The sequence below is a fragment of the Ligilactobacillus sp. LYQ135 genome, assembly GCF_053711055.1.
Window position 1 is genome coordinate 1 of sequence record NZ_JBSJYT010000003.1, and the last position, 57134, is coordinate 57134.

Genomic DNA, 57134 nt, shown 5'->3' on the forward strand with positions numbered 1-57134 from the left:
ACGAATCAGAAGGTTGTAGGTTCGACTCCTACTGGGTGCATTTATCGGGAAATAGCTCAGTTTGGTAGAGCACTTGGTTTGGGACCAAGGGGTCGCAGGTTCGAATCCTGTTTTCCCGATAAGAGATTATTTCTCAATTTATTCAATTAATATCGCGGTGTAGCTCAGCTGGCTAGAGCGTTCGGTTCATACCCGAGAGGTCGAGGGTTCGATCCCCCCTGCCGCGATTGGATCATACGAGAACTTGGACCTTTAGCTCAGTTGGTTAGAGCAGACGGCTCATAACCGTCCGGTCGTAGGTTCGAGTCCTACAAGGTCCATTGTAATCTACAATGGATTACGTATGACAACTTATTATGGAGGATTACCCAAGTCTGGCTGAAGGGAACGGTCTTGAAAACCGTCAGGTCGGGGCAACTCGGCGCGAGAGTTCGAATCTCTCATCCTCCTTATCCTTATCGCGGGATGGAGCAGTCTGGTAGCTCGTCGGGCTCATAACCCGAAGGTCGTAGGTTCAAATCCTGCTCCCGCAATAATGGTCCGTTGGTCTAGTTGGTTTAGGACGCCTGCCTGTCACGCAGGAGATCACGGGTTCGAGTCCCGTACGGACCGTTTATGGCTCGGTAGCTCAGTCGGTAGAGCAAAGGATTGAAGCTCCTTGTGTCGGCAGTTCGATTCTGTCCCGCGCCATTTTATAACCTATGCGGGTATAGTTTAGTGGTAAAACCACAGCCTTCCAAGCTGTTGTCGCGAGTTCGATTCTCGTTACCCGCTTAATAAGTAAATAATTACTTTATGGACCTGTAGCTCAGCTGGTTTAGAGCGCACGCCTGATAAGCGTGAGGTCGATGGTTCGAGTCCATTCAGGTCCATTGGAGAAGTACTCAAGTGGCTGAAGAGGCGCCCCTGCTAAGGGTGTAGGTCGGTAACACGGCGCGAGGGTTCAAATCCCTCCTTCTCCGTAAAAAGGAAATCTGACCCGTTGGTCAAGTGGTTAAGACACCGCCCTTTCACGGCGGTAACATGGGTTCAAATCCCGTACGGGTCATTTCTTTCTTATACATATTCCTTATCGCGGGATGGAGCAGTCTGGTAGCTCGTCGGGCTCATAACCCGAAGGTCGTAGGTTCAAATCCTGCTCCCGCAATAATGGTCCGTTGGTCTAGTTGGTTTAGGACGCCTGCCTGTCACGCAGGAGATCACGGGTTCGAGTCCCGTACGGACCGTTTGTGACTTATTTAGCTGTGATTCAATCACAGCTTTTTTTTTGTGCATAAATTTTTTGCATAGTGATGAGATAATAACGATTAATTGTCATTCGAACTATAATACATATTGTAAAGCAACTAAAAGGAGAATGATAATATGAAGTATGAAAATTTAATTCCACGTTTTTTAAGTTATGTAAAAATTAATACGCGCTCTAATCCAAATTCAAAGACAGTTCCTTCTGATCCAAAGGAAGTTAAATTTTTAAAACAGTTAGTTGAAGAATTGCATGAAATTGGCTTAAAAGATGCTCAATATGATGATCAAAGTGGATATGTGATGGCTACATTGCCAAGTAATATGACTACAAAAGTTCCAACAGTTGGATTTATGTCACACGTTGATACAGCCGATTTTAACGCTGAAGGAGTTAATCCTCAAATTCATAAAGATTATGATGGTCATTCTACTATTAAGTTAGATAAAGAGGGGAAATTTGTGTTAGATCCTCAAGTCTTTCCAAATATGAAAAATTATCAAGGACAAACACTCATTACTACCGATGGGAGTACTTTACTAGGAGCAGATGATAAATCGGGAGTAGCTGAAATTATGACAGCAATGCAATACCTCGTAAATCATCCTGAAATTAAACACGGAACGATTAAAGTTGCATTTAGTCCAGATGAAGAAATTGGTACTGGAGCAGAACACTTTAATGTAAAGAAATTTAATGCTGATTTTGCTTATACTGTTGATGGAGGACCACTAGGACAATTAGAATGGGAAACATTCAATGCAGCTGAATTGTATTTGCATATTCAAGGGAAAGATGTACATCCAGGCACTGCTAAAGGAGTAATGGTTAATGCTAATGAATTAGGAGTTCAATTTCAAAATGCATTACCTCAAGATGAAGTTCCTGAAAAAACAAGTGGTAAGCAGGGCTTTTTCCACTTGTTAGAATTTAATGGAACTGTTGATCATGCAACTTTACATTATATTATTAGAGATTTTGAACGTGAAGGTCTTGAAAAAAGAAAGGCACTTATTAATAAGATTGTTGATGAGATGAATGCAAAACTTCATGATAAACGATTAGTAGCTGAAATGCATGATCAGTATTATAACATGGCAGAAGTTTTGAAAAATCATATGAATGTAGTTAATTTAGCACGTGAAGCGATGACTAAGTTAGGAATTAAAGTTGATGAAACTCCAGTTCGTGGGGGAACTGATGGATCAACGATTTCCTTTATGGGTTTACCTACGCCTAACTTATTTGCAGGACCCGAAAATATGCATGGACGCTTTGAATTTATTTCAGAGCAAACCATGGAAAAAGCAGTTGACGTAATTCTTGAAATTATAAAATTAACTGCGAAATAATATTCCTTTTGTATATAGTGTTTTTTTATTGTATAATGAAGACCTAAAATACTAAAGTATTCCTTACAGAGGTTGCGACAAAGGTCGCAATCTTTTTTATTTTTAGTTAATATTTTGGTGGTTTTAATGAAAGGAATTGTTAAGAAAAACTAAAAAAAGATAAATTTACTCAATTTAACAAAAATACTTTGACTTTTGAGGGCATTTAAGGCTATATAGAATATAGGAATAAAAATAGAGGTAAGAAATATGCATAAAAGAAGTGAAAGAATTGCAAAGAAGCGTCAATTACGGCGCATGCAAAAAATGAAAAACGCCAAGAAAGTAACAACTGCTCTTGGAACATCCTTAATGGTAGGAACAGCTGGATTTTTATTAGATCATAAAGAAAGCGCAGAAGCTGATACAGTTCAATTGAATCATGAAAATAGTTCTGCAAGTTCAAACAGTTCTTCAAGTAGCAGATCATCTTCAAGTTCAAGTAGTTCTTCAAGTAGCTCAAGCTCATCAACTTCTTCAAGTAAAGAAGTTGCATCAAGTGCTGCTGGCTCACAAGTAACTAGAGAAATCGTATACAGTTCAAGTTCTGTAAGTTCAAGTGAAAATTCAAGTTCAAAAAACTCAGGTAGTTCTAGTTCTGTAAAGGCAAGCCAAGAAGAATCCAAGTCAAGTAGCATTAAAAGTGAAGAAAGTTCAAGTTCTTCAGTGGCTAGTTCAAGTAGTTCTTCAACTAGCAGTTCAAGTTCGATTGCTTCAAGCGAAAGTAGTAGTTCACTTAAAGATGAATCATCAACAACGGTTGAATCATCTTCAATCTCAAGTAAGCAAGAAAAAGAAGATTCTCAAGTTCAATTAGAAGCAGAAAATCAACTTCAAGAAAAAACTACACGCAGTGAAGTATCAACATTAGCTTATCCTGGCAATGTGCAAAACTTCTTAAATACAATTGGACCAGTTGCACAACAAGTTGCTCAAGAAAATGGTGTTTATGCCTCATTAATGATTGCGCAAGCAGCACTTGAAAGTGGTTGGGGAAGCAGTGCTTTAAGTACCCAAGGACATAATTTATTTGGTGTTAAGTGGAATGGAACTGGTGATTATGTTTTAATGCCTACTCAAGAATATTATAACGGAACTTGGCACACAGTTTATGCTAAATTTCAAAAATATGACAGTTACTATGAATCACTTACAAGTTATGCTAAGTTAATTAATTCAAATTTCCCTAACTCAAATCGAGCAAATGCAGCAACTCCGCAAATTGCCGCAGAAAACTTACGTTATGGAGTTTATGGTACATATGCGACTGATCCAAACTATGCTAATACTTTAAAACGGTTAATTAGTGAATATGACTTAACTCGTTATGATGTATATACTGGATCTGGTTCTTCAAGTAATAATCAAAATAATCAAAATTCAAATGCATCAAATAGTAATAATAATTCCAGTTCTTCATCAAATGGAAATGGTAATAATATTCCAGATACTTATACAGTTAAAGCTGGTGATTCTCTTTGGGGAATTTCACAAACCTATGGTACGACTGTGAATAATTTGAAGCGAATTAATAACTTATCTTCAAATGTGATTTACGTTGGTCAAGTATTAAAATTGAAGGAACAAACAACATCTAACAGTGGTTCATCCTCAAATTCAAGTAGCACAGCAACAACTTATACAGTTAAAGCCGGCGATACTTTATGGGGAATTGCTAATGATCATGGAACAAGTGTAAGTAACTTAAAGAATATTAATAATTTAAGTTCAGATACAATTTACGTTGGTCAAGTATTGAAATTAACAAATAGTTCATCAAGTAATAACAATCAATCTTCTAACTCATCATCAAGTAGCACAACTGATCAATACTATACAGTTAAAGCCGGCGATTCATTGTGGAAGATTGCTACGAGTCATGATACAAGTGTAGATAACTTGAAAAAAATTAATAATTTATCATCTAATACAATTTATGTGAGACAAAAATTATTAATTAAAAAGGGAAGTAGCTCAAGTTCAAACTCAAGCTCAAGCTCAAATTCCTCATCAAATGCTACTGTAACTTATACAGTTAAAGCTGGTGATACTTTATGGGGGATTGCTAATGAACATTCTGTGTCAGTAAATACGATTAAACAAAATAATAATTTAAGTTCAGATACAATTTATGTTGGTCAAGTGTTAACAATTAAAGGTTCATCAAGCTCAGGTTCTCAAGGTGGTTCAAGTAATTCAAACTCAACGAGTTCTACGAATGGAACTTATACGGTTAAAGCTGGTGATACTTTATGGTCAATTGCTAACGAACATTCAGTATCAGTAAATACAATTAAACAAAATAATAATTTAAGTTCAGATACAATTTATGTTGGTCAAAAGTTAACAATTAAAGGTTCATCAAGTTCAAGTTCTCAAAGTGGCTCAAGCAATTCAAACTCAATAAGTTCTACGAGTGGAACTTATACGGTTAAAGCTGGTGACACTTTATGGTCAATTGCTAACGAACATAGTATGACCGTATCACAATTGAAGAGTCAAAATAACTTGTCATCAGATTCAATTTATGTGGGTCAAAAATTAAGTGTTGGAAAGACATCTTCAAATAGTAGTCAATCTACAAGCAGTTCGGCCAAAACATATACAGTTAAGTCAGGAGATTCATTATGGAAGATTGCTTCTGATAATGGTTTGACTGTAAATCAATTGAAATCTATTAATGGATTAACTTCAGACTTAATTTATACTGGTCAACAGTTGAAGTTAAAATAATAATTGAAAGCTAATTTAAATTATGTTAAAATCAACATTAATATTTAACGTAGATAAGGATTAGTAGATTAGCTAGTACTACTCAGAGAGAACATGGTGGTGAAAATGTTTAAGTATTACTTTTCGAACTCACCTTTGAGTCCTTAACTGAAAATAGTAAGTTAAGGCGGAAAGAGCCGTTATCTCTGAAAGAAGTGCCGATAGTTTATCGGAAAATAGGTGGTACCGCGAAAATTCGTCCTATTCAAGTTTAACTTGGATAGGATTTTTTACGTTAAAACCAAATTATAAGGAGCGCTAAAAATGTCATACGATCATAAGAAAATCGAAAAAAAGTGGCAACATTATTGGGAAGAACACAAAACCTTCAAGACAACTGAAGATCCTGATAAAAAGAAATACTATGCAATGGATATGTTTCCATATCCATCAGGACAAGGATTACACGTAGGACATCCAGAAGGCTATACTGCAACAGATATTGTTTCTCGAATGAAACGGATGCAAGGATATAATGTTTTACATCCAATGGGATGGGATGCGTTTGGTTTACCAGCAGAACAATATGCGCTAAAAACAGGAAACTCTCCACGGGAATTTACTCAAAAAAATATCAATAACTTTAGAAGACAAATTAAATCTTTAGGTCTTTCATATGATTGGGATCGGGAAATTAATACGAGTGATCCTTCATACTACAAGTGGACGCAATGGATTTTTGAACAGTTATACAAAAAAGGGTTAGCATATGAAGCTGAAGTTCCCGTTAATTGGTCACCTGATTTAGGAACAGTAGTTGCTAATGAAGAAATTGTCGATGGTAAAACTGAACGTGGTGGTTTTCCAGTTGTACGTAAGCCAATGAAACAATGGATGTTAAAAATCACTGCGTATGCTGATCGGTTGATTGATGATTTAGATGACTTAGATTGGCCTGAAGCAATTAAAGAACAACAAAGAAACTGGATTGGGCGTTCTGTAGGAGCAGCAGTAGATTTTAAAGTTGAAAATCAAGATGCAAAAATTGAAGTGTTTACAACTCGTCCAGACACAATTTTTGGTGTTTCAGTGTTAGTCTTAGCTCCTGAACATGATTTAGTTAAGCAATTAACTACAGCAAATCAAAAACAAGCAGTTGAAGATTATTTAGAAGAAGTTTCTCATAAGTCAGATTTAGAGCGAACAGATTTGGCTAAAAATAAAACTGGGGTATTTACAGGAAGCTATGCTATTAACCCAGTTAATGGTGAAAAAGTGCAAATTTGGATTGCTGACTATGTTTTAGCTTCATATGGAACTGGAGCAATCATGGTCGTTCCAGCACATGACGAACGCGATTATGAATTTGCACAAAAATTTGATTTACCAATCAAGTCGGTAATTGAAGGTGGCAATATTGAAAAAGAAGCCTATACAGGTGAAGGTGTCCATATTAATTCCGACTTCTTAAATGGAATGAACAAGCAAGATGCAATCGATGAAATGATTAGCTGGCTTGAAGAACATCATGTCGGCTATAAAAAAGTTAATTATCGTTTGCGGGATTGGCTTTTCTCACGGCAAAGATACTGGGGTGAACCAATTCCAGTAATTCACTGGGAAGATGGTGAAACTACATTAGTCCCAGAAGATGAATTACCATTACGCTTACCAAAAACAAATGATATTCGTCCATCTGGAACAGGAGAAAGTCCATTAGCCAACCTTGATGACTGGGTAAATGTTGTTGATGAAAATGGACGTAAAGGTAAACGTGAGACCAATACAATGCCTCAATGGGCAGGAAGTTCATGGTACTTCTTACGTTATATTGATCCACATAACAGTGAAGCACTTGCTGATTACGATAAGCTTAAAGAATGGATGCCAGTAGACTTATATATTGGTGGAGCTGAACACGCTGTATTGCACTTATTATATGCACGTTTCTGGCATAAATTCTTATATGATTTAGGTGTAGTTCCAACTAAAGAGCCATTCCAACGATTAGTTAACCAAGGAATGATTTTAGGTGAAAACCATGAAAAGATGTCTAAATCAAAAGGAAATGTTATTAATCCAGATGATATCGTAGAACAATATGGTGCAGATACATTGCGGATTTACGAAATGTTTATGGGACCTTTAGAAGCTTCTAAACCATGGACTGAAGATGGATTAAATGGTGCACATAAATTCATTAACCGTATTTGGAACTTAATGATTGATGAAGATGATAAGTTACGTGATCGAATTACTACTGTAAACGATGGTAGCTTAGATAAAATTTATAATCAAACAGTCAAAAAGGTTACTGAAGACTATGAAGATTTGCACTTTAACACTGCAATTTCACAATTGATGGTCTTTGTAAATGAATGTTACAAAGCAGAAGCACTTCCATTAGAATACATGGAAGGATTTGTTAAGATGATTGCACCGGTAATTCCACATATTGCAGAAGAATTATGGACTAAATTAGGTCATGTAGGCACAATTACTTATGCTAAGTGGCCAACTTATGATGAAAGTAAGTTAGTTGAAGCAACTACTGAAATTGTAGTTCAAGTTAATGGAAAAATTCGTCAACATTTAGTAATCGATAAGGATGCAACTAAAGATGAAATCCAAGAAATTGCATTAAATGATGCAAAGATCAAGGATGAAGTTGCGGACAAAACAATTCGGAAAGTAATTATTGTTCCAGGCAAATTAGTTAATATTGTTGCTAACTAATTAATCTTTAACAGACTATAGCTTTGCTATAGTCTGTTTTTTTGTATTATTATCTTTTACTTGCAATTTAGGTCACTTCCATTATAGGGTGATAATAAAAGGCAAGGGGATGTATTTTATGACTGAAGTTGAAGTGCAACGTGATGGATTAACGTTAAGAGGGGTGCTTGAAACTCCCGATAATAAAGACAGTTATAATATGGCAATTTTAATGCATGGTTTTACAGGAAATTGTGGACGCAATAATCCTGGAAATCTGCATTATCGTTTAGCGCAGATGCTTAAACAAGCTGGAATTGCATCAGTAAGGTTTGATTTTAATGGCCATGGACAAAGTGATGGAGACTTTTGCAATATGACGGTTCCAAATGAAATCAGTGACGGAAGAGCAATTTTAGAATACGTTCGGAGTTTAAAACAAGTCAGAAAAATTTATTTAATGGGACATTCACAAGGTGGCGTAGTTGCTAGCATGCTAGCAGGGTATTTTCATGATTATATTGATAAACTAGTTTTAATGTCTGCAGCTGCGACATTAAAAGATGATGCTTTGGCAGGACATACTTTAAATTTAGTATATGATCCTTTACATATTCCTGACCGGCAAGAAATTCGTCCTGGATATATTTTAGGCGGATTTTACATTAGAACAGCACAAATGTTGCCTATTTACGAAGTTTCTTCAGAATATACCGGACCAGTTTGTATTATTCATGGAACTGCCGATCAAGTTGTTAATCCCAATGCAGCATGTAAATATCACCGTTGCTATGAAAATAGTCAACTGCATTGGATTCAAGGCGGAAATCATCTCCTAGATGGTAAATACCGGCAAGAAGTTTTAACAATCGTAAAAAATTTTATAAGTGAGTAAGTTTATGATATATTTAAAATAAAATTTATTGATTAGGTGTGATTAAAGTGGTGATTAGTTCATTTATTCTATCAATTATTGCACTTGTACTTTCAATTGCAACGCTAACTGTTTCAATCGTAGCTTTATGTTTAGCCAGCAGAAAAAATAAAAAGAATAAAGATAATAAAAAACAATAACATTATTGATAGTTAATTTAATTTTAAGTATGATTATTTTGAGGTGATAGTGATGTTTTTATCTACAGGTGGATTAAATCAAGGATATGCAATTCATGGAATTGTAAATGCTACTGTTAAAGCAGAATTACAAGCAGATGAACTTGATCGGGTAGATGATTTTGATGATTTATATGATCAAGTAAAGATGAAATTAATTGATAAGGCAGTTACTAAAAATGCTGATGGAGTAATTAATGTTCATTTTGAACCCCAAGTTGTGCGGGTATCAGTAGGACCTAAGTACATTGTATTACATGGTTACGGAACAGCAGTTAGTTTCTTGAAAAATAAAAAATAACTTGTTTTTAGTGAAACATTTAGTGTACAATTAATTTCATGGATTAGGAACTGCCACTGTGGCGGAACTGGCAGACGCGCAGCGTTCAGGTCGCTGTTCGGGTTTCCCGAGTACAGGTTCGATCCCTGCCAGTGGCATAATAATGAATAATATGTTTTATTATAAACGCAAAAAACGCCTAAAAATAGGCGTTTTTATTTTTTATGAATCATATGTTTTAATATGTTATTAATTTTTTTGTGCACACTTTGTGCACAGTTTGTTTATAAAAGTGATTGCAATTGAGAAACAATTTTATCGTCTGACTTTTGTTTATATTCATCAATTAAATATGCGTAAATTTTAGCAGTGGTGGTCATATCTGAATGACCTAAACGCTGACTGATTATATATAAATCCACACCTTGCGAGAGAAGAAAAGCAACGTGGCTATTACGTAAACTGTGAAAGTGGAAATTCTTACGTTTAATGTTTAACTGTGATAAGCATTCCCGTAGTGTTTTATTAACTGCATTTGAAGTAGGCACAGTTTGATATTGATTTTCAAAAATCATTTTTTGACCATGATTTAATTCAGATAAAATATCAATTAATTGGATAGGAGCTTTTACAATTCGGTTAGAACAGTCAGGCTTAGTTTGTTTAAATGTTTTAGTAGTTGCATTCCACGATTTATTTATTGTGATTAAACAGTTATCAATATCTTTCCAAGTTAACGCTTGGATTTCTCCAAGACGAGCCCCTGTTAATAATGCTGTTAAAATCATGTATTTAGAGGTAGAGTTTTTATTTCGAGTTAAAATTATGTGTTGTGTTAATTTTTTTATTTCATTTAGGTTTAGATAATCAACCTGAATGTCTTTAGATTTATTAAAAGTTAAAGAAATATTTTGTGTAAAGTCTTTATAAATTATTTCGTCGTAAATGGCACTTTGGACACATGATCGAATAATTGCATTTACTTTAAAAACTGTGGATCTAGCATGTGTTTTCCCATATTCATTGATGAACTTTTGATACATTGAACGATCAATATTTTTGGTGGGTATTCTCATCCATCTTCCAAATGGTTCTTTGGGCAGTTACCTTTGCACAAGGCGGAGCAACGATTGCTATGCTAGTATCTAGTTCAGTTTATTTTGTGAATGATATTATAGCCTTCACAGTTTCTCCGTGGTTTAACATGGGACGACGCAAAATGGGACTGAAAGAAATTAAATAATTATATATAACTTTAACGAAGCCCTACGAATATTTATTTGTGGGGTTTCTCTAGATTTTAAGATTACCAATGAAGTCCTAGTAAGTTTAAAATCACTAAACATGTATATTTGAAGTTTATAAAATGAAACTAAATGACAAAGATGATACGGTTAGAGTGAAAGGAGATTTTCAAAATGGATAAAAAGCAAATTAATATTTCTCTAGATAAGGAAATTCATGACCAATTAAAAAAGCGAGCCACTAAAACAGGAGTGGAAATTTCAGAATATGTTAAGCATTTAATAGCTAAAGATTTAAAAGAAGGACTTAAGAAATAACATTATTTTAATTAAATAATGTTATCGCTTTTTATTATAAAATTGCATATAACAAAATAGCTTAATAAAGCCTTACAAACGTTGATGTGTAAGGCTTTATTTGATATGATTGTGTTATCCAATAAATGATAATGGCAAAGAAAGTGTTGTTTTGAGCGGATTTTGGGAGAAGTTAAGAGGTCTTTTGTATTATAAAAAATCTCTGTTTGAAATATGGAAAGAAAGAGCTATATTTAGACAACTGCTATTAGTTATTGCAAATAAACACAAAGGCAAAACGTTGAGAAGCAATGTTAAAAAACTTTATGGGAAAAGAAAATCTATGGTTGAGGTGATTAAATGGATTTGCTATTAGAGATTGATAACATTAATTATAAAAAGACTGCTAAAAACGTAAAATGTTTCTTAGATAAACAATTACCTAAAATTTTAAGATTAGTAAATGAGAGCCTAGCAAGTTTAAAATTGCCTGTTATATCAGATATGCCAGTTAATCATGACGGAAGTAACCACAACGAAGATAAGATGATAAAATACATCACTGTTAAAGTACTGATTTAAGGTGTGGTTCAAGCGTTTAATAATTGTTCACAAACATCGATTATTAAAAATATGTTCAAGTGCTTCAAGATTGGCAAATAGAGCATGCTCACACTCAACGTACTTTAAACTGCGAGATAAGGCATATAGTGAATTAGCTTATTGTTTGGAATTACAAAAGAGTTGTCCTGATTTACATGTGTATGAATAAGAATTGAATTGATGTTATTTATAATATTACATGCAGTTTCAAATAAAAAAGAAAAAATATAATTCAGAAAATTATTCGTAATTTAACAAAACTATGTTAGAATAAAACATAGTTTAATGAAAGGATTAATTGTATGATAGACGCATTAAAAGATTTTTTTAAACGTTATGCTAAATTTAGGGGACAAAGTACACTAGGGCAATATTGGTGGATGGCATTATGGTCATTCTTAATTATAATTTGTTGGGCAATTTCATTGTTGATTGCATTAGCTTGGTCAAGTTGGATCTGGATTGATTTAACGTTACTAATACTATTTGGTTTAGCGTTTTTAGTACCCTCAATAGCATTATCAATTCGACGTCTTCAAGATGTTGGTTTGACATTCCAAGGTGCATGGTGTGTTTATGGCTTTGTATTTTTAGTTTGTTTATCAGGAGTATCGCACTTCATGCAAGCAATTTCATCACTAGCAAGTGTAATGATGTTAATTTTAACTTTGTTACCGACTGATACATTGGTTGGCAAATTAGGTAAATTAACACGAGATAAATAACGAGTAGAGATAGCATGATCATGATGCTATCTTTTTTATTGTCGAAAGTGAGGTAAGTAGAATGTATATTTATTTACATAAAAATAGCATTATGGTATATTGACTATGCATTGATATGCAAATTTTATTTATAGGAGTGTAGTACTATGTCAAATTATGGAGAAAAAGAAATCAAATTATTAGAGAAGATTGATTCACGTATTAATAAATTAGATGAAGATTTGGCAAAGATGGACGATACAGATGGTAAGGTAAAACATTTTGTCAAACAAGAAGAAGCATTGCATGAAATTCGTCGTATTGCTCATGAAGAAAAACGTGTAGATAAAGTGGCTGATAAAGCTACTGAAAAGGCAGTAAATGGTACAGTTGATGTAATTGATGAAATTAATAAAAGAATTGATAACCTTGATAAAGATTTAGATAATCTAAATGATGACGATTCAAAAGTGAAATCATATTTAGCACAAAAGAAGACAATTCATGATATTAAAGAATTAGTAAAATCAATTCTTAAATAATGATTTATAAAGATGGTAGTTTGTACTACTATCTTTTTTATTTTTATAATTTAAATTCTTAATAAGATACATATGGCTTTTAATTGCATATATCTAAAAGATGCTGATATAATTAGGTTACCCCATAAAGGAGGATTTAACTATGTTACATTGGATTTGGGCTATAATCGTTGGCGCACTCATCGGCGCAATTGCTGGATGGATCACCAGACGAGGTGGTTCAATGAACTGGTTTTTCAATATTATTGCCGGACTATTAGGATCCTATCTTGGAGAAGCGCTATTGGGTCCTTGGGGATGGAAAGTAGTAGGAATGGCAATATTTCCTTCTGTAATTGGTGCTACAGTGTTAGTATTGGTATCAGTAATGGTACTTAACTTACTTAGGAAAGACTTTTAGTGTTAGGTTAGTAGCTTGTAAATAAGTCAATGGGGTATAAAGATAGCGTAGTTGCTATCTTTTTTGTTAATGACGAATTTACAATCTAAGTGCAACACTTTTATAAAAAATAACCCCATAATGAGTACAAATGATTTATAGAAACCAAAAAGAAACATCGAGGTACCTATCATGAGCTATTACCATTTTATTATAGATGAACGCGAAAAGATATATTTACTGCATAACAAAGAATTATCAATTAGAAATATTGCCCCAAATTAGGACGGAGTCCAAGTTCAATTTTACGTGAATTTCGTCGTATTGAAGGCGAATATCTTCCTCATAGAGCACAGGAAAACTATGAAAATAAACGGAAATCATGTCATAAACAGCGTATTTTGGATATTCGTCCAAAATTATGCAAATTTATTGTCAATCAAATTATTAAATTTTATTGGTCTCTAGAACAAATTTGTGGTCGCCTTTGGCGCGAATTTTATTTTAGAATCAGTTCCAATACGATTTATCGCCATATCTACAAGCATAACTTAAATCAGCCTTTTACTTCACATGGTGATACTGGTATTTAACGAAAATTACGTCATAAACACCATCAACGACGCCCCAACAAATGCACGAAACAGAAGTAGATTATCTATCAATTTCACAACGACCAAATTTTATCAATCAATGAAAGCGAATTGGTGACTGGGAACTTGATACTGTAATTGGTAAAACTGGTGAAGAATGTTTGATGATTTTAGTTGAACGACGGATAGGGTATGCAATTATCCGTAAAATTAAGTATAAAGATAGTCAGAGTGATAATAATACCTTACTAAAACTAGTTACTGTAATTCCGAAGGAACATTTATTATCAATTACTCCAGATCATGGAAAAGAGTTTCTTCAACTTGATAAAATCAAATATGATTTAGGGGTTCAAATATATTGGCCTTATGCATCTCAAGAAAGAGGAACAAATGAAAATACAAATGGATTGATTCGAGAATATTTTCCTAAACACCAGTCATTAAGAAATATAACTGAAATAGAGATTCAAAAATGTGAAGATCAATTAAATCAACGTCCAAGAAAAAAACTAAATTATCAAACACCGGCAGAATTATTTGGGGACGAGCTACAGCAATTAATTATATAAAAAATCAACGAACTATTTAAATTCGTTGATAAGTCAATAAACTATAAAACATTAAAGTGTTGCATTTGAATTGACAATTCTCAATATAACTAAAATCTAAATAATTTTTTATAAATTACTTCTTTTTTTAATAAGCTTATATACTTTGTAGTAGATAAGTATAAGTATGTGGAATTATTTATTGACTGCTAAGGACAATTACTTTATACTTCACGTATACTAATTTCTAATCATTATTTACTTACTTAATTTTTGACTCTCGCTATAAAGGTGAGAGTTTTATTATTTATTAAATTTCGAAAGTGTTTTCATTGATTATAGATAACAAATGATATATTTTAATCTTAGTTGAGAAAAGCTTATTTCTTTGAGAATTGATTGTGAATGACAATTCGAGTATTTATTATATATCCCTTAAATTGTATTTTTGCTGGAAGCCTTATAGTATTTTTATTTAAGTAATACTATAGGGCTTTTTATGATTTATATTACTCAACCACATGATATATAAGATTTACATTTTATGACATTTTTGATAGGATTTAAGCAGAACCTAATTATTATTTTAGTTATTTCGTTTAGAGAAGACGTTGTAAAGCGTCTCTTTTTTGATAGAATACGAATTTGTTGCGAGATTACTTGGAATACACGTTTCCAATATATTAAATTGGGAGTTGATAAATTCCCTAGAGCTTGTTTAGACAAGTGTTAGAGCCTTTAAGGCTCTTTTTTACTGTGAAAAATTAATTAACAACGAAGTAAACTTGATTTACATTAGGTGAGTGTTATATTATTAAATTTCAAATTAATGATTGAAGAAGTAGGATGTACCTTTGGTGTGTTCTACTTTTTTGTTTTAAAGGGTTTACAAAAAATGACGATTTTGATAAAGTTTAAGTAAATATTAATTTTTATTTCCTTTTCAAACGATAGGGTGATGAAAATGTTTTTAATTTTAAATAATGACAATGATACATATTGTGCAGAATGGAGTCATTTTAACTGTTCTGATGCACACGCTTGTTGGAAATCATTACGTGAAATTGAAGGGGACAATGACTATCGTAATGACAATACAAAACTAAAAAAGTTTAGTACAGAACAAGAAGCGATTGATTACATTGAAGATAATAATTTAGTCGATGATGTTAATGATATTGAATTAGTACAAACTAATCCAATTATTAATTTTTGGCACAGATTATGCGATGCATTTCAAAGGCAAAAACAAAACGATGATGATAATATACATCTTATATAATTAAAATAATTTAAATTTTTCTTTAAGGAATTGATTGTGAATGGCAACTAGGGTAGCTCTATTATAGGTCCCTAAATTTAAATTATACCTTTTACTTAAAGCTCTACAATATGTAGGGCTTTAATTGACGGTGTATGTGTCCTACTTTTTTGTTTTAAAAATAAAAAAATGTGCACAGATTCCTTTTAAATAGCTATATTTAAGTGTATTATTACGCCTGCCAGTGGTATAATTTAGGACTTAATAATAAAGAATTCTTTTTTATTAGGCTTTTACGTTAGTATTAGTAAATAAAAAGAGTGGATTTTAATGTTAGTAAACACATAAAAATTTAAATTATGAGTTGTATACTTTTGTATTTTAACTTTTAGTCTTTAGTCCTAGATTTTTATAGTCTAGGATTTTTTTATTGAATGTTTCAATTATGTTTTAGAAAGTGCACACAAAATTATATTAGGTGGTAAAAGGAATTAACCTTTAATTTTGTTGAGAATTATAACTTTTAAAATTATCACTTGTATTGACAAAAGTTATGTTTTTTATAAATAATTTGCAGTATATAAAAGCAAATTTATAAAAAGGAAGTGATATAAATTAAGTGATTTTGAATTAGGCTATAAGAAGGAATTATCAGATAAATTTAATCGATTTAAGTTTGTTCCATTAAAGCTTTTGACACGAGTTAACAAATCTTTAAATGGAGAACTGCATGAAATTATTGATTACCTTGAAGATTATCGAAAAGCATATCAGAAAAATAACTAAATAATAAAAAGTTTTTGATGTTTTGATCATAGCAATTAAGATACTAAAGACAATCAAAGACTTTTAAATTGTATACGATAGGTTCCAATTTTTATGTTCTAAATATTAGTATAGAAGTATGGTTATTGGAATAAAATTGTATTTTAATAACATAAAGAAGCATTTTTACTAGAAGACCTTTTTTGGTTATTTTTCAATGGAAAAAATGAGGAGCGTTAGTGAATATTTAATTTAAAGTAAAGATGAAGAAGTTAGAATTAATCGATATGTAACTGTGGTTAAATACAATATAGTTTTCAAAAATAAGAAGATATATTATAAGATAAAATAGATATTTCACTTTAAATTGAGTAAAAAATTTAATTCAAAAGAAATGTTAAGAATTAAATAATCAAAATTAATTCAGAATTTTTTTCAGAGTACATAGTATTTTATGCAAAAATTTGTTAAAATAAATTGTGTGAAATGAAGCTTCACTTGTTAGCTATAGCTAATTTTTAATAATCCGATAACTGGGATAAGGTTTGTATAATTGAAAAGAAGATAGTCTTTTCAATTAATTTTTTCTGTATAAGAAGTCTGTGACGAAAGTTGCAGACTTTTTGTACTTTTATAGCAGTAGGGAGGATATAAGTGTGATGAAATTAATTGAAGAACAGATTTTACAAAAAGTAATTCAAAAAAGGCCAGCTACAGGCTTTAAAGGAACTTTTGGAAAAGTATTAGTTGTTGGAGGCAATGCCAATATGGGTGGTGCTGCGCTTATGTCTGGCAGTGCTGCAGTTCATGCAGGAGTAGGATTAGTTACAATTGCAACTAGTAAAGAGAATTTAACAGCAATTCATGTCGCTTTACCCGAAGCAATGGCAATTAACTATTGGGATAAAGTTTCATTTGTAGAATCAATTGAAAAGACAGATGTAATTGTTGTAGGACCTGGTTTAGGAACTGATTTGCATGCTCAAGAAATTTTAAAGATAGTTTTATCAAATGTAGGAATACAACAAACTTTGATTATTGATGGTTCAGCAATAACAATGATTGCTGAAAATCATGACTTATTGGAAATTTTGCCTAAAAGTAATTTAATTTTTACTCCACATCAAATGGAGTGGCAACGACTAAGCCGCATTAAAATTGTTGATCAAGAAAATATTCAATTAAATCAGCAAGTGCAACAAAGTTTAAATGCAACCGTCATTTTGAAGAAACATCATACACAAATATACTTTAAAAATAAAGAAGTGTTTAAACTTACAATTGGTGGTCCTTATATGGCTACTGGCGGAATGGGAGATACTTTAACAGGAATTTTAGCAGCCTTTATTGCTCAATTTAAAACGAAAGATACAAATGAAGCAATTCAGGCGGCTGTTTATACTCATAGTAAAATAGCTGATGAATTATCAAGTAAAAAATATGTAGTTTTACCAAGTGACATTATTAATAATCTTCAACCTTTTATGCGTAAACAAATTAAAGATTAAAAAATGGATGACATAAATATTGTCATCCATTTTTTAATCCATTAATTTCAGTTGGAGAAAGCAAACGATATTCTCCAGGATTTAATTGCGGATCAAGTATTAAACTTCCTATTGAAATTCGTTTTAAAGTCAATACTTTCATGTTGCAAGCAGCAAACATTCTTTTAACTTGATGATATTTTCCTTCAGTAATAGTAACCTCAATAAAGCTTTGTTGAAGTTTTTCATCAACCTGAATGATTTTAAGGATCGCAGGTTGGCAATGTGTTTTATCTTTTAATACAATGCCATCTTTAAAGGCATCAACTGTATTTGAAGTTACAATTCCACTAATTTTTGCTTGATATGTTTTAGAAACATGTTTTTTAGGAGCTAATAGTTGATGGGCTAATTGACCGTCATTAGTAAGAAGTAAAAGGCCAGTAGTATCTTTATCTAAGCGTCCAACTGGTGCTAATTTTTTAATGCGATCTGCTGGAGCAATTAAATCTAAAACAGTTTGTTGTTGTTCATCAAAAGTGGCAGTGATGACTCCTTGCGGTTTGTATAACATTAAGTATTTAGTAATTTCAAGATTAATTTTTTGATCATGAACCCTTAAAACATCCGTTGAGGGATCAATTTGTTTCTTACCATTTTTAACGATTGTATCATTAATTTTAACTGCTTTTTGTTTAATTAATTTTTTTATTTCAGAACGACTTCCAAAATTTACATTACTTAAAAATTTATCGATTCGCATAATATTTCCTCAAAAAAATTGATACTTTAAGTATACAAAAAAACAAGGTATGACAAAAGCATTAAAATAAGCCTGTGACATAAGTCGCAGGCTTTGAGAAGTTAATTTTATTTAATTAGTTCATAAATTCCTTGTGCATAGATTGCAGCAGCACGGATTAAATCATCAACTGGAATAAATTCGTTTGCTTGATGCATTGTATCAGGAACACCAGGGAACATTGCACCAAAGGCAACACCACGTTTCATTAAACGACCATATGTTCCACCACCAACAACTTGACCGTGAGCATCTTCACCAGTTTGTTCACGATATACATTCAAGAGAGTCTTAACCAATGGATCATCTTCAGAAACATAGTGTGGAACCATTCCGCCTTCATGTTGGACGAATGTTGCATGGTATTCATCAGCAGTTGAGTTAAGTCCTTTATTAATGTATTCTGGATCAGTACCTTTTGGATAACGGAAGTTTAATGTGATTGAACCACCATTTTCTTCATCAAATTTAAAAATCCCAGCGTTCATTGTTAAATCACCCATAACATCATCTGTATAAGCAATATCAAAGTTATTTAAACGTGAGTCTAGGTGTAATTTTTCAGCTGAAAATGCAATGAAATTTTTAGCTCCATTTTCAAAATCAAATTGATTTAAGAATAATGCAAGGTATGTACCAGCATTAATTCCACGTTTTGGTTCTTGAGCGTGAGCAGCTTTACCAATTACATGAATGTATAATTGACCATCACGAACATCAGCTTCACCAACAACTGGATTTTCAGCGATAAATTCATCAAATTTTTTAATCATTTCATCATAGCTATCTGCTTTAATCCAAGCTTCAGCATCACGTGGAACCATGTTTTCACGTAATCCAGAATCAAATTTAACAAGTTCATATTTGCCACCATTAGTTGGAGCAAATTTAGCGTCAAAAGTTACATTTCCTTTTTCACCATTAATAATAGGGAAGAAGGCATCTGGTGAGAATCCAAAATCTGGTTCAGGCATGTTTTTAAAGTAATAATCCATTCCACGCCATGAACTTTCTTCATCAGTACCTAGGATAAAGGCTACTTTTTTACTTACAGGTAAGCCTAAATCTTTAATGATCTTTAAGCCATAGTATGCTGCCATGCTAGGACCTTTATCATCTGAAGCACCCCGAGCATATAAACGGCCATCTTTAATTACAGGATCAAATGGATCAGTATTCCAGCCATTGCCCGCAGGCATAACATCAACGTGAGCTAAGATTCCTAAAGTTTCATCGCCATCTCCGAATGAAATTTCCCCAGCCATGCCATCGATGTTTGTAGTTTTAAAGCCATCCCGATCTGCGATGCTTAAAAATTGATCTAAGCCAGCTTTAGGACCTGGTCCTAAAGGTGCATCCTTTGTTTTTTTGCTTTCATCACGAACACTTTCAATGCGTAACATTGATTTTAAATCTGCTAAAAGATCGTCACGCCGACTTTCAGCTTCTTTTTTCCAATCAATAGCCATAATGTAGCCTCCTTAATGTTAATAATTTAATATTATCACATTGGAAATGACAAAGAAAAGTTTAATTACAATTTCATTTTTTTAATCTGATTTATGTTATAATTTTACAGGAAAATATGTTAGAAAGAAGGCATTAAATGACGAACACATTTGGTGTTGTACTAGTATACATCGTATTTGTGATTTTAACAGTTTACAATATACGGGTTAATTTTAAACTAGCTAAATTACGGATGAACAACGTTGCTCGCGATCCACGAAGTTTATCTGGGGATGAATTAAAAGAAATTAGATCTTTAAATCGTGAAAAAAGAAGATGGATGGTTTTAAGTCAAATTTTATTTTTTAGTTCATTGCTGTTAATTTTTAATGGATCAATGGGAATATTAGGCTTTTTCCTTGATCTTTACTCAATCGCAGGAATTGTTTCAAGCAAAATTGACTTAAATGCAATTGAACTTCTTATTAAAAGCAACTCATAAAAAAATCTGTGACGTAAAAGTCACAGATTTTTTATTTATAACGTTGCGCCTTTAATTGGTCAGCTTGAGTGCGCGTAATATGATTTAATTCAACTAATTTATCTTCAATTTGATCTAAAAGAAAATTACGATCTGCAATGCTGTCAACAAAGTCATATTTATCGCCATCAATAATGATTAAAGGTGATTTACCAGTTTTTTTGTACCAATCTAACCATCGATCATAATATTTCAATAAATTTTGATAATATTCAGGTAAGGTAGGATCAGATTCAACTTGTTCATAATCACGTCCACGTTTCTTGATTCGTTTTAACATCGTTTCATATGAAACCTTGATAAAAATCATGAGATCTTTTGAATCAACGCCACTTGCATATTGAAGTTCATCTAACATATTTTGTAATAGTTCTTGATAAGTTGAGTATTCAACTGCAGTTGCATTTCCCATATCGGTATTCATTTTCATAAACAACGCATCTTCATAAATTGAACGATCTAAGATGTTATTAGCTTCTTTTTTTGCTTCTTTGATCATTCTAAAACGGCGATTTACAAAAAAAGTTTGTAGTAGGTAAGTATAAGGGTTAGTAGCATCTTGATCGCCTGCAGCACGTTTTTTAGCAGCAATTTCATTTCCCTTATAGAATAGTGGTAGAACCGGATTATCTTCAACTGGTTCAAAAAAAGCTTGTGATCCTAATTCTTTAGATAATATTTCAGTCATTGTTGATTTTCCAGAACCAATAATTCCAGCTAGTGTAATCATGATAATTTCTCCTTTAGTTAAAGCATCATTTGTAATTTTACATTTTAAAAAGTGATAAATCAATTTTAAAAGAGAGATAAGTTGCAATCTATTGTAAAATTTGGTAATATCTTTTAGAAATTCATGATAAGGAAGTGCTCGATATGGAAAAGAAATTTAAGGTTGGCGATAGCGTATTATGCAAAGCTTTCGGACCATTAAAGCATAATTTTACTGGTAAAGTTGAAAAAATTTACGAAAACTCAGCTTTAGTTCGTCTAGATCAATATGATCCAGAAGATAAAATTGCGGTGGGAGATTTACATAACCAAGCAATTGTACGGTTAAAAGAAATGAAACATTATAAAGATGGCATGGAAATTGAACTCGCTAAGGTTAAGAAAAGTGAAACGAATTCAAGTAATGCAGCAACAAATGCTGAAAATGATGATGTAAGCACAGAAAAATAATTAAATATTAATTAACATTTTAGGGAAATTTATGCTATACTATTACTCAAAGATGCGGGTGTAGTTTAGTGGTAAAACCCCAGCTTCCCAAGCTGGTGTCGCGAGTTCGATTCTCGTCATCCGCTTGGAATTTTATTCAATCATAGAAACTAGTAGGTCTTGGAATATCACAGCGAGTTCGGGATGATGGAAGCCGGATATAGGAATGGACTGAATCGCACTTCTTAGAATAACTAATTTAATAATTTAAGTGGATTACTGTTTAATCAATTAGAGTGGTACCGCGGGATAACTCGTCTCTTACATTTTTTGTAAGGGACTTTTTTTATTTATCAAGGAGGAATTATTATGGATTATAAGCAAAATGTAGCTCAAGCGATATTTGATGTTGTCGGTGATGATTTAACATTGGATCAAATTGTTGACAAAATTGAAGTTCCTAAAAATTTAAAAATGGGAGATTATGCATTCCCAGCATTTTTATTAGCTAAAACAATGCGTAAAGCACCCCAAATCATTGCACAAGAAATTGTTGAAAAAGTTGATCAAGATGGTTTTGAAAAAGTTGAAGCTGCTGGTCCTTATGTAAATTTCTTTTTAGATAAGCAAAAAGTTGGTGGCGAAATTATCCAACAAGTGTTAGATCAAAAAGAACACTATGGTGATTTGAATTTAGGTAATGAAGGTAATGTAACAATTGATATGTCTTCACCTAATATTGCTAAACCAATGTCAATGGGACATTTACGTTCAACTGTAATTGGTAATTCCTTGGCTGAACTATTGAAGAAAACAAATTACAAGCCAATCAAAATTAACCACTTAGGAGATTGGGGAACTCAATTTGGGAAATTAATTGAGGCATATAAACTTTGGGGAAACGAAGAAGATGTAAAGAAAGATCCAATTAATACATTATTGAAATATTATGTGCGTTTCCACGAAGAAGATCAAGAAAATCCTCAATTAGATGATGAGGCACGTGCTTGGTTTAAAAAACTTGAAGAAGGCGATGAAGAAGCTACTCGTCTTTGGAAATGGTTCCGTGAAGAATCTTTAAACTTTTTCATGGGAATTTATAAACGGTTAGGAATTACCTTTGATTCATATAATGGAGAAGCTTTTTACAATGATAAAATGCAAGCAGTTATTGATGAATTAAAGGAAAAAGGATTATTAAAGGAAAGTCACGGTGCAGAAATTGTAGACTTGTCAAAATATAATTTAAATCCAGCTTTAATTCAAAAATCAGATGGATCAAGTTTATATATTACACGTGACTTAGCAGCTGCAATTTATCGGAAAAAGACATATAACTTTGTTCAATCATTATATGTAATGGGAAATGAACAATCAAATCACTTCCATCAATTAGTCGCTGTTTTAAAGGAAATGGGCTATGATTGGGCAAAAGACATGCACCACGTTGCTTTTGGATTAATTACATCAGGTGGTAAAAAATTATCAACACGGCGTGGAAACATCATTTTATTAGAAGAAGTTTTAGATGATGCGGTTAAATTAGCTCAGGAACAAATTGAAGAAAAGAATCCTTCACTTGAAAACAAAGCAGAAGTTGCTAATGAAGTTGGTGTCGGTGCTGTTGTTTTCCATGATTTGAAAAATGATCGGATGAATCAATTTGATTTTGACCTAGAAGAAGTGGTTCGTTTTGAAGGTGAAACCGGACCATATGTTCAATATTCACACGCACGTGCAATGAGTATTTTAAGGAAAGCGGGCATTACAGAAGAAACTGAATTACAAGTTTCAGGATTAAAAGATCCAGATGCATGGGAGACAGAAAGATTAATTGGTGATTTCTCAATGAATATTCAACGTGCAGTTAAAGAATATGAACCATCAATAATTGCTAAATATGCAATTCACTTGGCAAAGGCATTTAACAAATATTATGCACATACTAAAATTTTAGTAGATGATGGTCAAAAGAATGAACGGTTAGCATTAGTTCAAAGTGTTGCAATCGTGTTGAAAGAAGCACTTCGTTTATTAGGTGTTAAAGCTCCAGATGAAATGTAGAATAACAGAATAATAATTTTAAAAAGAGGATGTGAGGTTAATTGCACATTCTCTTTTTAATTTGCGTAAAAAATTTTGATTATAATTCATTATGGTAAAATTGATTAACATCCTGTACAATATAGATTTAAAAAGGATAAAGGAGTATAGTTAATGGGATTTAAAAAGAAGATGAATTTTTTAATGCAGCGTACAGGATTAAGTTACTCGCAACTAAAAGAAATTGCAGAAAGAAGCAAATATTATCACTTTGATGCGCGTTTAGAATGTAGTATTTCTCAAAGTGAGTTAAGAAGATATAAATTTTTTGTTATTAATAACACAGGAGTTTTAATTTTTCCTGTAACTACACTTAGTGGCACTCAGTGGCGAGTGATATATGACAATAGTAGTTATTTTCCACACTATTCAAATTATTTACTGCAAAGTGGTTCTTTTGAAAAAGGATATGTTTGTCGAACCACTGATTTAATTGCAATTTCAACCAAGGATGTTTCTTTTTTAAAAAAGCATAGTTTTAAATTTCATGAATTCATGGAACAATCGATTCATTCTTTTTTAGATTGTATTATTAATCAGCAAATTGTTTGCACAAATGTAACTATTTCGGAACGAATAAAAAATATTATCTTTTACTTGGCGAAACAGTATGGACATCCAATTTCTGCAAAAGAAATTGCATTACATGTTCGTCATTGTGATTTAGAATCATTAGCAATTGCAACTAATCAAGCAATTGTAAATTCGATTAATGATTTAAAGAAAAAGAAAATTGCTCGAATTAAATGGAAGAGTATAATATTAAAGCGGGAATACCTTGACAAAAGGCAAAGCGAAATTTAGGTAGAAGGACGTTTAGTGAATGAAAAATTCAGAAATAAAAGAATGGCTACTGAACAAGTGGCAAATTTTTTGGCATTGGTTTAAAGCTAAATGGCATCGATATCAAATTTGGAAATGGCTTTTAATTGTTTTTTTATCAGTCTTTTTAGTAGTTAGTATACGTCTAGTATACATTGCTAAAACTTCTAATGTCGATCAACTAAAAGCAAGATTACAACAAGCCACTTTAGTATATGATTCTTCTGGTAAAAAAGCGGGGTCTTTATATTCACAAAAAGGGACATGGGTACCTTTATCTAAAATTTCTAAAAATGTTCCTGATGCGGTTTTATCAACTGAAGATCGTAATTTTTATCATGAATATGGATTTTCAATTAAAGGAATTGCAAGGGCTGGAGTTTTACTTGTACGAAATCGAATTTTAGGTCAAGATACAATTAGTGGAGGCGGAAGCACAATTACTCAACAATTAGTAAAAAATGCTTTCTTATCCCAAGAACAAACTTTTTCAAGAAAAGCAAAAGAAATTTTTATTGCAATGCAAGTTGAAAATACATATAGTAAAAATGAAATTTTGACGATGTATTTAAACAATGCATATTTTGGAAATGGAGTTTGGGGAGTTCAAGATGCTGCTAAACGTTATTTCGGAGTTTCAGCGTCACAATTAACAGTTCCTCAAGCAGCAACTTTAGCTGGAATGTTGACGAATCCAAGTGGCTTTAATCCTACTGATCATCCAGAAGCATCTAAAAAGAGAAGAAATTTAGTATTGCAGATGATGTATGAAAACAAGAAGATTTCTAAATCGGAAATGGAAACTTATCAACAAACACCAATGGTGACTCATAATACTTATAATTATGAGTCAGGTTACAATTATCCATATTATTTTGATGCAGTTATCAATGAAGCAATTAATGAGTATGATCTATCTGAAAAAGAAATTATGAACGGTGGATATAAAATCTATACTTCATTAGATCAAAGTCAACAAAAAGTAATGCAACAAGCATTTGCTAATCCAAACTTGTTCCCAGCAGCACAAGTAGATGGTACTCAAGCTCAAGCGTCTTCAATTGCAATTGATCCTGATAATGGTGGAGTAACTGCATTGGTAGGTGGGCGTTCTGGGACACATGTTTTTCGTGGATATAATCGTGCTACTCAATTAGTGCGTTCACCTGGCTCAACCATTAAGCCATTAGCTGTTTATACTCCAGCACTTGAAAATGGCTATCATTATGATTCAATGGTAGAAGATAAATTACAATCATATGGTTCAAACAAATATACTCCACATAACTGGAATAATGTATATCAAGGAAAAATTCCAATGTATGAAGCCCTTGCATTAAGTAAAAATACTTCTGCTGTATGGCTACTTAATAAGATTGGAGTTCAAAAAGGATATGATTCTGTTGAGAAATTTGGAATTAAACTTTCAAAATCTGATGACAATTTAAGTTTAGCATTAGGTGGATTGAAAAAGGGAGTTTCTCCATATCAAATTGCAAGTGCTTATACTGCATTTGCCAACAACGGTGTTCGCTATGAACCACATTTGATTACTAAAATTGAAGATCCTTCTGGTAAAGTGATCGTTGATAATACTAAAATTAAGCATAAACGCGTAATGTCAAAGAAAGTTGCTAAAGAAATGACAAGTATGATGATTGATGTTTATACACAAGGTACAGGGGTAAGTGCTAAACCAAGTGGTTATACAATTGCAGGTAAAACAGGTTCTACTCAAAGTACTGATGACATTAATCAAAATGGAAATGCTGAAGATGATCATTGGTTTGTAGGATATACTCCCGATGTAGTCGTAGCTACTTGGATGGGGTATGATTCAGATAAATACAGTTTAAGTGAATATGGTGCTGATGAAGGTGCCGGATTATTTAAAACTGAAATGGAAGGGATCATTCCGACGACTAAACAAACTTCCTTTAATGTTCAAGCGGCTTCTACACTTGCAAATAAAGCAAGCCAGTCAAGTTCATCTTCATCAAGTAGTACAACAAATGATTTTTGGAGTAATGTTGTTGAAGCTGGAAAAAATTTCGGAAATGCTGTCCAAGAAAAAGCAAATGAATTTAAGCAACAGTTAAAAGGATTATTCAATTAATAATTAAGGAATAGAGGGCGATAAAATGGCGAAACAAATTTTTGACTATAAAGTTGATGAAAATATGGATTTATTTGCATTGATTAAAACAGCTGATGTTCGGATTGCCAAAAATGGGTCGAAATTCATCTCATTTGTATTTTGTGATCAGTCAGGTGAAATTGCAGCAAAATTCTGGGATGCTTCAGATCAAGATATTCAAAACTTTACTGAAGGAAAAGTAGTTCATATTAATGGAAAGCGAGAAAACTATCAAAATAATCCACAAATTAAAATTTTTAATTTGCACTTACCTCATGAAGATGAACCCAATAATCCACTTGATTTTATTCAAAAAGCTCCAGAAGATACTAAGCAAATGGAAAAAGAATTTAATGAGTTTTTTATTCAAATTCAAAATCCAACCTGGAATAAAATCGTGCACTACTTAATTAAAAAGTATCATGATAGTTTCTTTAATTTTCCAGCTGCTAAAAAGAATCATCATGCATTTGCCGGTGGTTTAGCTTATCATACCTTATCAATTTTACGGTTAGCCAAAACGGTTGCTAATGAATATGATATAATTGATCGTTCATTATTGTATGCAGGAGCAATTTTGCATGATTTAGGTAAGACCATTGAGCTTTCAGGACCAATTGCAACCAAATATACACTAGAAGGAAATCTAATTGGTCACATTGTATTAATTGATGAACAAATTGTAAAAGCATGCCAAGAGTTAAGAATTGATGAACAGGCTGAGGATACAATTTTATTACGCCATATGATTCTTGCACATCATGGCTTATTAGAATATGGTTCCCCAGTTCAACCTCATATTGTGGAAGCTGAAGTGCTACATCATTTGGATGATTTAGATGCCTCAATTCAAATGATGAAGGGAGCCTTGGAACATACTGAAAATGGCGAATTTTCCGAACGGATCTTTGGATTAGATGGACGTAATTTTTATAAACCAGAAAAATGATCTGATAAATTTAGAATAAAAGACCGTAATTGACTTACGGTCTTTTTGATTTAGACAAAAACAAAGTGTAATAAAGGACATTAAAAAAGACTATAACTTGTGTTACAGTCTTTTTGAAATTTATTAATAAATTAATTTGCAGAACTACTTTCTGCTATTGAACTAGCATTTGATGATTCAGCAGCACTTGATGATTGTGAAGTAGCAGAACTTTCAGTTGAAGAATTTTCTGCAGTAGTGCCAGTTGTAGTTGATGATGTTGAAGTATAGTTTGCTAAGATGTTTTGTAAATCTTTATCTTTAATTGAAACATCACCATTCTTCAATACCTTAGAAATTACATTCTGTAAGGTTGTTGAGTTGTTCATTTCTTCATCAATTATTTGATTCTTCAATTCTTTAGTATGATCTTTCATCTTACCTTTTCCAGGATTCTTGATGCAGTAAATGATTTGGTAACCATAGTCAGTTTTAACAGGTGTTTCTGTAAATTGACCAGTTTTTAACTTGAAAGCGGCTTTCTTGAATGCACTGTCTAATTGAGTATCAGTATTATCAAATGCAGGTAATTTTCCGCCACTATCCTTAGTACTTTCATCAGTTGAATATTTTTTAGCTAACTTTTTAAAGTTACTGTAACTGCCATCTTCTTTAAGTTTATTAATAATATCTTGAGCTTCAGATTCTTTTGAAACTAAGATATGAGCAACTGTGATTTTAGGTTCATATGATTTCCATTGTTCTTTTAACATTTTGTTTGTAATCTTAGTATTAGCGATTACAGCTTGACGAAGTAATAAGTTAGAACGAATTTGTTTCTTTAATGATGAAGGTGTTAACCCATTTTGTTCCAATGCACTTGAGAATGAAGAACCATATTGGCTTTTAAGTTCATTATATTGTTTATTAACTTCTTTTTTAGAAACTTTGCTACCGTAGTCTTTTTCTAAAACTTTATCTAAGATCATTTGTTGTAAAACTTGCTTACCACTTTGTGTTTGCTTCATTTGGTCATAATATTCACTTTCAGTGATTTTACCACCAGAAGTAGTTGCAACTGTTTTTGAGCAAGCAGCTAAACTAAATGTCATTAAAACTCCTAAAGCTGCAACTAGCAGTTTTTTCATTTTTTTCATGAGAAATAAACACATCCATTCTATTTTTTTAAATAACAGTTATAACTATAACATAAAGAATTTTAAGCGTCATAAAATTCTGAGAAAATTCATAGATTGTTACGTTTTTGTTCTACTCATGATCTAAATCTTTTTTAATATTTTCCACAATTGGATTAATATTATTTGTATAGTTAGTGATATCATTGCTTAAATCAGAAAAATCTTCTTTGGCATCACTAAATGTTTTTTTAGCTTGAGTAATTTTATCCTTTAAAGTAAAAGATTTATCAATTACATCATCAACAGAGTTATTTAAACGACTCACATCAATTGAATATTTGATAAGTGCATCTAAAATTTGATCTTTCTTTAAATAAGCAATTCCTGCTAATGTTCCTGATACAAGTAAGAAACGAAAAAGAAATTTTTTCATGTTATTCCTCCAAATTATTTTTGATTTTAGAAGCAATTTCATTTAATTGCGCTTGAGTATATTTGCTAGAGTTATCAGTAAATTTTATTGCAAAATCATCTGAATCACGTGTAAACCGTGGAATGAAATGAATATGTGAGTGAAATACAGATTGATATGCGACTTCACCATTATTATTAACAATATTTAATCCTTTAGTTTTAGGATTTGCTTTTTGCACTGCACGCGCCATCATCGGAATTTTGGCAAGTACTTTTTGAGCAAGTTGATCATCATATTCAAAAATATTTGCAACGTGCTTTTTTGGAACCATTAAAGTATGACCTGGAGTTGTTTGAGAAATATCGAGAAACGCAACTACATCGTCGTCTTCATATACTTTTATGCTAGGAATTTCACCATTAATAATTTTACAAAAAATGCAATCAGTTGCCATAATTATCCTTCTTTCAATATATATTTCACTTTCCAGTATAACTAAACATGGTATAATTTTCACTAACAATAATGTGAAAGGAATAAGAGGATGACATTAAAAATTAGTCATTTAGTTGGGGGATACTCTCAAATTCCCGTTTTAAAAGATATTTCATTTGAAGTAAAACCACATGAATTAGTGGGGTTAATTGGATTAAATGGGGCAGGTAAGTCAACTACGATTAAACATATTATTGGTTTATTAGAACCCCAAAAAGGCACAATTACAATTGATGGAAAAAGTTTATTAGCTGATCCGCAATTTTATAAATCAAAATTAGTATATATACCAGAAACTCCAATTTTATATGATGAATTAACATTAAAAGAACATTTAGAATTAACAATTATGGCATATCAATTAGATGAGAAAAAAGCGTGGGAAAAAGCCAAGCGGTTATTAAAAATGTTTCGTCTTGATAAAAAGTTAGATTGGTTTCCAGCTAATTTTTCAAAGGGGATGCGGCAAAAAGTAATGATTATTACTGCATTTATGACAGATGCAGAGGTATTTATTATTGATGAACCATTTTATGGATTAGATCCACTTGCAATTAATGATTTGATTTCATTAATTACAGAAGTAAAAAATCAAGGAGCTGCAGTCTTAATGTCAACTCACGTATTAAGTACAGCAGAACAAGTTTGTGATCGGTTTGTAATGATTAATAACGGGAAGGTAAAAGCTCAAGGAAATCTAGAACAATTAAAGCAGCAAGCTTCTAATGAAAATGCAAGTTTATCTGATATTTATTTAGGGATGACTCAGGAGGAAAATCACAATGGCTAAACTGTGGAATCAACGACTAAATCAATATCAAAAAAAAATACTAAGGTATTTACGATATGTATTTAATGATCATTTTATAATTGCGCTATTTTTTATTTTTGGAGCAATTTGTTATGGGTATGTTAAGTTAATTGATAATTATATTCAGCCACAGACATTTTTAGACAGTTTAATTGCAATTGTTATTTTGTTAATTATTCTTCAAATTGGCAAGTTTGCAACGTTGTTAAAACAACCTGATATTGTTTTTTTATTACCTAATGATTATCGAATTGATGAATACTTAAAAAAAGCGGTTCATCATGGCATGATTGTTAATGGAATTATTCAAAGCATCTTAACACTTTTCTTAGTTCCATTTTTAGTTAAGATTCTTGATTTTACCTTATTTGGTTGGATTGTCATTTTAGTAAGTCAGGTTTTATTTAAAAGTGGAGAGTTAATTTTAGATAAGGTAGAATTATTTAATGAGGATTTAAAAAAAGTATTTTTAACGATTAAATTCTTATTTCCATCGCTTGGAATCATTTGTGGAACTTTAATAAACCCAATATTAGATGGATGTATTGCAGTAATTTATTTATTAAGTATTAGTTGTTTACAAAATAAATGGCAACAAAAACACGTTTTCAAATGGAAAAGTGCAGTTGAACTTGAGGAAAAAAGAATGATGAAAATTTATAAGTTCTTTAGTTTATTTACAGATGTTCCTGAAGTCCAACAAACGATTAAAAGAAGAAAATATATGGATATGCTTTTGCCTAGATATAAATCTGATAAAAAACAAACATATATATTTTTATATTGGCGAGGATTTTGGCGGAGTCCAGAATATAGTAGTTTATTTATTCGATTGACAGTTATAGGTGGACTTTTAATTGGGCTTACAAAGATTAAGTGGCTAGTTGTTTTAGTTGCATGTTTATTTGTTTATTTGACGGGATTTCAATTAATTCCATTAGCAGAACAATATTATGACAATGTTTTTACGCATTTATATCCTATTAGTTTAAATTTGCAACAACAAGCGTTTAAAAAAATGCTGATTAATCTTGAATTAATTCAAATTATTACATTTGTAATTATCCTTTTTTTCATGAGTCATTCATTTATTACGACTTTATTTTTTGCCGGAAGTTCACTTTTAATAGTGTGGATTTTGAGTGGACAAATCTTAAAAAAGAGAATGATAAAAATGGCTTGACAGTTTTTTATTAAATTTGTAGACTTAAATTAGTTATCGATATGTGTAGGAGGAGAGTGGCAATATGAAACCCAATCAAAAAACTGGTTGGCGCATTCTCCCAGTCGATGGTGATACCGGAATGGCATATATGGGTGTAAAAAATGATCGCCGTTTATTTTTAAAACGGAATACTTCACCATTTTTAGCAGCTCTTTCACTAGAAGGAATTACGCCAAAATTAGTTTGGACTAAGCGAATGACTTCAGGTGATATTTTAACTGCTCAAGAATGGATGAGGGGAAGAAACTTACACCGAAATGAAATGGGTGAAAAACGCGTTTCTGCGTTATTATATCGGGTACATCATTCTTCACTTTTGAAGAAAATGTGGCGTCAAGTTGGAGGATTAACAATTACTCCAACTGATTTGTTAGATGAATGTTTTATGCGTTTATCTCCAGATTTGAGAACTCATCCTTTAATTGCTAAGGTGTTAAAAGCTCTTAGAGCGAATATTCCATCACTGGAGCGCTCGAATTACGAAGTATGTCATGGCGATTTAAATCATAAAAACTGGTTATTATCTGATACTGGCAAACTTTACTTAGTTGATTGGGATTCTGCTAAATTAGCCGATCCTGCATTAGATTTAAGTATGCTAATGTGTCAATATGTCCCACGCAATAAGTGGCAAAAATGGTTAATTCAATACTTGCAACAAGAACCAAGTGAAGATTTGAAAAAACGGATAAATTGGTATGCAATGGTGAATTTAATCCAAGTAATTGAGGACCGTCATTCGCGTGGTCGTTTCCATGAAATGAACCAAGACATAATTAAGTTATCTGAGATTGTAGAAAAACAAGATTATTTTGAAATTTAGTAAATATTGCAAATGAGAGGCTAGACAGCAGTCTGAGCCTCTGATTTTTTAGAGAGGAATTTAAAATGAGACTTAGAAACCGTCCTTGGGCTAAGCCATTAATTGAAGAAAATCCGCAATATGTAGTAACAGAACCGGAAAAATTAAAAGGAAATTGGCAAAGCCGCTTTAAAAAAAACGCTCCTTTGTTTATTGAAGTTGGAATGGGGAAGGGGCAATTTATTGTTGAACAAGCTGCGCGCCATCCTGAAAATAACTATATTGGAATAGAATTACAAACCGTAGCAACTGGTTATGCTTTAAAGAAACAATTAGAACGCCAACTTCCTAATTTGCAATTAGTCCGTGCAAATGGGGCGGGATTAACTGAATATTTTGAAGTAAATGAAGTTGATGGGATTTATTTGAATTTTTCTGATCCATGGCCTAAAAAACGTCAAGCTAAACGGAGATTAACTTATCCTACATTCTTGAAGCAATATCAAAGTGTAATGAAGGATAGTGGATACATTGAATTCAAAACTGATAATCGTGGTTTATTTGAGTATTCACTTGTTTCAATGAATAACTTTGGAATGGAATTTGAGCAAGTTTGGCTTGACTTACATCAAAGCGATGATTTAGAAGATAATGTAATGACTGAGTATGAGGAAAAATTCAAAGAAAAAGGTCCAATTTATAAATTAAAAGCACGTTTTAAGGATGTAAAGGAGAAATAGTTATGGAACTTTTACCTAAAATGAGTTTAAATGAATTAGAAAACAAAATTTCAAGTGGAAATTATGTATTATTCTTCACTGCTGACTGGTGTGCTGATTGCCGGTTTATTAAACCAGCAATGCCAGAAATTGAAAAAGAATTTTCTGATTATCATTTTATTAAAATCGATCGTGATGAAAATATCGATTTATGCCAAGAAATGTTTGTAATGGGAATTCCAAGTTTTATTGTTTACAAAGATGGAAAAGAAGTTGCTCGTTTTGTCAATAAGGAGCGTAAAACTAAAAAAGAAGTTGAAAACTTCTTAAATGGGATTAATTAAGGAAGTGATTTTTAGTGTTAATTGCAAGTTATAATCCAGCTAATTTAGGTGATGTATTGATCACAATGATAAAGGCTGATACAAGTAATCAAAGTCATGAAAAAAAAGACAATGTTGTACGCATCTTTGATGAAAAAACAAATGCAACATTAGGATATAATTTTTTTGAGGTTTCAAAAACTTTGTCAGGATTAAATGGTAATGGTCAAATTGAATTAACTCAAGATCAAGTTGATAAATTAAATCAATTATTACAAAAGGTTGGCTTTGATGATTTGTTAACTTTTGATGATGAACCTAAATTTGTAGTTGGTTATGTTGAAAAAATTGAAAATCATCCCGATTCAGATCATTTGCATATTACTCAAACTAAAGTTGACACTGGTAAAGTTTTGCAAATTGTTTGTGGTGCACCTAACATTGAAGCTGGGCAAACAGTTGTAGTTGCTAAGGAAGGTGCAATGATGCCAACAGGAACGATGATTTGGAATGGTAAATTACGTGGTGTAAAAAGTGATGGAATGATTTGCTCTGCACGTGAATTAGGTTTACCAAATGCGCCTCAAAAACGTGGAATTTTAGTTTTACCAGCTGATGAATATCATGCAGGTGAAGAGTTTGATTTTGATAAGGCAGCCACATTATTTACCAAAAATTAATAGTCAAAAAAGTAAGAATATGTGATAAAATGGGCTATGTAGCTGTTTAAACAGTTACAAGCCCAATTTTTTTAGTTAGGATGACAGAATAAATGGAACATTATGATGGGCCAGCTTTCTTTAGACGGAAAACTGTCGAAAAAAAAGCTAAAAAAGAAATTAGAAAACAAGTTACTAAGGCACCTAAAGTTGAATATAGTCACCGGAACTTTCATCCTAGCTATATTCCGCCTTCAGTATTAAACTTTCAAGATAGTAATTTAAAACAAAAGTATCAAGTTTTAATTGATGAGATAAGAAAAGACGATGAAAGTTATCTTTTACTAGATGAAAATACATTTAGTGAAGATATAATTGATTTAGTTCATTACACAATTACTAAAGATGACTCAAATATGATAACTGAATCACCCAAAGTAACCGAAACAATGGATAATCATGATGAGATAGTTGAAAATACATTAGAAATTTCAACTCCAAATAAAGCTGAGTTGCCAAGTGAAAAGCAAATCATTAATGAAATTAATGATACAGAAATTGAAGAAGCCGAAACAACTTCATCTTTAGCAAATCTCTCAGAAGAAATTGAAGAAACTCAAGATCATTTAGAAAATCTGCGAGAAGAAACTCAACAATTTGAACAACAGCAAGCATCACTAAATGAAAGTGAAGAAAATTTCCATCAGCTTGAAAATAATGAAGAAACTCAAGTAGAAGATGAGACACAAGATTTAAGTTCAGTTCATTTACCTGAAGATGAAAACAGAGAAGAAACTTCAAGAGATAGTGAAGTTGAAACAAAGGACTTGGAATCACATGCATTGAGTAAATCTTTGAGTGACATTATGAATGAAGAAAATAATGCTCAGCGAGATTTAAAAATTTTTAGTGAAGCTTCTTCAAATGAAGAAAAAACTAAACCAGAATTGCATGCAACTCAAACTCCAGTTACTTCAGAAATAGAATCCACTTATCAGTTACCACCACTGACGCTATTACCAGAACCAGTCAGTGAAGACAATGAACAAACTGAGGAATGGGCATTAAATCAAGCTGACATTTTAAATGAAACGTTTAAAGCTTTTAATGTTAAAGCTGAAGTGAAAGATTGGACAGTTGGACCAACTGTTACTCAATTCGAAATTACACTTGCTTTAGGAGTTAAGGTAAACAAAATCACGAATTTGGCAGATGACTTAAAGCTAGCTTTAGCTGCTAAAGATATTCGAATTGAAGCTCCAATTGCTGGCAAGAGCAGTGTTGGAATTGAAATTCCAAACAAGTACTCTCGTCCAGTAATGCTTTCAGAAGTATTGAATTCATCTCAATTTAAAAATGAGCAATCTCCACTTACAATTGCTTTAGGGGTTGATTTATTTGGGATTCCTCAAATTACTAATATTCATGATATGCCACATGGATTGATTGCAGGAGCAACTGGTTCAGGTAAATCAGTTTTTATCAATAGTTTGTTAATTTCATTGCTTTATAAGGCAACTCCTCAACAAGTAAAACTATTGTTAATTGATCCAAAAACCGTAGAGTTGGCACCATATGCTGATATTCCACATTTGTTATCTCCAGTAATTTCGGATCCGCAAGCAGCCACTGCTTCATTGAAATGGGCAGTTGATGAAATGAATCAACGTTATGAAAAACTAGCAGCTGCTGGGGTTCGTGATATTGATGCATTTAATAAAAAGGCTGAAGAAACCGGTGAGTATGGGTTACACATGCCATATATTGTCATCATAATTGATGAGTTAGCTGATTTAATGATGACAGCTTCAGCAGAAATTGCAGATTATATTGGACAAATTACTGCCAAGGCACGGGCTTGTGGAATTCATTTGTTAGTTGCAACTCAAAGACCTAGTGTTGATGTAATTACTGGAACAATGAAAAATAATATTCCAACGCGAATTGCATTTATGGTTTCAAGTCAAGTTGATTCACGAACAATTCTTGATTCTGCAGGTGCTGAAAAGTTGCTTGGACGAGGAGATATGTTGTATTTGGGAAATGGTAAGAGTCAACCTAAACGTCTTCAAGGAACTTATATTAATGATGACAAAATTGATGAAATTGTTGAATTTGTTAAAAAACAAGGGCACCCACATTATGCCTTTGATCCAGACAAGTTAAAGAAAAAAGCAATTAGTCAAGAAAATGAAGATGAACTTTTGCCACGCGTCCTAGATTATATTGTTAATGAAGAAAGTACCTCAACATCTAAGTTGCAAAGAATTTTCTCAATTGGGTATAATCGTGCAGCTCGTATTATTGAAGAATTGGAAAAGAAACAGTATATTTCTCCTGCCCGAGGATCAAAACCACGAAAGGTCTTTTTAACACAAGAACAGTTAGACAAAATTCGCGGAGAATAAAATCAATTATTAAATGAAAATAAAATTATGGTAAACTAAATCTAGTAAATTTTAAGAGAGGATTTTTGAAAATGGACATGAACTCAACATACTTTTTTGTTGGAATTAAAGGAACTGGAATGAGTTCTTTAGCTTTAATTTTGCATGATAAAGGATGCAAAGTCATGGGATCTGATATTGACAAGTATACCTTCACTCAACGTGGACTAGAACAAGCAGGAATTAAAATCCTTCCTTTTGATAAAGAAAATATTAAACCAGGAATGATTATTGTTGCTGGAAATGCTTTTGATGATGATCAAGCAGAAATTGCACGGGCAAAAGAACTTGGTTTAAAAGTTTTACGTTATCCTGAACTGGTTGAAATGATTATTGAAGAAACAACTAGTATTGGGGTTGCGGGTGCTCATGGAAAAACAAGTACAACTGGTTTATTAGCACACGTTTTAAGCGGAGTTTCACCAACCAGTTATTTAGTTGGTGATGGTTCTGGGAAAGGTACCCCGGATGCTCGTTTCTTTGTATTTGAAGCAGATGAATATCGCCGTCACTTTGTTGCATATCACCCTGACTATACAATCATGACTAACATTGATTTTGATCATCCAGATTACTTTACTGGAATTGATGATGTTTGTGACGCTTTTGAAACACTTGCAAAACAAACTAAGAAAGGTATTTTTGCATGGGGTGAAGATGAGCATTTAAGAAAGTTAAATGCGAATGTTCCAATTTACTATTATGGCGTTAAAGATGACGATGATTTTATTGCCAAAAACATTAAGCGAACAACTTCAGGTTCAAGCTTTGATGTTTACTACCATGATGAATTTTTAGGGAATTTTGAAACGCATTTATTTGGTGAACACAACATTTTAAATACATTAGCAGTAATTGCAGTAAGTTATTTTGAAGAAATTAATTTAGATGAAATTAAAAAGCAATTATTGACATTTAAAGGCGTTAAAAGACGTTTTACAGAAAAAAAAGTTGCTGACATGGTAATTATTGATGATTATGCACATCATCCTCATGAAATTCGGGCTACTTTAGATGCTGCCCGCCAACAATATCCAGATAAAAAGTTAATTGCAGTTTTCCAACCACATACTTTTACTAGAACAGTTGCATTAATGGATGATTTTGCACAAAGTTTAAATATTGCGGATAAAGTATACTTAACTGATATTTTTGGATCAATTCGTGAAAACAGTGGCAATGTTTCAGCTGCTGATCTTGGCAAAAAAATTACTAAGGGTGGCGAAGTCTTGAAGATGGATGATATGTCACCATTACTTGATTATCATGATGCAGTAGTGATTTTCATGGGTGCAGGTGATATTCAAAAATATGAACGTGTTTATGAACAATTACTAAGTGAATTAAGTTTGAATAACAATTAATTTTATTTTGAAAATTGGTCAAAATATATTGGTTTATGTTATAATTCTTCTTGCAAAATAATAAATTTAAGGAGAGAAATAATGAATAATTTTGATCAACCAACATCCTTGAATTCACAAGGATTGAATAAATTTCTTTCAAAAATGTATGCTTACATGGCAGGAGCAATTGCAGTTTCTGCAATCATGGCACTTATTACTGTACGTTATTTACGGTATACAGTCATTGCAAGTCCAGTAACAATGATTATTTTAGGAGTCATTTCAATTGCAATGGTTTTCTCATTATCATTTAAGCCTGACCGTGCTCCAGGAGTAAGCATTGCAATGCTCTTTATTTATGCAGCAATTGAAGGAGTTTTTCTTTCATCAATTTTAATTGTTTACGCTGCTGAAAGTATTACAATGGCATTTGTTTCAGCTGCAGTTGTTTTTGTAGTTTTAAGTATTTTTGGATTAAATACTAAAAAAGATTTATCGAGAATTGGACGCCAAGCAGTGGCAGCATTATTTGCGTTCTTTATAGTTTCAATAATTAATCTCTTTTTACAAAGTCCAGCAATTCAATATGTATTTTCATACATTGGAGTAATCATTTTTACAATTTTAACTGCTTATGATACTCAACAAATGAAAACAATTTATGTAAAATATGGCGATCAAGTTAATACTACTAACTTAGCTGTAAATGGCGCCTTACAATTATATCTAGACTTTATAAATATGTTCATTTACTTATTACAAATTTTTGGACATAATGATAATAACTAGCTCAGTAATAAAAGCTATGGCTTAGACCATAGCTTTTATTTTTTGAAGATGATTTGTTAAAATATAAGATAGTATTTTAATGTAAAGGAAGACGAAAAATGAATGAGGCAGCCAAAAATTTATTATTGATTGATGGAAATAGTGTTGCATTTCGTGCCTTTTATGGCCTTTATAATAAGGTTGATCACTTCGTTAACCACGAAGGGCTGCATACAAATGCAATTTATAGTTTTAAAATTATGCTAGATAAGTTGCTTAAAGAAATTGAACCAACCAATGTTTTGGTTGCATTTGACGCAGGAAAAAAAACTTTTAGAACCAAAATGTATTCTGATTATAAGGGAGGGCGAGCAAAAACACCCCAAGAATTGTCAGAACAATTCCCATATATTCGTGAACTATTAGCTGATTATGGAATTAAAAGTTATGACTTAAAAGACTATGAAGCTGATGATATTATTGGAACTTTAGCACATGAAGCTGAAGAAAAGGACTTTAAAACTACAATCGTTACAGGAGATCGTGATTTAACTCAACTTGTAACTGACCAAACGACCGTTGAAATTACTAAAAAAGGTGTTAGTGAATTAGAACAATACACACCTAGTTATGTAAAAGAGAAGTTAGGAATTAATCCTGATCAAATTATAGACATGAAAGGTCTTGTAGGAGATAGTTCTGATAATTATCCTGGTGTTCAAAAAATTGGTGAAAAAACAGCGGTTAAATTATTAAAAAAATATGGCTCAATTGAAGGCATTTACGATCATATTGATGAAATGCGCCAATCAAAAATGAAGGAACATTTAATTGAAGATAAAGATAAAGCCTTTTTAAGTAAAGATCTTGCTCAAATTAGAAAAGATGCTCCTCTTAAAGTAACTTTAGCTGATACTAAGTGGACAGGAATTAATGATGAAGAATTAAGATCTTTCTTTAGGAAAATGAACTTTAATCGCTTTTTATCTGAAATGAATAAAAGTGTTGAGAGTAAAGATGAGGTAGCAGGAATTAAAGAAATAAAGTTTACAACCTTAACTGCCAATAATATAGATGAAGTTCCTGAAATTGATGGTAATGCCAGTTTAGGATTTTATTTGGAAATTAATGGGGATAATTATCACACAGCTGAAATTGTAGGATTTGCTTTTGAGATTAATGATCAATATTTTGCATCCAGTGAAGTTAAACTTCTTCAAGAGCAACCACTTAAAAACATTTTAGAGAATCCAATGTTAAAATTAGATGTTTTCAATGCGAAAAGGACTTATGTTGGATTAAATCGCTTAGGAATTACAATGACCGATGCGGATTTTGATTTGCTATTAGTTTCTTACTTGTTAAATAACATTGAAAATAGTAATGATGTAGGTCAAATTGCTCATGAACATCAGTATTTTGATGTGCAAACCGACGAAGAAGTCTATGGAAAAGGAGCCAAGCGAGCAATTCCAAGTGATCAACATATTTTCTTAGATCATCTAACACATAAAGTTTTAGCGATTAAAGATTTAAAAGCAAAATTGATGGCGAAATTAAAAGAACATGAACAAGTAACTTTGTATGAAACCATGGAACGTCCTTTATCAATTGTGCTTGCTCAAATGGAAATTTCGGGAATTAAAGTTGATATTGAACGTTTAAAGGAAATGAAAAGTGAATTTAAAGAACGCTTGTCAGAAATCGAACAACGAATTTATCAAGAAGCAGGTGAAAATTTTAACATTAGTTCACCAAAACAATTAGGGAAGGTTTTATTTGAAAAATTAAAATTACCAGTAATTAAAAAGACCAAAACAGGATACTCAACCGCAGTTAGTGTATTAGAGCAATTACGCGGATTAAGTCCAATTATTGACAATATTTTAATGTATCGCCAACTATCTAAATTACAGTCAACTTATGTTGAAGGCTTATTAAAAGTTGTTCTAGATGATGGGAAAGTGCATACACGTTATACCCAAACATTAACCGCAACGGGTCGATTATCATCAGTTGATCCTAATTTACAAAATATTCCAGTAAGATTAGAAGAAGGGCGTAAAATTAGACAAGCATTTGTTCCTAGTCATCAAGGATGGCAAATTTTTTCATCAGATTATTCTCAAATTGAATTACGTGTTTTAGCACATATTTCTGGCGATCAAAATATGCAAGAAGCATTTAAAACGGGAGCTGATATTCATGCTAATACTGCAATGAAAGTCTTTGGTTTAAGTGATCCAAGTCAAGTAACACCAAATATGCGTAGACAAGCAAAAGCCGTTAACTTTGGAATTGTTTATGGAATTAGTGATTATGGATTAGCACAAAATATTCAAGTTTCACGAAAAAAAGCTAAGCAATTTATTGAGGCATACTTTAAATCATTTCCAGGTGTTCATAAGTACATGACTGGCATCGTTGAATTGGCTAAAAAACAAGGTTATGTAGAAACTTTATTCCACCGGAGAAGATATCTACCAGATATTAATAGTAAAAATTATAATTTGCGGTCATTTGCAGAAAGAACTGCAATGAATTCGCCAATTCAGGGAAGTGCAGCTGATATTATTAAAATTGCAATGATTAACATGCAACAAATGCTAAAAGAACGAAATTTAAAAGCTAAAATGTTATTGCAAGTGCATGATGAGTTAATTTTTGAAGCGCCTAAAGAAGAAATTCCAATTTTAGAAAAAGTAGTGCCTCAAGTCATGGATTCAGCAGTTAAATTAGCAGTTCCGCTAAAAGTTGAAAGTGCAGCTGGGAATACTTGGTTTGATGCGAAAGATTAAGGGGTGATTGGATGCCAGAGTTGCCAGAAGTGGAAACTGTTAAAAGAGGTGTATCTTCACAAGTATTAAACGTTCCAATTAAAAAAATTGTAGTTCGTTATGCTAAAACAATTGTTGGCAGTGAAGATGAGTTTATTAAACAACTAACCGGTAAAAAAATTATTGGAATTGATCGGAGAGGAAAGTATTTACTTTTTCGTTTTTCGGGAAACTTAACAATGGTTTCCCACTTACGTATGGAAGGTAAATACATGATTGAACCTCATGATACGCCAATGGAAAAACATAGTCATGTAATCTTTGAATTAGCAGATGGACGAGACTTACGCTATAATGACACCCGTAAATTTGGACGCATGCAACTTGTTAGGACGGGAGAAGAAAATCAATTATTTGGAATTAAAAAACTTGGAGTAGAACCTTTAAGTAAAGATTTTACAGTTGATTATTTTTATCATAAGTTACAAAAGAAAAAGAAAATGATTAAACCGGCTTTGCTTGATCAAACAGTAGTTACCGGTTTAGGTAATATTTATGTTGATGAAGTTTTATGGATGAGTAAAATTCATCCGCAAACTTTAGCAAGTCATCTAACTAAAAAAGATGTTAAAACTTTACATGATAATATCATTAAAGAATTAAATTTAGCAATTAAGGCTCAAGGAACAACCGTATTTTCATTTAAAAATGCTTATAGTCATGCTGGTCAATTTCAAGATCAATTACATGTTTATCGAAAAACAGGACAACCTTGTGAACGGTGCCAAACTCCAATTGAACGAATTGTAGTTGGCCAAAGAGGTACGCATATTTGTCCAAAGGAGCAAAAAATAAAATAATGACATATGTATTAGGTTTAACCGGAGGAATTGCGTCAGGTAAATCAACAGTAAGTAAAATTTTAAAAGAATTTGGAGCTGTAATTATTGATGGGGATCAAGTTGCGCGGGATCTACAGCAAAAGGACAGTCAAGGATTAAAGGCGATTATAAAAAAATTTGGACAAACATATTTATTGGCAGATGGGCAATTAAATCGGCAGAAGTTAGGAAACTTAGTTTTTAATGATCCGAAAGAATTAAAAAGGCTAAACCAAATTATGTCTCCTTTAATTCATCAAGAAATTTTAAGGCGCTTAAAAGCTGCTAAAAAACAACATGAGAAACTTGTAGTCATTGATATTGCATTATTATTTGAAGGAAAATATGCTCAATACTGTACCAGTACTTTAACAATTGCAACGAGTTTTCAAAATCAATTGAAAAATTTAATGACACGTGATCACTTGACCAAGCAACAAGCGCTTGCAAGAATTGATTCACAAATGAGTACGAATCAAAGAATTAAGCTTTCTGATGAAGTTATTTATAATGATGGTACGGTTGAAGAGCTAAAGCAAAAAATGATAAAATGGTTGTCATCGAAGAATTTGTTGTAAAGAGGTGAGTAGTATGTTATGTCCACAATGTCATAATAATAGTTCACGGGTTGTCGATAGTCGACCTGCTGATAATGGGAATGCAATTCGACGGAGACGTGAATGTGAAAAATGCGGTTATCGCTTTACAACATTTGAACGCATCGAAGTTACACCATTATTAGTAATTAAGAAAAATGGTGCTCGTGAAGAATTTAATCGCGATAAAATTTTACATGGAATTATGCGAGCAGCAGAAAAACGACCAGTGGGAATGGATAAAATTACCAGTATTGTTGATGAAGTTGAACATAAGGTTCGTGCGGTTGGCGGAACTGAAGTATCTAGTCAACTCATTGGAGAATATGTAATGGGCATTCTTGCTGATGTTGATGATGTAGCATATATTCGATTTGCAAGTGTTTATCGTGAATTTAAGGATATGAAGTCATTTGCACAAGAACTAGAAGAACTCATGAAACGCAATGATGAAAGATAATTAAGGAGGAATAGCTTTGATGGGAGTTAAATTATTACCTACTGATTCATTTAAAGTTGTATCCAAAGCAACTCCTGAAGCTTTTCATTTTCAAGCCTTAACACAGTTGTACCAGCCATTTATTGGGTCAACGGGAGTTTCATTATATATGACACTGGCTGCTAAAATTCAGTTAAATGATTTTGATAATTTACCAACATTTACAATTAAACAGTTGCTAATTACATTATCAATTAATTTAAGTCAATTTGAAGAAGCCAAAAAGAAATTAGAAGCAGTTGGATTGATCAAAACATATTGTAAAAATGATCCTGCTAATAAGTTATATTTATATGAACTGATTCCTTGTCTTGATGGAAGAAACTTTTTTGATGATCCCCTTTTAAGTTCAATGTTAATGGAGTATGTAGGGGAGTATGAGTTTACATCATTATTAAGTCAATATGAAGGCAATCGTTGGAATGAAGTTCAGTTTAAGGAAACCACGCATCGATTTAATGAAGTTTTCCAAAATAAAAATACCAATGTAACTAGTGTAAATTTTCAAGTTAAGAAAAGGATTTCCAATGTGTTGAATGCTAATTTGGATTATAAACTCCTTAAGCAATTACTTGAGAAAACGTTTGTTAATGTAAAAGAAGTTTCCTCCAATTTGGCAACTGTAAATACAATTGCAGTAATGTATGGGTTAGATGAATTTCAAATTTTAAGATTACTCGAAGATTCAGTTGATGTAGTTCAAAATACAGTTAACTGGAGAACTTTTAAAAGTCTTGCTGCTAAGCGTTTCGAATTTGAGTTAGTTAATTCTAAATCGACTGGTAAAGAAACTAAGGCAGTTGCTAATCCAAAATTATCTGCAAGTGATCAAGCTTTAGTTGCATCTTGTGAACAATATAGTCCAATGGAATTTTTAAATGCACTTAAAGAAGAACAAGGAAGTTCTATTACTCATGAAGAACGGATTACAATTTCAAGTGCAGTTCAAAATAACCGATTAAATTCAGCGGTAATCAATGTTTTAACGCATTACATGTTAGTAGATCAAGGAATGTCTTCGTTAAATCAAAAATATTTTGAACGAACTGCAAATGATTGGTTAAAAAATCAAATTAAAACGCCTCAACAAGCGATTGAATATGTGCGTCAATGGAAAGAAAAGAAGAAGAAACAATCATTTTCACGAAGTAATAATCGCTATGGTAAACAGACACAGTTTAATGAAAAAATGCCATCGTGGGCAGCTAAATCATCTTCAACTGCAAGTGAAAATACAAGTACACCAAATAAAATCCAAGATATTCAACAATTAATGCAAAAAATTAATGATAAAACTAAGAAAAGAGGTGATCGTTGATGGAAAGCATTAAAGACAGTTTAGGATGTCGCTTTAAAGATCCTAAATTAAGAGCACAATATGATAAGTTATTTGCAGAAGTAATTAAAGATCCAGATGTTGCAAAATTTTTAAAAGAAAATCAAAATAAATTGCCGAGACGCAATATTGAAACTGGATTTAGCAAATTATATGAGTATGTTACTGTTCGCGATAAAATTAAAAACGGACAAAAAACATTTTTACCAGGTTATGCTCCCAAATTAATTGTCAGCGATCATCATATTGAAGTTACGTATGAAGCAACTCAAAAATTAATTAATCAGCAAAAACGCCAAAAGCGATTATCATTGGTCAAAATGATTAATTTGCCTAAAAGTTTGCATAATGCTCAAATTGAAGATTACGATATTCAAGGAAGAGAAATTTCCTTGCAAGCGGCACTGACATTTATTGATGAATGTATTGATTATAAGACGACTAATCAATTCCCTAAGGGGTTGTATTTATCTGGTAGTTTGGGAGTAGGCAAAACATATTTGCTTGCAGCGATTGCCAATAAGTTAGCTGAAAATGATATCCAATCATTATTGATTCATTTTCCAACATTTAGCGTGGAAATGATGGGAGCAATCAGAGATCAAAATACAACTGAATTTACTAACAAAGTAAAAAAAGTGCCCATATTAATGATTGATGATATTGGAGCAAATCGGTTAACAAGTTGGATGCGCGATGATGTTTTAGGAATTATTTTAGAATACCGAATGCAAAATGAATTGCCTACTTTATTTAGTTCGAATTATTCAATGGAAGAATTGCAGTCTCAGTATTTATCGACGAATAATAAAGGTGATGTAGAGCCTCTTAAAGCAATGCGAATAATGGAACGAATTAAATTTTTAGCAACGGAATATAAAATGGTTGGACCTAATCGGCGAAATCCAGAAAATTAAAATTTTTCTTGTCAAATATGAAAATTCATGTTTTAATGTAATCAAGAAAGACAAACGGCTCGTTAACAGCAGGGAAAGAGGTCGTGACTGAAAGCCTCTTAATTAGCGAACTTACCACTTTCAATTTTTCCTATTAATCATAGGCGATTCGTTTCGTTATCAACGACTAGAGAGGATTTAATCCTGAAAATTGGGTGGAACCACGTTAACGCACGTCCCATACACTTTTGTGTATGGGACGTTTTTGTTTGTTGTAAAGTTTGGAGGAATTAGTTATGGCAGAAGTAAAAATCACATTTCCTGATGGTTCAGTTAAAACATTTGAACAAGGTGTAACAGTTGAAGAAATTGCTAAATCAATTAGTATTAGTTTAGCTAAGAAAGCTGTTGCAGGTAAATTTAATGATCAATTAGTTGATTACCATCAAGCATTAAATGAAGATGGTTCAATTGAAATTATTACTAAAGATTCCGCAGAAGGTTTAGTGGTACTTTGGAATACAGCAGCTCAAGTATTAAAGCATGCCTTACATAATTTATATCCTGAAATGAAGTTTGGTGAAAGTAATGCAATTGAACATGGTTTCTTCTTAGATACAGATAATGAAGAAGGTCAAGTTTCAGAAGATGATTTTGAAAAGATCACTGCAGAAATGAACAAACTCATTAAGCAAAACATTGCAATTGAAAAAATTACAGTTCCAGTAACTGAAGCTTTAGAACTTGTAGATGAAGACCAATACCAAGTAGAATTAATTAAGGAAAATGAACATGATGGTCAAGTTGAAATGTACCAACAAGGTAATTTTAAATATTTGGCTGATGTTCAATTAGCATCAACAGGAATGGTTAAAGTTTATAAGATTTTATCGGTAGCTGGTGCATATTGGAAAGGCGCTTCAAGTAACCCAATGTTACAACGAATTTATGGAACTGCATTTTATAAACAAAAGGATATGGATGCAGATGATATTCGGCGCAAAGAAGCTCGTGAACGTGATCACCGCGTAATTGGAAATAACTTAGATTTATTCTTTGTTGATCCAAAGGTGGGGGCTGGCTTACCATACTGGATGCCAAAAGGTTCAACAATTAGACGAACAATTGAACGTTACATTATTGATAAAGAAGTTGCAGATGGTTATGAACATGTTTATACACCAGTATTGATGAATTTAGACGTTTATAAACAATCTGGACATTGGGATCACTATCATGAAGATATGTTCCCACCAATGGATATGGGTGAAGGTGAATTACTTGAATTACGTCCAATGAACTGCCCATCACATATTCAAATTTATAAGCATCATAAACGCTCATATCGGGAATTACCATTACGAATCGCTGAAATTGGAATGATGCACCGTTATGAGAAATCAGGAGCATTATCTGGATTACAACGTGTTCGTGAAATGGAGTTAAATGATGGACATACATTCGTTGCAATGGAACAAATTCAAGAAGAATTTGCAAAGATTTTGCGCTTAATTATGGATGTATATAAAGATTTCAACATTACAGATTACACATTTCGTTTAAGTTATCGTGACCCACAAAATACTGAAAAGTACTATGATGACGATGAAATGTGGGAAACATCCCAAAAGATGTTGAAAGGTGCAATGGATGATTTAGGACTTGAATACTATGAAGCTGAAGGTGAAGCTGCATTTTATGGTCCTAAGTTAGATATCCAAACAAAGACTGCATTAGGTGCAGAAGAAACAATGTCAACAATCCAATTAGACTTCTTGTTACCTGAACGATTTGATTTAACATATACAGGTGCAGATGGCGAAGAACATCGTCCAATTATGATTCACCGTGGAGTTATTGGTACATTGGAACGTTTCACTGCTTACTTAACAGAAATCTATAAGGGAGCTTTTCCAACATGGTTGTCACCACAACAAGTTGCAATCATTCCAGTTAACAATGATTTGCACTTAGAATATGCTAAGGAATTGCGTAATCGATTAGTCGCTCATAACATTCGAGTTCAACTTGATGATCGGAATGAAAAAATGGGTTATAAGATTCGACAAGCACAAGTTAACAAAATTCCATACACACTAGTAGTTGGTGATAGCGAAAAAGAAAACCAAACAGTCACTGTACGTCAGTACGGGCAAGAAAAAACAACTACAATGTCATTTGATGATTTTGTTACAACATTAAATCATGATATTGAAACATATAGTCGTAATGAAGAATAGGGAATTTTAAAGTAAATAAAAAACTAACTTGACAAAGCTAGTTATCCCTGTTAAACTAATTAAAGTTGAGAAAAAAGCAGAGGCAATCGCTTCTCGCCTTGCAGACAACAGTCTCCGGGCAGAAATTAAGAGATTAATTCCGTTAAAACGGGCTTGTTAGGTACCTCTGTTTGCATTGCAAATAGAGGTATTTTTTATCTGCATTTTCTCTCTGAATTTATTTGGAGGTGAAGTATCATAGCAGTAGATAAAATGGTTAACGATGGAATTCGTGCTCGCGAAGTTCGGTTAATTGGCAGCAACGGAGACCAATTAGGCGTTAAATCTAAACGTGAAGCTTTAGAAATTGCTGAACGTGAAAACTTAGATTTAGTTTTAGTTGCTCCTAAAGCAAAACCACCAGTTGCAAAGGTAATGGATTACGGAAAATACCGTTTTGAATTACAAAAGAAGCAACGTGAAGCTCGGAAGAAGCAAAAAGTGGTTAATGTCAAAGAGGTTCGCTTAAGTCCAACAATTGACACGAATGACTTTAATACAAAAATGAAGAACGCACGTAAGTTCATTGCTAAAGGCGACAAGGTTAAGGTTTCAATTCGCTTTAAAGGACGTGCCATTACACATAAAGATATTGGGCGCGAAGTTTTAAGCAGATTCGCTGAAGAAACAAAAGATGTTGCCAATGTTGAAGCAAAAGCAAAAATGGATGGACGTAGCATGTTCTTAATGCTAGCACCTAAAACGGAAAAATAGGTGATTAGATTAAATAGGAGGATTTTATTATGCCAAAAATGAAAACACACCGCGCATCAACAAAACGTTTTAAACGTACAGGTAATGGTGGCTTAAAGCGTCATCATGCATATACATCACACCGTTTCCACGGTAAGACAGTTAAACAACGCCGTCAATTACGGAAAGCTGCAATGGTTTCATCATCAGATATGAAACGTATCAAACAAATGCTTTCACAAATGAAATAATTAGTTAAAGAAACAGTAGTTTCGATTTAAGGAGGAATTTTCATGCCACGTGTTAAAGGTGGAACAGTTACACGCAAACGTCGTAAAAAAATGATCAAATTAGCCAAGGGTTACCGCGGTTCAAAACATATTCAATTTAAAGTTGCCAAGCAACAAGTAATGAAATCATACCAATATGCATTTCGTGATCGTCGGAAGACAAAATCAAACTTCCGTAAGTTATGGATTGCTCGTATCAATGCTGCTGCACGCATGAATGGCATTAGCTACAGCAAATTAATGCATGGTTTGAAATTAGCTGAAATTGAAGTAAACCGCAAGATGCTTGCAGACTTAGCAATTAACGATGCAGATGCATTTAAAGCTCTTGTTGATGAAGCTAAGAAAGCTTTAGCAAAATAATTAATTAAAATATTAAGCAAGAGGCTGTGACGCATTAAGTCGCAACCTCTTTTTTTATAAATTGTTTTCTTTTTATTTTCGATTTTACTTTTTTTATTTATAATAATAATTAGTAATTTAAAACGTGGGAGATTTTTAATGTTTAAACAATTTAAGCCAACGTGGATGATTGAATCAATTTATGATTTAACGCCTGCGGAAATTCGGCGCAATAAAATTAAGTTAGTATTAACGGATTTAGATAACACTTTAATTGCTTGGAATAATCCTAATGGTACAGCGGAATTAAAAGAATGGTTGCAAAGGATGCAAAAAGCTGAAATTCCAGTTGTAGTTGTTTCCAATAACAATGAAAAAAGAGTGAAAAAAGCAGTTGAACAACTTGGATTACCTTTTATTTCACGTGCAATGAAACCCTTTAAACGTGGGATTGAGATTGCTCAAAAACGTTACAATGTTAGTTCTGATGAAATGGTACTAGTTGGTGATCAGTTAATGACAGATGTATTAGCTGCTAATCGAAGTCATATGCGAAGTATTTTAGTTCGTCCAATTGTTGAAAGTGATGCATGGAATACTAAGATTAATCGATTTATGGAAGCAAAAATTAAAAAGCATTTAGCTAAGAAAGAAAATTTTGAAATAAAGTGGGGGCACAGTTTAGATGAATGATGAATTAAGATGTATCGGTTGTGGTGCCGTAATTCAAACAACTGATCCAAATAAGGCTGGATTTGTGCCACAATCAGCACTTGAAAAACAAAAAGGTGAAGTTTATTGCCAAAGATGTTTTCGATTAAGACATTATAATGAAATTGCTGACGTAGAATATACCGATGATGACTTTCTTGAATTCTTAAATCAATTAAGCGAAAAAGATGCTTTAATTGTAAACGTAATTGATATTTTTGATTTTACAGGGTCACTCATCCCAGGATTACAAAGATTTGTTGGAGATAACCCAATTTTAATGGTAGGAAATAAAGAAGACTTGTTACCTAAGTCTTTAAAACGTTCAAAAATTAAAGATTGGGTACGTCAATCAGCTAATAAGGCCGGTTTGCGTCCAGTAGATGTTTTTTTAACAAGTGCTAAGAAAGGCTTTCAAATTGAAGCTCTTTTACAAGTAATTGAAAAATATCGTCAGGGTAAAGACGTGTATGTAGTTGGAGTTACAAATGTTGGTAAATCCACTTTAATTAATCAAATTATTCATCAATTAACTGGAGTTAAGGAATTGATTACAACTTCTAAGTTTCCAGGAACTACTTTAGATCGAATCGAAATTCCATTAGATGATGGTCATTTTTTGATTGACACTCCTGGAATTATCCATCGTAATCAAATGGCACATTATTTGTCACCTAAGGAATTGCGTTTAGCAACTCCACAAAAGGAAATTAAGCCAAAAACTTACCAACTGCAAAATGAACAAACTTTGTTTTTAGGTGCACTTGCACGGTTTGATTTTATTAAAGGAACAAAGGAACGTAATGGGATAGTTGTATATTTAGATAATAATTTAAAAGTTCACCGTACAAAAATGCAAAATGCAACAGCCTTTTATCAAAAGCATGCAGGCGAACTTTTACAACCACCAACTAAAGAAGAATTAGAAACAACTTTTCCATCATTAGTGCGATATGAATTTAAAACTAAAGTGAAAAGTGATTTAGTCTTTGCTGGTTTAGGATGGATTACAGTTCCTAAAGACAGTATTGTTGCAGGTTGGGCACCTAAAGGCGTAAGTGTAACCTTACGTGATGCAATGATTTAAGAGGTGAAAAAATGAAATTACGTGGTAAACAAAAGCGTTATTTAAGAAGTCAAGCACATCAAATGAGACCAATTTTTCAAATTGGAAAAGATGGCATTGATCAAAAGTGGTTAGGTCAAGTTACTAATGCACTTGAAAAGCGTGAATTGATGAAAGTTAATATTTTAAATAACTCACTTTTAGAACCAGCAGAAGTTCAAGCTTTTATTGAAGAAAATTCTAGAATTCAAGTTGTGCAAGTAATTGGACATACTTTGGTACTATTTAAACAAGCAAGTAAAAAAGAACACCGCACATATTCAAGTGAAGTCGCAAAGATCTAAGAAGGAATTATATGCAAGAATCAAAAGTAACTACTCCAGAAGTAAAAATTTTAAGTAAAGTTGAATTTGATCACCCTCAAAAAAGAATTGGACTATTTGGAGGAACTTTTAATCCAATTCATATGGGACATTTAATGATTGCAGAACAAGTTTATAGTCAATTAGGGCTAGATCAAGTTTTATTTATGCCAAATAATATTCCGCCACATATTGATCATAAAGAAGCAATTGATGTGCAAAAAAGATTAGTAATGCTTAAACTTGCAATTGAAGATAATTCTCATTTTGGAATTGAAGATTATGAAGTTAAACATGGCGGCATCAGTTATAGCATTGAAACGATTAAGGCATTAAAACAACTTCATCCAGAAAACCAATATTATTTTATTATTGGGGCTGATATGGTTGAATATTTGCCTAAATGGTATCAAATTGATGAGTTAATTAAATTAGTTCAATTTGTAGGAGTTAAACGCCCAGGCTTCAGTTTCAAAAGTCCTTATCCACTCATGTGGGTTGACGTTCCTGAAATGGGGATTAGTTCAACTTTAATTCGGCAAAAAATTCACCATGGATGTTCAATTAAATATTTAGTTCCTAAAAAAGTTGAAGAATATATTCAAAGAAAGGAGCTTTATTTTGAATAGTTTGGAATATCATCAAAACTACTATCAAGGTACGAGAAAAGAATTAATTGAAAAATTAAAGCAATCATTAAATAAACAATCACGTTTTGAGCACTGTTTAAGAGTAGAGCAAACGGCAATTAAATTAGCTCAACTTAATGATGCTAATGTTGAAAAGGTTAGTATTGCAGGGTTATTGCATGATTATGCTAAGGAGCGTTCAACTGAAGAATTTCGTCAAGTAATTCAAACAAAACAACTTGATTCAAAGTTATTAAACTGGGGAAATTTCATCTGGCATGGAGAAGTTGGAGCCGAAATTGTCAAAGATGAATTGCAGATTACAGATAATGAAATTTTAGATGCAATCCGGCATCATACTGTTGGAGCAGTTGAGATGACAACACTTGATAAAATTATATATGTTGCTGATTATATTGAGCCGGGACGAGATTTTCCGGGAGTTGATTTTGCCAGAAACATTGCATTTCAAAATTTAGATGATGCTGTTAAATTTGAAACAAAACAAACATTAGAATATTTGATGAGTAATAATAAAAAAATATATCCAGCAGCAATTTTAACGTATAATAGTTGGGTTGCTGGACAGTAAAGGAGCGATTTTTTAATGGAAGAAAGTAAAAAATTATTGCAAACAGTAATTGAAGCTGCTGATAACAAGCGTGCAGAAGAAATTATTGTTCTCGATGTCCAAAAAATTAGCTTATTAGCAGATTATTTTGTGATTATGCAAGCTGATTCTGAACGTCAAGTTAAAGCGATTGCCGAAAACATCCAAGAAAAAGCAGAAGAACAAGGTTTTGACGTGCGTGACATTGAAGGAAAAGATGGCGCAAACTGGGTTTTAATTGACTTAGGCGATGTTGTTGTTCATGTCTTTAAAGCAGAAACACGTAAATTTTATAACCTTGAAAAGTTGTGGGCAGATGCTGATGTAGTTGAAATTCAAGATTGGCTTAACTAATGAATTCAGTAGTTGGAATTATTACCGAGTATAATCCATTTCATAATGGACACTTATATCAAATTCAACAAGTAAAAAAACAATATCCCAATGCCCCTTTAGTAATTGCAATGAGTGGTAATTTTTTAGAACGTGGCGAAGCAGCGATTATTGATAAGTGGCACCGTGCAAGTGAATGTTTAGCCAATGGTGTGGACTTAGTCATGGAATTACCAATTTTAGGAGCAGTTCAACCTGCTGATCGATTTGCATACTATGGTGTTTGGACTTTAATGCAAATGCAGGTGACCGATTTGTTTTTTGGCGCAGAGCATGCCAATTATGATTTTATGAAGTATGCTGAAATTGTAAAAGAAGTTACTGGTGATTTTAAACAGTATCGTGAATCTTTTGCTAAAACATATCAACGTGAAATTACTAAAAAAATTGGTCATAGTGTTCATCAACCAAATGACTTATTGGGATTAGCATATGCAAAGGCAAATTTAAAATTGAATGCGCACATTAACTTGCATCCAATTCAACGTAAAAATGCAAATTATCATGATATGCATTTACAGGAAAGTGGGACAATTGCAAGTGCGTCTGCGATCCGTCAAGCTTTATTAAACAACGATCATCAAATTGAAAAGTTTATTCCTAAAGAAACCTTGGCAGATTTAAAGTCGCAAAGATTGGTATTTCAAGACGATTTTTGGCTCCATTTAAAAATGGAATTGTTGACTCATTCGCCTGAAGAATTAGAACAAATTTATGGGATGAATGAAGGAATTCAATATAGAATGATTGAAATGGCTCAACATGAAGAAACCGCTCAGTCTTTTGCTCAATGGCTTGGTGCAGTAAAGAATAAGCGATTTACGTATACTCGATTAAGTCGACTAGCAACAATGACAATGCTGCATATTACTAAAGCAGATTTTGAGTATTTTGATCAGCATCGTTTTTTACGAGTACTTGGTTTTACTAAAAAAGGTCGCCAAGTATTACATGATGCAAAAAAGAAAATTGAATATCCAATTATTACGAACGCAACGCAAGATGATAAGAAGGGTATTCTTAAAACAGACTATAAAGCAGGAAAAGTTTACCAAGCAGTTAATCATCAAGAACAAGATTTAAAACGGATGCCACTTATTCGATAAGGTGTCAAGTATGAAACCTTGACAAAGAATTAGGAAGGCTGTATAATCAGCATGTTGCATAAGGAGGGAAGTTTATGAAGTGGTCATTAAATGAATTACGACAAGCAAAAGAAGAACCAATTCAATTTGAAAAAACGTTAAACATTGAAGATGGTTTGAAAAAGCGCAGAATCGATTTAATTTCTGTTGAACCAGTTAAGGTTAAAGGAATTTTTACAGTTGATCAACGAGGAATTTTAGGCGGATATAACGTGAAAACAAGTTTAACCGTACCTTCAACACGTTCGTTTGAACCAGTTGAAATTCCGCTTGATTTTGATTTTTCTGAATATTATGTCAGTGAACATCAAAAGGACTTGTCACAATTTGATGATATGGATGTTGTGATTACATTAAAGAATGATGTTTTATCATTAGAAGATGTACTTGAAGATAATATCTTACTTCAAATTCCTATGCAAGTCTTAAGTCAAACTGAACAAAATGCTAAGATCGATGAAATGCCTCAAGGAAATAACTGGGGGGTATTAACTGAACGGCAAGCAAAAGAATGCAGCCGTAAGGATGGACAAGTCGATCCTAGATTAGCGAAATTAGCGGATTTTTTTAAAGAAAATCAGGACTCAAATCCCGATGACTAGTTGTAAAATTCGCAAATTACAAGTATAATGGTTTTTGTTAATGATTTAAAGGAGGTGTCTACGAAATGGCTGTACCAGCACGTAAAACATCAAAGACACGTAAAAGATTACGTCGTACACACTACAAGTTACAAGTACCTGGCATGAGTGCTTGCCCAAACTGTGGTGAATTACGTCGTTCACACCGCGTATGCCCAAGCTGTGGTTTCTACGGTGATCGTCAAGTTGTTAACACTAAGAACAACTAATTTTAATTGAAGAATTAAAAATATTATAGGGACCATGGCCCTTAATATTTTTACAGCATTTCAGCATAACTGAAGTGCTATTTTTTTACAATTTAATCTGCTGCTATGATAAAATAAAGATCAGATATTATTTTGAAAAGAGGTTTCATTTTGGAAGTTCATAACGTTGAATTAACGATCAGTGCGGTGCATCCTGATCAATATCCGACAAGCGGATTACCAGAGATTACATTAACAGGAAGATCAAATGTAGGGAAATCTTCATTGATCAATACATTAGTTAATCGCAAAAAATTAGCAAGAACTTCAAGTCAACCAGGTAAAACCCAGACATTAAATTTCTATGATATTGAAGATCAACTTTACTTTGTTGATGTTCCCGGATATGGGTATGCTAAGGTATCTCAAAAGGACCGGAATAAATGGGCAAAAATGATCGAAACTTATTTTGAACAGCGTCAAGAAACCCGGGGAGTAATTTCTTTAGTAGATGCACGGCATGCTCCGACTAAACTTGATGTGCAAATGATCAATTTTATTCATTACTATCAACTTCCATTATTAGTAGTGGGAACAAAGGTTGATAAAATTCCAAAAAGTAAGTGGAATAAAAGCGAAAGTCAAATTCGTAAAACCTTGAATTTAGGTCCAGATGACCAAGTGCAATTATTCTCGGCACAAACCAAACATGGAAAAGTAGAAGTTTGGAATTGGATTGAAAATCATATTTAGTAAGGAAGGCATATTAAATGGAATTTAATGAGTATCAAGAAGCAGCAAACCGGACACTTTATGGTAATGAGCAAGTTTTAACTAACTGTGCATTAGGTCTAGCAAGCGAAAGTGGCCAAGTAGTTGATTTAGTTAAAGCATATACTTTTAAAGGTAAAAAACTTGATAAAGAACAACTTATTCATGAAATGGGAGATGTTCTTTGGTATTTATCACAAATTGCTGAATGGGCAGATATTCCATTTGATGAAGTTGCTCAAAAAAACATTGAAACATTAAATAAAAGATATCCAAATGGCTATCGAAGATAAATAAAAGCTATCCTGTTTCAGGATAATTTTTAAGTGAAAAAAAGGATTGTTTCCATTAAAAAATGGGAAATATACAGATGATTATATTGAAGATGTAAAAAGAATTATTAATAGTAATTAATTGAAGTTTAGGGACACACGAAATTTATCAGATGATGAATTTGTAAGTAAATTAGGTATTAAAAAATATCAGTTTAAATGGACTGCTTTATTATGGTTGTATTATTATTACTTATAATGCATATGTAGTTGATTGGATTCCATTTCTTCAATCATTTCCGTTTATGATGAATGAACAAGAAAATCTTGTTAGTCTTTCTAATCTGTACACGATATTGCTGGTCATTTACTTTGAAAGAAGACGTCAATTATCGATTTACTATGGCAAAATTGACAAAGCAAGATATGGTGCATTTAATTATATGAGTGCAGAAGATGTGATTAATCAGGAGTATTTTGAAAAAGATAAATATTGGAATGACAATCCTCAGTTAATAGCACTTAATGATGATGAGATTTTAGAGCCAACCAAAAATGCGCTAGATGCTAATGAAAAAGTTTATCGTCAATTTGATTTTGTTGGTAAATATAGAACTAAAGTTACCTCAACTCCAGATCAATACATTTCTAGTGAAGAAGTTGACGGTTGGGGATATACAACTAAAATTGAAGGCGGAACAAGTGAGCGCCAAGTTGTTTACAAAGTTGGGATTTTGGCAATCACCGATAAAAGACTTTTTATTGCAGATGATAAAGGGATATAT

Annotated in this window: 57 protein-coding genes, 15 tRNA genes, 2 pseudogenes and 1 other annotated feature (1 of these 75 running past the window's edge); of the genes and pseudogenes, 67 read left to right on the forward strand and 7 right to left on the reverse strand. The window is 32.5% G+C overall.

The features are described from left to right. Nucleotides 1-45: 45 nt before the first annotated feature. From ACWCL1_RS03510 to ACWCL1_RS03605, 20 genes are all read left to right on the forward strand, one after another. Nucleotides 46-119, forward strand: a tRNA-Pro gene (locus ACWCL1_RS03510). A 34-nt stretch (nt 120-153) separates the two neighbouring features. Continuing rightward, nucleotides 154-227, forward strand: a tRNA-Met gene (locus ACWCL1_RS03515). Nucleotides 228-246: 19 nt separating this feature from the next. Continuing rightward, a tRNA-Ile gene (locus tag ACWCL1_RS03520) sits at nt 247-320 on the forward strand. A gap of 38 nt (nt 321-358) precedes the next feature. Next, nucleotides 359-450, forward strand: a tRNA-Ser gene (locus tag ACWCL1_RS03525). 9 nt (nt 451-459) lie between these two features. After that, nucleotides 460-533 (forward strand) — tRNA-Met (locus tag ACWCL1_RS03530). A gap of 4 nt (nt 534-537) precedes the next feature. Beyond that, nucleotides 538-612: transfer RNA gene (locus ACWCL1_RS03535), tRNA-Asp, on the forward strand. 5 nt (nt 613-617) lie between these two features. Next, a tRNA-Phe gene (locus tag ACWCL1_RS03540) sits at nt 618-690 on the forward strand. 13 nt (nt 691-703) lie between these two features. Beyond that, nucleotides 704-774 (forward strand) — tRNA-Gly (locus tag ACWCL1_RS03545). Nucleotides 775-797: 23 nt separating this feature from the next. Beyond that, nucleotides 798-872: transfer RNA gene (locus ACWCL1_RS03550), tRNA-Ile, on the forward strand. Between the two features lie 2 nt (nt 873-874). Further along, a tRNA-Ser gene (locus ACWCL1_RS03555) sits at nt 875-962 on the forward strand. 14 nt (nt 963-976) lie between these two features. Then, nucleotides 977-1048 (forward strand) — tRNA-Glu (locus ACWCL1_RS03560). Between the two features lie 25 nt (nt 1049-1073). Beyond that, nucleotides 1074-1147, forward strand: a tRNA-Met gene (locus tag ACWCL1_RS03565). Nucleotides 1148-1151: 4 nt separating this feature from the next. Next, nucleotides 1152-1226 (forward strand) — tRNA-Asp (locus tag ACWCL1_RS03570). A 139-nt stretch (nt 1227-1365) separates the two neighbouring features. Continuing rightward, a complete protein-coding gene (gene pepT, locus ACWCL1_RS03575; RefSeq protein ID WP_454545549.1) occupies nt 1366-2598 on the forward strand; it encodes a peptidase T in 1233 nt (410 codons plus the stop codon). A 249-nt stretch (nt 2599-2847) separates the two neighbouring features. Next, complete coding sequence (locus tag ACWCL1_RS03580; protein ID WP_454545550.1) at nt 2848-5370, forward strand: LysM peptidoglycan-binding domain-containing protein; 2523 nt, start codon at nt 2848-2850, stop codon at nt 5368-5370. Between the two features lie 41 nt (nt 5371-5411). Then, nucleotides 5412-5616, forward strand: a binding site (T-box leader). A gap of 57 nt (nt 5617-5673) precedes the next feature. Then, a complete protein-coding gene (gene leuS, locus ACWCL1_RS03585; RefSeq protein ID WP_454545551.1) occupies nt 5674-8085 on the forward strand; it encodes a leucine--tRNA ligase in 2412 nt (803 codons plus the stop codon). Nucleotides 8086-8203: 118 nt separating this feature from the next. Then, nucleotides 8204-8959, forward strand: coding sequence for an alpha/beta hydrolase (locus ACWCL1_RS03590; protein WP_454545552.1), 756 nt, complete (start codon nt 8204-8206; stop codon nt 8957-8959). Between the two features lie 47 nt (nt 8960-9006). Continuing rightward, on the forward strand, nt 9007-9138 hold the full coding sequence (locus ACWCL1_RS03595) for a hypothetical protein (RefSeq protein ID WP_454545553.1): 132 nt from the start codon (nt 9007-9009) through the stop codon (nt 9136-9138). A gap of 52 nt (nt 9139-9190) precedes the next feature. Further along, nucleotides 9191-9478, forward strand: a complete 288-nt coding sequence (locus ACWCL1_RS03600; RefSeq protein WP_454545554.1) for a hypothetical protein — start codon at nt 9191-9193, stop codon at nt 9476-9478. Between the two features lie 52 nt (nt 9479-9530). Continuing rightward, nucleotides 9531-9615: transfer RNA gene (locus tag ACWCL1_RS03605), tRNA-Leu, on the forward strand. 126 nt (nt 9616-9741) lie between these two features. Here ACWCL1_RS03605 and ACWCL1_RS03610 read toward each other — a convergent pair. Next, nucleotides 9742-10533: a tyrosine-type recombinase/integrase gene (locus tag ACWCL1_RS03610; RefSeq protein ID WP_454545555.1), complete on the reverse strand. Its 792-nt coding sequence runs from the start codon at nt 10531-10533 to the stop codon at nt 9742-9744. On the opposite strand from ACWCL1_RS03610, the pseudogene ACWCL1_RS03615 reads away from it, so the two are divergent. The 9 genes and pseudogenes from ACWCL1_RS03615 to ACWCL1_RS03655 form a co-directional block, all read left to right on the forward strand. Next, nucleotides 10503-10700: pseudogene (locus ACWCL1_RS03615) on the forward strand (nicotinamide riboside transporter PnuC); the annotation flags it as partial. The gene ACWCL1_RS03610 and the pseudogene ACWCL1_RS03615 sit on opposite strands and share 31 nt — an antisense overlap. Nucleotides 10701-10875: 175 nt before the next feature. After that, on the forward strand, nt 10876-11019 hold the full coding sequence (locus ACWCL1_RS03620) for a plasmid partition protein ParG (RefSeq protein ID WP_454545556.1): 144 nt from the start codon (nt 10876-10878) through the stop codon (nt 11017-11019). Nucleotides 11020-11358: 339 nt separating this feature from the next. Then, nucleotides 11359-11580, forward strand: a complete 222-nt coding sequence (locus ACWCL1_RS03625; protein WP_454545557.1) for a hypothetical protein — start codon at nt 11359-11361, stop codon at nt 11578-11580. 323 nt (nt 11581-11903) lie between these two features. Then, nucleotides 11904-12326, forward strand: coding sequence for a DUF805 domain-containing protein (locus ACWCL1_RS03630; protein WP_454545558.1), 423 nt, complete (start codon nt 11904-11906; stop codon nt 12324-12326). Nucleotides 12327-12472: 146 nt separating this feature from the next. Further along, nucleotides 12473-12847 carry a hypothetical protein gene (locus ACWCL1_RS03635; protein WP_454545559.1) on the forward strand — a complete coding sequence of 125 codons (375 nt, stop codon included), beginning with the start codon at nt 12473-12475 and terminating at the stop codon, nt 12845-12847. A gap of 142 nt (nt 12848-12989) precedes the next feature. Beyond that, nucleotides 12990-13247 carry a GlsB/YeaQ/YmgE family stress response membrane protein gene (locus ACWCL1_RS03640; protein ID WP_454545560.1) on the forward strand — a complete coding sequence of 86 codons (258 nt, stop codon included), beginning with the start codon at nt 12990-12992 and terminating at the stop codon, nt 13245-13247. A 171-nt stretch (nt 13248-13418) separates the two neighbouring features. Continuing rightward, nucleotides 13419-14391 (forward strand): annotated as a pseudogene (locus tag ACWCL1_RS03645) (IS30 family transposase). A gap of 943 nt (nt 14392-15334) precedes the next feature. After that, nucleotides 15335-15652 (forward strand): hypothetical protein, encoded by a 318-nt coding sequence (locus ACWCL1_RS03650; protein ID WP_454545561.1) that lies wholly within the window; start codon nt 15335-15337, stop codon nt 15650-15652. Nucleotides 15653-17055: 1403 nt separating this feature from the next. After that, entirely contained in the window at nt 17056-17904 is an 849-nt protein-coding gene (locus tag ACWCL1_RS03655; RefSeq protein ID WP_454545562.1) for an NAD(P)H-hydrate dehydratase, read from the forward strand. Between the two features lie 22 nt (nt 17905-17926). On the opposite strand, the gene ACWCL1_RS03660 is transcribed toward ACWCL1_RS03655, so the two are convergent. Both ACWCL1_RS03660 and pepV read right to left on the reverse strand, forming a co-directional pair. Beyond that, entirely contained in the window at nt 17927-18646 is a 720-nt protein-coding gene (locus ACWCL1_RS03660; RefSeq protein ID WP_454545563.1) for a pseudouridine synthase, read from the reverse strand. Nucleotides 18647-18753: 107 nt separating this feature from the next. Then, the gene (pepV, locus tag ACWCL1_RS03665; RefSeq protein ID WP_454545564.1) at nt 18754-20154 is read right to left on the reverse strand and encodes a dipeptidase PepV; all 1401 of its coding nucleotides are present in this window, start codon (nt 20152-20154) and stop codon (nt 18754-18756) included. Nucleotides 20155-20291: 137 nt separating this feature from the next. On the opposite strand from pepV, the gene ACWCL1_RS03670 reads away from it, so the two are divergent. Beyond that, nucleotides 20292-20636 carry a hypothetical protein gene (locus ACWCL1_RS03670; RefSeq protein ID WP_454545565.1) on the forward strand — a complete coding sequence of 115 codons (345 nt, stop codon included), beginning with the start codon at nt 20292-20294 and terminating at the stop codon, nt 20634-20636. 31 nt (nt 20637-20667) lie between these two features. On the opposite strand, the gene ACWCL1_RS03675 is transcribed toward ACWCL1_RS03670, so the two are convergent. Continuing rightward, entirely contained in the window at nt 20668-21405 is a 738-nt protein-coding gene (locus ACWCL1_RS03675) for a deoxynucleoside kinase (RefSeq protein WP_454545566.1), read from the reverse strand. Nucleotides 21406-21548: 143 nt separating this feature from the next. On the opposite strand from ACWCL1_RS03675, the gene ACWCL1_RS03680 reads away from it, so the two are divergent. The 6 genes from ACWCL1_RS03680 to ACWCL1_RS03705 all read left to right on the forward strand — a co-directional run bounded on the left by ACWCL1_RS03680 (nt 21549) and on the right by ACWCL1_RS03705 (nt 27844). Beyond that, entirely contained in the window at nt 21549-21854 is a 306-nt protein-coding gene (locus ACWCL1_RS03680; protein WP_454545567.1) for a hypothetical protein, read from the forward strand. Between the two features lie 54 nt (nt 21855-21908). Continuing rightward, a tRNA-Gly gene (locus ACWCL1_RS03685) sits at nt 21909-21979 on the forward strand. Nucleotides 21980-22202: 223 nt separating this feature from the next. After that, a complete protein-coding gene (gene argS, locus ACWCL1_RS03690) occupies nt 22203-23897 on the forward strand; it encodes an arginine--tRNA ligase (RefSeq protein ID WP_454545568.1) in 1695 nt (564 codons plus the stop codon). Between the two features lie 153 nt (nt 23898-24050). Next, nucleotides 24051-24740, forward strand: a complete 690-nt coding sequence (locus tag ACWCL1_RS03695; RefSeq protein ID WP_454545569.1) for a hypothetical protein — start codon at nt 24051-24053, stop codon at nt 24738-24740. 19 nt (nt 24741-24759) lie between these two features. Next, complete coding sequence (locus ACWCL1_RS03700; RefSeq protein WP_454545570.1) at nt 24760-26874, forward strand: PBP1A family penicillin-binding protein; 2115 nt, start codon at nt 24760-24762, stop codon at nt 26872-26874. Between the two features lie 25 nt (nt 26875-26899). Continuing rightward, a complete protein-coding gene (locus ACWCL1_RS03705; RefSeq protein WP_454545571.1) occupies nt 26900-27844 on the forward strand; it encodes a 3'-5' exoribonuclease YhaM family protein in 945 nt (314 codons plus the stop codon). Between the two features lie 131 nt (nt 27845-27975). On the opposite strand, the gene ACWCL1_RS03710 is transcribed toward ACWCL1_RS03705, so the two are convergent. From ACWCL1_RS03710 to ACWCL1_RS03720, 3 genes are all read right to left on the reverse strand, one after another. Beyond that, a complete protein-coding gene (locus ACWCL1_RS03710; protein WP_454545738.1) occupies nt 27976-28971 on the reverse strand; it encodes a peptidylprolyl isomerase PrsA in 996 nt (331 codons plus the stop codon). A 121-nt stretch (nt 28972-29092) separates the two neighbouring features. Beyond that, entirely contained in the window at nt 29093-29395 is a 303-nt protein-coding gene (locus ACWCL1_RS03715) for a hypothetical protein (protein ID WP_454545572.1), read from the reverse strand. Nucleotide 29396: 1 nt separating this feature from the next. Beyond that, nucleotides 29397-29831, reverse strand: a complete 435-nt coding sequence (locus ACWCL1_RS03720; RefSeq protein WP_454545573.1) for an HIT family protein — start codon at nt 29829-29831, stop codon at nt 29397-29399. A 90-nt stretch (nt 29832-29921) separates the two neighbouring features. Here ACWCL1_RS03720 and ACWCL1_RS03725 point away from each other — a divergent pair, with 90 nt between their 5' ends. The 31 genes from ACWCL1_RS03725 to ACWCL1_RS03875 all read left to right on the forward strand — a co-directional run. Next, nucleotides 29922-30662 (forward strand): ABC transporter ATP-binding protein, encoded by a 741-nt coding sequence (locus ACWCL1_RS03725; RefSeq protein WP_454545574.1) that lies wholly within the window; start codon nt 29922-29924, stop codon nt 30660-30662. Then, nucleotides 30655-31866 carry an ABC transporter permease gene (locus tag ACWCL1_RS03730; RefSeq protein WP_454545575.1) on the forward strand — a complete coding sequence of 404 codons (1212 nt, stop codon included), beginning with the start codon at nt 30655-30657 and terminating at the stop codon, nt 31864-31866. The genes ACWCL1_RS03725 and ACWCL1_RS03730 overlap by 8 nt, the downstream gene beginning before the upstream one ends. 64 nt (nt 31867-31930) lie before the next feature. Then, on the forward strand, nt 31931-32731 hold the full coding sequence (locus tag ACWCL1_RS03735) for a phosphotransferase family protein (RefSeq protein WP_454545576.1): 801 nt from the start codon (nt 31931-31933) through the stop codon (nt 32729-32731). 65 nt (nt 32732-32796) lie between these two features. Further along, nucleotides 32797-33450, forward strand: coding sequence for a tRNA (guanosine(46)-N7)-methyltransferase TrmB (trmB, locus tag ACWCL1_RS03740; protein ID WP_454545577.1), 654 nt, complete (start codon nt 32797-32799; stop codon nt 33448-33450). Between the two features lie 2 nt (nt 33451-33452). After that, complete coding sequence (locus ACWCL1_RS03745) at nt 33453-33773, forward strand: thioredoxin family protein (protein ID WP_454545578.1); 321 nt, start codon at nt 33453-33455, stop codon at nt 33771-33773. A gap of 14 nt (nt 33774-33787) precedes the next feature. Further along, nucleotides 33788-34432: a YtpR family tRNA-binding protein gene (gene ytpR / locus ACWCL1_RS03750; protein ID WP_454545579.1), complete on the forward strand. Its 645-nt coding sequence runs from the start codon at nt 33788-33790 to the stop codon at nt 34430-34432. Nucleotides 34433-34524: 92 nt separating this feature from the next. Continuing rightward, entirely contained in the window at nt 34525-36819 is a 2295-nt protein-coding gene (locus ACWCL1_RS03755; protein ID WP_454545580.1) for a DNA translocase FtsK, read from the forward strand. Between the two features lie 71 nt (nt 36820-36890). Continuing rightward, complete coding sequence (murC, locus tag ACWCL1_RS03760; protein ID WP_454545581.1) at nt 36891-38222, forward strand: UDP-N-acetylmuramate--L-alanine ligase; 1332 nt, start codon at nt 36891-36893, stop codon at nt 38220-38222. Nucleotides 38223-38303: 81 nt separating this feature from the next. Continuing rightward, a complete protein-coding gene (locus ACWCL1_RS03765; protein WP_454545582.1) occupies nt 38304-38993 on the forward strand; it encodes a Bax inhibitor-1/YccA family protein in 690 nt (229 codons plus the stop codon). Between the two features lie 98 nt (nt 38994-39091). Continuing rightward, nucleotides 39092-41770, forward strand: a complete 2679-nt coding sequence (gene polA, locus ACWCL1_RS03770) for a DNA polymerase I (protein WP_454545583.1) — start codon at nt 39092-39094, stop codon at nt 41768-41770. Nucleotides 41771-41781: 11 nt separating this feature from the next. Next, nucleotides 41782-42609 (forward strand): DNA-formamidopyrimidine glycosylase, encoded by an 828-nt coding sequence (gene mutM, locus ACWCL1_RS03775; RefSeq protein ID WP_454545584.1) that lies wholly within the window; start codon nt 41782-41784, stop codon nt 42607-42609. Continuing rightward, nucleotides 42609-43208 (forward strand): dephospho-CoA kinase, encoded by a 600-nt coding sequence (gene coaE / locus ACWCL1_RS03780; RefSeq protein ID WP_454545585.1) that lies wholly within the window; start codon nt 42609-42611, stop codon nt 43206-43208. The genes mutM and coaE overlap by 1 nt, the downstream gene beginning before the upstream one ends. A 13-nt stretch (nt 43209-43221) precedes the next feature. Next, nucleotides 43222-43686 carry a transcriptional regulator NrdR gene (gene nrdR / locus ACWCL1_RS03785; RefSeq protein WP_454545586.1) on the forward strand — a complete coding sequence of 155 codons (465 nt, stop codon included), beginning with the start codon at nt 43222-43224 and terminating at the stop codon, nt 43684-43686. Nucleotides 43687-43705: 19 nt separating this feature from the next. Further along, on the forward strand, nt 43706-45043 hold the full coding sequence (locus tag ACWCL1_RS03790) for a DnaD domain protein (RefSeq protein WP_454545587.1): 1338 nt from the start codon (nt 43706-43708) through the stop codon (nt 45041-45043). After that, entirely contained in the window at nt 45043-45978 is a 936-nt protein-coding gene (dnaI, locus tag ACWCL1_RS03795; protein ID WP_454545588.1) for a primosomal protein DnaI, read from the forward strand. Before ACWCL1_RS03790 ends, dnaI begins: the two co-directional genes overlap by 1 nt. A 275-nt stretch (nt 45979-46253) precedes the next feature. Further along, a complete protein-coding gene (gene thrS, locus ACWCL1_RS03800) occupies nt 46254-48197 on the forward strand; it encodes a threonine--tRNA ligase (protein WP_454545589.1) in 1944 nt (647 codons plus the stop codon). Nucleotides 48198-48449: 252 nt separating this feature from the next. After that, the gene (gene infC / locus ACWCL1_RS03805) at nt 48450-48950 is read left to right on the forward strand and encodes a translation initiation factor IF-3 (protein ID WP_454545590.1); all 501 of its coding nucleotides are present in this window, start codon (nt 48450-48452) and stop codon (nt 48948-48950) included. 29 nt (nt 48951-48979) lie between these two features. Continuing rightward, on the forward strand, nt 48980-49180 hold the full coding sequence (gene rpmI, locus ACWCL1_RS03810) for a 50S ribosomal protein L35 (protein ID WP_454545591.1): 201 nt from the start codon (nt 48980-48982) through the stop codon (nt 49178-49180). 42 nt (nt 49181-49222) lie between these two features. Next, complete coding sequence (gene rplT, locus ACWCL1_RS03815; RefSeq protein ID WP_454545592.1) at nt 49223-49582, forward strand: 50S ribosomal protein L20; 360 nt, start codon at nt 49223-49225, stop codon at nt 49580-49582. A gap of 138 nt (nt 49583-49720) precedes the next feature. Continuing rightward, nucleotides 49721-50254, forward strand: coding sequence for a YqeG family HAD IIIA-type phosphatase (locus ACWCL1_RS03820; protein WP_454545593.1), 534 nt, complete (start codon nt 49721-49723; stop codon nt 50252-50254). Continuing rightward, nucleotides 50247-51359 (forward strand): ribosome biogenesis GTPase YqeH, encoded by a 1113-nt coding sequence (yqeH, locus tag ACWCL1_RS03825; RefSeq protein ID WP_454545594.1) that lies wholly within the window; start codon nt 50247-50249, stop codon nt 51357-51359. Before ACWCL1_RS03820 ends, yqeH begins: the two co-directional genes overlap by 8 nt. Nucleotides 51360-51370: 11 nt before the next feature. After that, nucleotides 51371-51682 (forward strand): ribosome assembly RNA-binding protein YhbY, encoded by a 312-nt coding sequence (gene yhbY / locus ACWCL1_RS03830; protein ID WP_454545595.1) that lies wholly within the window; start codon nt 51371-51373, stop codon nt 51680-51682. An 11-nt stretch (nt 51683-51693) separates the two neighbouring features. Beyond that, nucleotides 51694-52329, forward strand: a complete 636-nt coding sequence (locus ACWCL1_RS03835; RefSeq protein WP_454545596.1) for a nicotinate-nucleotide adenylyltransferase — start codon at nt 51694-51696, stop codon at nt 52327-52329. Next, nucleotides 52322-52921 (forward strand): bis(5'-nucleosyl)-tetraphosphatase (symmetrical) YqeK, encoded by a 600-nt coding sequence (gene yqeK, locus ACWCL1_RS03840; protein WP_454545597.1) that lies wholly within the window; start codon nt 52322-52324, stop codon nt 52919-52921. The genes ACWCL1_RS03835 and yqeK overlap by 8 nt, the downstream gene beginning before the upstream one ends. Nucleotides 52922-52936: 15 nt before the next feature. Beyond that, nucleotides 52937-53293 (forward strand): ribosome silencing factor, encoded by a 357-nt coding sequence (gene rsfS, locus ACWCL1_RS03845; protein WP_454545598.1) that lies wholly within the window; start codon nt 52937-52939, stop codon nt 53291-53293. After that, nucleotides 53293-54438: a nucleotidyltransferase gene (locus tag ACWCL1_RS03850; RefSeq protein ID WP_454545599.1), complete on the forward strand. Its 1146-nt coding sequence runs from the start codon at nt 53293-53295 to the stop codon at nt 54436-54438. Before rsfS ends, ACWCL1_RS03850 begins: the two co-directional genes overlap by 1 nt. A gap of 74 nt (nt 54439-54512) precedes the next feature. Then, the gene (locus ACWCL1_RS03855) at nt 54513-55079 is read left to right on the forward strand and encodes a YceD family protein (protein ID WP_454545600.1); all 567 of its coding nucleotides are present in this window, start codon (nt 54513-54515) and stop codon (nt 55077-55079) included. Between the two features lie 65 nt (nt 55080-55144). Beyond that, on the forward strand, nt 55145-55327 hold the full coding sequence (gene rpmF, locus ACWCL1_RS03860; protein WP_454545601.1) for a 50S ribosomal protein L32: 183 nt from the start codon (nt 55145-55147) through the stop codon (nt 55325-55327). Nucleotides 55328-55477: 150 nt separating this feature from the next. Continuing rightward, entirely contained in the window at nt 55478-56059 is a 582-nt protein-coding gene (gene yihA / locus ACWCL1_RS03865; RefSeq protein ID WP_454545602.1) for a ribosome biogenesis GTP-binding protein YihA/YsxC, read from the forward strand. Between the two features lie 17 nt (nt 56060-56076). After that, complete coding sequence (locus tag ACWCL1_RS03870; protein WP_454545603.1) at nt 56077-56370, forward strand: nucleoside triphosphate pyrophosphohydrolase family protein; 294 nt, start codon at nt 56077-56079, stop codon at nt 56368-56370. 284 nt (nt 56371-56654) lie between these two features. Continuing rightward, nucleotides 56655-57134, forward strand: partial view of a hypothetical protein gene (locus tag ACWCL1_RS03875; RefSeq protein WP_454545604.1) — the 5' portion only. The gene runs 18 nt beyond the window's last position; the window shows 480 of its 498 coding nt (coding positions 1-480); it begins with the start codon at nt 56655-56657; the stop codon falls past the right edge of the window.

What these genes read in the sequence shown, in the direction of transcription:
- coaE (WP_454545585.1), top strand. Translation starts at nt 42,609, where the DNA reads ATGACATATGTATTAGGTTTAACCGGAGGAATTGCGTCAGGTAAATCA.
- trmB (WP_454545577.1), top strand. Translation starts at nt 32,797, where the DNA reads ATGAGACTTAGAAACCGTCCTTGGGCTAAGCCATTAATTGAAGAAAAT.
- pepT (WP_454545549.1), top strand. Translation starts at nt 1,366, where the DNA reads ATGAAGTATGAAAATTTAATTCCACGTTTTTTAAGTTATGTAAAAATT.
- ACWCL1_RS03600 (WP_454545554.1), top strand. Translation starts at nt 9,191, where the DNA reads ATGTTTTTATCTACAGGTGGATTAAATCAAGGATATGCAATTCATGGA.
- ACWCL1_RS03640 (WP_454545560.1), top strand. Translation starts at nt 12,990, where the DNA reads ATGTTACATTGGATTTGGGCTATAATCGTTGGCGCACTCATCGGCGCA.
- ACWCL1_RS03630 (WP_454545558.1), top strand. Translation starts at nt 11,904, where the DNA reads ATGATAGACGCATTAAAAGATTTTTTTAAACGTTATGCTAAATTTAGG.
- rpmF (WP_454545601.1), top strand. Translation starts at nt 55,145, where the DNA reads ATGGCTGTACCAGCACGTAAAACATCAAAGACACGTAAAAGATTACGT.
- ACWCL1_RS03620 (WP_454545556.1), top strand. Translation starts at nt 10,876, where the DNA reads ATGGATAAAAAGCAAATTAATATTTCTCTAGATAAGGAAATTCATGAC.
- ACWCL1_RS03715 (WP_454545572.1), bottom strand. Translation starts at nt 29,395, where the DNA reads ATGAAAAAATTTCTTTTTCGTTTCTTACTTGTATCAGGAACATTAGCA.
- ACWCL1_RS03655 (WP_454545562.1), top strand. Translation starts at nt 17,056, where the DNA reads ATGAAATTAATTGAAGAACAGATTTTACAAAAAGTAATTCAAAAAAGG.
- yhbY (WP_454545595.1), top strand. Translation starts at nt 51,371, where the DNA reads ATGAAATTACGTGGTAAACAAAAGCGTTATTTAAGAAGTCAAGCACAT.
- ACWCL1_RS03675 (WP_454545566.1), bottom strand. Translation starts at nt 21,405, where the DNA reads ATGATTACACTAGCTGGAATTATTGGTTCTGGAAAATCAACAATGACT.
- nrdR (WP_454545586.1), top strand. Translation starts at nt 43,222, where the DNA reads ATGTTATGTCCACAATGTCATAATAATAGTTCACGGGTTGTCGATAGT.
- ACWCL1_RS03660 (WP_454545563.1), bottom strand. Translation starts at nt 18,646, where the DNA reads ATGCGAATCGATAAATTTTTAAGTAATGTAAATTTTGGAAGTCGTTCT.
- ACWCL1_RS03670 (WP_454545565.1), top strand. Translation starts at nt 20,292, where the DNA reads ATGACGAACACATTTGGTGTTGTACTAGTATACATCGTATTTGTGATT.
- ACWCL1_RS03730 (WP_454545575.1), top strand. Translation starts at nt 30,655, where the DNA reads ATGGCTAAACTGTGGAATCAACGACTAAATCAATATCAAAAAAAAATA.
- ACWCL1_RS03590 (WP_454545552.1), top strand. Translation starts at nt 8,204, where the DNA reads ATGACTGAAGTTGAAGTGCAACGTGATGGATTAACGTTAAGAGGGGTG.
- ACWCL1_RS03790 (WP_454545587.1), top strand. Translation starts at nt 43,706, where the DNA reads ATGGGAGTTAAATTATTACCTACTGATTCATTTAAAGTTGTATCCAAA.
- ACWCL1_RS03695 (WP_454545569.1), top strand. Translation starts at nt 24,051, where the DNA reads ATGGGATTTAAAAAGAAGATGAATTTTTTAATGCAGCGTACAGGATTA.
- ACWCL1_RS03765 (WP_454545582.1), top strand. Translation starts at nt 38,304, where the DNA reads ATGAATAATTTTGATCAACCAACATCCTTGAATTCACAAGGATTGAAT.
- ACWCL1_RS03580 (WP_454545550.1), top strand. Translation starts at nt 2,848, where the DNA reads ATGCATAAAAGAAGTGAAAGAATTGCAAAGAAGCGTCAATTACGGCGC.
- ACWCL1_RS03720 (WP_454545573.1), bottom strand. Translation starts at nt 29,831, where the DNA reads ATGGCAACTGATTGCATTTTTTGTAAAATTATTAATGGTGAAATTCCT.
- ACWCL1_RS03870 (WP_454545603.1), top strand. Translation starts at nt 56,077, where the DNA reads ATGGAATTTAATGAGTATCAAGAAGCAGCAAACCGGACACTTTATGGT.
- ACWCL1_RS03635 (WP_454545559.1), top strand. Translation starts at nt 12,473, where the DNA reads ATGTCAAATTATGGAGAAAAAGAAATCAAATTATTAGAGAAGATTGAT.
- ACWCL1_RS03850 (WP_454545599.1), top strand. Translation starts at nt 53,293, where the DNA reads ATGAATTCAGTAGTTGGAATTATTACCGAGTATAATCCATTTCATAAT.
- dnaI (WP_454545588.1), top strand. Translation starts at nt 45,043, where the DNA reads ATGGAAAGCATTAAAGACAGTTTAGGATGTCGCTTTAAAGATCCTAAA.
- ACWCL1_RS03700 (WP_454545570.1), top strand. Translation starts at nt 24,760, where the DNA reads ATGAAAAATTCAGAAATAAAAGAATGGCTACTGAACAAGTGGCAAATT.
- polA (WP_454545583.1), top strand. Translation starts at nt 39,092, where the DNA reads ATGAATGAGGCAGCCAAAAATTTATTATTGATTGATGGAAATAGTGTT.
- ACWCL1_RS03835 (WP_454545596.1), top strand. Translation starts at nt 51,694, where the DNA reads ATGCAAGAATCAAAAGTAACTACTCCAGAAGTAAAAATTTTAAGTAAA.
- pepV (WP_454545564.1), bottom strand. Translation starts at nt 20,154, where the DNA reads ATGGCTATTGATTGGAAAAAAGAAGCTGAAAGTCGGCGTGACGATCTT.
- yqeH (WP_454545594.1), top strand. Translation starts at nt 50,247, where the DNA reads ATGAATGATGAATTAAGATGTATCGGTTGTGGTGCCGTAATTCAAACA.
- ACWCL1_RS03625 (WP_454545557.1), top strand. Translation starts at nt 11,359, where the DNA reads ATGGATTTGCTATTAGAGATTGATAACATTAATTATAAAAAGACTGCT.
- murC (WP_454545581.1), top strand. Translation starts at nt 36,891, where the DNA reads ATGGACATGAACTCAACATACTTTTTTGTTGGAATTAAAGGAACTGGA.
- rsfS (WP_454545598.1), top strand. Translation starts at nt 52,937, where the DNA reads ATGGAAGAAAGTAAAAAATTATTGCAAACAGTAATTGAAGCTGCTGAT.
- rplT (WP_454545592.1), top strand. Translation starts at nt 49,223, where the DNA reads ATGCCACGTGTTAAAGGTGGAACAGTTACACGCAAACGTCGTAAAAAA.
- ACWCL1_RS03755 (WP_454545580.1), top strand. Translation starts at nt 34,525, where the DNA reads ATGGAACATTATGATGGGCCAGCTTTCTTTAGACGGAAAACTGTCGAA.
- ACWCL1_RS03710 (WP_454545738.1), bottom strand. Translation starts at nt 28,971, where the DNA reads ATGAAAAAACTGCTAGTTGCAGCTTTAGGAGTTTTAATGACATTTAGT.
- leuS (WP_454545551.1), top strand. Translation starts at nt 5,674, where the DNA reads ATGTCATACGATCATAAGAAAATCGAAAAAAAGTGGCAACATTATTGG.
- ACWCL1_RS03650 (WP_454545561.1), top strand. Translation starts at nt 15,335, where the DNA reads ATGTTTTTAATTTTAAATAATGACAATGATACATATTGTGCAGAATGG.
- ACWCL1_RS03705 (WP_454545571.1), top strand. Translation starts at nt 26,900, where the DNA reads ATGGCGAAACAAATTTTTGACTATAAAGTTGATGAAAATATGGATTTA.
- ACWCL1_RS03855 (WP_454545600.1), top strand. Translation starts at nt 54,513, where the DNA reads ATGAAGTGGTCATTAAATGAATTACGACAAGCAAAAGAAGAACCAATT.
- ACWCL1_RS03610 (WP_454545555.1), bottom strand. Translation starts at nt 10,533, where the DNA reads ATGAGAATACCCACCAAAAATATTGATCGTTCAATGTATCAAAAGTTC.
- rpmI (WP_454545591.1), top strand. Translation starts at nt 48,980, where the DNA reads ATGCCAAAAATGAAAACACACCGCGCATCAACAAAACGTTTTAAACGT.
- ACWCL1_RS03680 (WP_454545567.1), top strand. Translation starts at nt 21,549, where the DNA reads ATGGAAAAGAAATTTAAGGTTGGCGATAGCGTATTATGCAAAGCTTTC.
- thrS (WP_454545589.1), top strand. Translation starts at nt 46,254, where the DNA reads ATGGCAGAAGTAAAAATCACATTTCCTGATGGTTCAGTTAAAACATTT.
- mutM (WP_454545584.1), top strand. Translation starts at nt 41,782, where the DNA reads ATGCCAGAGTTGCCAGAAGTGGAAACTGTTAAAAGAGGTGTATCTTCA.
- ACWCL1_RS03725 (WP_454545574.1), top strand. Translation starts at nt 29,922, where the DNA reads ATGACATTAAAAATTAGTCATTTAGTTGGGGGATACTCTCAAATTCCC.
- infC (WP_454545590.1), top strand. Translation starts at nt 48,450, where the DNA reads ATGGTTAACGATGGAATTCGTGCTCGCGAAGTTCGGTTAATTGGCAGC.
- ACWCL1_RS03735 (WP_454545576.1), top strand. Translation starts at nt 31,931, where the DNA reads ATGAAACCCAATCAAAAAACTGGTTGGCGCATTCTCCCAGTCGATGGT.
- argS (WP_454545568.1), top strand. Translation starts at nt 22,203, where the DNA reads ATGGATTATAAGCAAAATGTAGCTCAAGCGATATTTGATGTTGTCGGT.
- ACWCL1_RS03820 (WP_454545593.1), top strand. Translation starts at nt 49,721, where the DNA reads ATGTTTAAACAATTTAAGCCAACGTGGATGATTGAATCAATTTATGAT.
- ACWCL1_RS03745 (WP_454545578.1), top strand. Translation starts at nt 33,453, where the DNA reads ATGGAACTTTTACCTAAAATGAGTTTAAATGAATTAGAAAACAAAATT.